Source organism: Burkholderia sp. L27(2015), assembly GCF_009765705.1.
Classification (GTDB): domain Bacteria; phylum Pseudomonadota; class Gammaproteobacteria; order Burkholderiales; family Burkholderiaceae; genus LMUX01.
Window position 1 is genome coordinate 1,478,825 of record NZ_LMUX01000021.1, and the last position, 57,671, is coordinate 1,536,495.

General features: G+C 57.2%; 52 protein-coding genes (2 of these 52 running past the window's edge). 30 read left to right on the forward strand and 22 right to left on the reverse strand.

What is annotated here, in order from left to right; genetic code table 11:
* Both aceE and dxs read left to right on the forward strand, forming a co-directional pair.
* Positions 1 to 423, forward strand: the 3' portion of a protein-coding gene (gene aceE, locus GSQ77_RS24975) for a pyruvate dehydrogenase (acetyl-transferring), homodimeric type (protein ID WP_158905847.1). The gene continues 2,277 nt to the left of window position 1, outside the view; the window shows 423 of its 2,700 coding nt (coding positions 2,278-2,700); its start codon lies beyond the left edge, outside the window; the stop codon is at positions 421 to 423.
* A gap of 57 nt (positions 424 to 480) precedes the next feature.
* Positions 481 to 2,319 (forward strand): 1-deoxy-D-xylulose-5-phosphate synthase, encoded by a 1,839-nt coding sequence (gene dxs / locus GSQ77_RS24980; RefSeq protein ID WP_158905849.1) that lies wholly within the window; start codon positions 481 to 483, stop codon positions 2,317 to 2,319.
* Positions 2,320 to 2,371: 52 nt separating this feature from the next.
* On the opposite strand, the gene mug is transcribed toward dxs, so the two are convergent.
* Positions 2,372 to 2,917, reverse strand: a complete 546-nt coding sequence (mug, locus tag GSQ77_RS24985) for a G/U mismatch-specific DNA glycosylase (protein ID WP_158905851.1) — start codon at positions 2,915 to 2,917, stop codon at positions 2,372 to 2,374.
* 368 nt (positions 2,918 to 3,285) lie between these two features.
* Between mug and GSQ77_RS24990 the strand changes: the two genes are divergently transcribed.
* Positions 3,286 to 6,111 carry a 2-oxoglutarate dehydrogenase E1 component gene (locus GSQ77_RS24990; protein WP_158905853.1) on the forward strand — a complete coding sequence of 942 codons (2,826 nt, stop codon included), beginning with the start codon at positions 3,286 to 3,288 and terminating at the stop codon, positions 6,109 to 6,111.
* A 225-nt stretch (positions 6,112 to 6,336) separates the two neighbouring features.
* Positions 6,337 to 7,449: a GlxA family transcriptional regulator gene (locus tag GSQ77_RS24995; RefSeq protein WP_158905856.1), complete on the forward strand. Its 1,113-nt coding sequence runs from the start codon at positions 6,337 to 6,339 to the stop codon at positions 7,447 to 7,449.
* Positions 7,450 to 7,521: 72 nt separating this feature from the next.
* Here the strand turns inward: GSQ77_RS24995 and GSQ77_RS25000 are convergent, their stop codons facing one another.
* Both GSQ77_RS25000 and GSQ77_RS25005 read right to left on the reverse strand, forming a co-directional pair.
* Positions 7,522 to 8,934 (reverse strand): DUF2252 domain-containing protein, encoded by a 1,413-nt coding sequence (locus tag GSQ77_RS25000; protein WP_158905858.1) that lies wholly within the window; start codon positions 8,932 to 8,934, stop codon positions 7,522 to 7,524.
* A gap of 27 nt (positions 8,935 to 8,961) precedes the next feature.
* On the reverse strand, positions 8,962 to 9,576 hold the full coding sequence (locus GSQ77_RS25005; protein ID WP_158905860.1) for a hypothetical protein: 615 nt from the start codon (positions 9,574 to 9,576) through the stop codon (positions 8,962 to 8,964).
* A gap of 1,105 nt (positions 9,577 to 10,681) precedes the next feature.
* Here GSQ77_RS25005 and GSQ77_RS25010 point away from each other — a divergent pair.
* The 4 genes from GSQ77_RS25010 (at position 10,682) to GSQ77_RS25025 (ending at position 15,908) form a co-directional block, all read left to right on the forward strand.
* Positions 10,682 to 11,662 carry a transporter gene (locus GSQ77_RS25010; protein WP_158905862.1) on the forward strand — a complete coding sequence of 327 codons (981 nt, stop codon included), beginning with the start codon at positions 10,682 to 10,684 and terminating at the stop codon, positions 11,660 to 11,662.
* Positions 11,663 to 11,861: 199 nt separating this feature from the next.
* A complete protein-coding gene (locus GSQ77_RS25015; protein WP_158905864.1) occupies positions 11,862 to 13,466 on the forward strand; it encodes an arylsulfatase in 1,605 nt (534 codons plus the stop codon).
* Between the two features lie 76 nt (positions 13,467 to 13,542).
* On the forward strand, positions 13,543 to 14,820 hold the full coding sequence (locus GSQ77_RS25020) for an anaerobic sulfatase maturase (protein WP_158906577.1): 1,278 nt from the start codon (positions 13,543 to 13,545) through the stop codon (positions 14,818 to 14,820).
* Positions 14,821 to 14,843: 23 nt separating this feature from the next.
* Positions 14,844 to 15,908: an HAD family phosphatase gene (locus tag GSQ77_RS25025; protein WP_254067776.1), complete on the forward strand. Its 1,065-nt coding sequence runs from the start codon at positions 14,844 to 14,846 to the stop codon at positions 15,906 to 15,908.
* Between the two features lie 89 nt (positions 15,909 to 15,997).
* On the opposite strand, the gene glmS is transcribed toward GSQ77_RS25025, so the two are convergent.
* Positions 15,998 to 17,839 (reverse strand): glutamine--fructose-6-phosphate transaminase (isomerizing), encoded by a 1,842-nt coding sequence (gene glmS / locus GSQ77_RS25030; protein ID WP_158905866.1) that lies wholly within the window; start codon positions 17,837 to 17,839, stop codon positions 15,998 to 16,000.
* Between the two features lie 160 nt (positions 17,840 to 17,999).
* On the opposite strand from glmS, the gene GSQ77_RS25035 reads away from it, so the two are divergent.
* A complete protein-coding gene (locus tag GSQ77_RS25035) occupies positions 18,000 to 18,503 on the forward strand; it encodes an Lrp/AsnC family transcriptional regulator (RefSeq protein ID WP_158905868.1) in 504 nt (167 codons plus the stop codon).
* A gap of 163 nt (positions 18,504 to 18,666) precedes the next feature.
* The gene (locus tag GSQ77_RS25040) at positions 18,667 to 19,503 is read left to right on the forward strand and encodes a protein-L-isoaspartate O-methyltransferase (RefSeq protein ID WP_158905870.1); all 837 of its coding nucleotides are present in this window, start codon (positions 18,667 to 18,669) and stop codon (positions 19,501 to 19,503) included.
* 108 nt (positions 19,504 to 19,611) lie between these two features.
* Here the strand turns inward: GSQ77_RS25040 and GSQ77_RS25045 are convergent, their stop codons facing one another.
* Genes GSQ77_RS25045 through GSQ77_RS29675 form a run of 5 tightly spaced genes read right to left on the reverse strand, consistent with a single transcriptional unit; the run spans position 19,612 to position 23,198 of the window.
* Complete coding sequence (locus tag GSQ77_RS25045; RefSeq protein ID WP_216854939.1) at positions 19,612 to 20,496, reverse strand: alpha/beta hydrolase; 885 nt, start codon at positions 20,494 to 20,496, stop codon at positions 19,612 to 19,614.
* A complete protein-coding gene (locus tag GSQ77_RS25050) occupies positions 20,493 to 21,359 on the reverse strand; it encodes an ABC transporter ATP-binding protein (protein ID WP_158905872.1) in 867 nt (288 codons plus the stop codon). The genes GSQ77_RS25045 and GSQ77_RS25050 overlap by 4 nt, the downstream gene beginning before the upstream one ends.
* Positions 21,352 to 22,215, reverse strand: coding sequence for an ABC transporter permease (locus tag GSQ77_RS25055; RefSeq protein WP_254067777.1), 864 nt, complete (start codon positions 22,213 to 22,215; stop codon positions 21,352 to 21,354). The genes GSQ77_RS25050 and GSQ77_RS25055 overlap by 8 nt, the downstream gene beginning before the upstream one ends.
* A gap of 12 nt (positions 22,216 to 22,227) precedes the next feature.
* Positions 22,228 to 22,854, reverse strand: a complete 627-nt coding sequence (locus GSQ77_RS25060) for an ABC transporter substrate-binding protein (protein ID WP_254067778.1) — start codon at positions 22,852 to 22,854, stop codon at positions 22,228 to 22,230.
* Between the two features lie 26 nt (positions 22,855 to 22,880).
* Positions 22,881 to 23,198, reverse strand: coding sequence for a hypothetical protein (locus GSQ77_RS29675; protein WP_254067779.1), 318 nt, complete (start codon positions 23,196 to 23,198; stop codon positions 22,881 to 22,883).
* A 224-nt stretch (positions 23,199 to 23,422) separates the two neighbouring features.
* Here GSQ77_RS29675 and GSQ77_RS25065 point away from each other — a divergent pair, with 224 nt between their 5' ends.
* Positions 23,423 to 24,337 carry a LysR substrate-binding domain-containing protein gene (locus GSQ77_RS25065; RefSeq protein ID WP_158905877.1) on the forward strand — a complete coding sequence of 305 codons (915 nt, stop codon included), beginning with the start codon at positions 23,423 to 23,425 and terminating at the stop codon, positions 24,335 to 24,337.
* A 72-nt stretch (positions 24,338 to 24,409) separates the two neighbouring features.
* Here the strand turns inward: GSQ77_RS25065 and GSQ77_RS25070 are convergent, their stop codons facing one another.
* Entirely contained in the window at positions 24,410 to 25,324 is a 915-nt protein-coding gene (locus GSQ77_RS25070) for a LysR family transcriptional regulator (protein WP_158905879.1), read from the reverse strand.
* Positions 25,325 to 25,570: 246 nt separating this feature from the next.
* Here GSQ77_RS25070 and GSQ77_RS25075 point away from each other — a divergent pair, with 246 nt between their 5' ends.
* Positions 25,571 to 26,884 (forward strand): serine hydrolase, encoded by a 1,314-nt coding sequence (locus tag GSQ77_RS25075; protein ID WP_158905881.1) that lies wholly within the window; start codon positions 25,571 to 25,573, stop codon positions 26,882 to 26,884.
* A 148-nt stretch (positions 26,885 to 27,032) separates the two neighbouring features.
* Here the strand turns inward: GSQ77_RS25075 and GSQ77_RS25080 are convergent, their stop codons facing one another.
* Positions 27,033 to 27,785, reverse strand: coding sequence for a 3-oxoacyl-ACP reductase family protein (locus tag GSQ77_RS25080; RefSeq protein ID WP_367889691.1), 753 nt, complete (start codon positions 27,783 to 27,785; stop codon positions 27,033 to 27,035).
* Positions 27,786 to 28,035: 250 nt separating this feature from the next.
* On the opposite strand from GSQ77_RS25080, the gene GSQ77_RS25085 reads away from it, so the two are divergent.
* Positions 28,036 to 28,506: an Lrp/AsnC family transcriptional regulator gene (locus GSQ77_RS25085; RefSeq protein WP_158905885.1), complete on the forward strand. Its 471-nt coding sequence runs from the start codon at positions 28,036 to 28,038 to the stop codon at positions 28,504 to 28,506.
* Positions 28,507 to 28,527: 21 nt separating this feature from the next.
* Here the strand turns inward: GSQ77_RS25085 and GSQ77_RS25090 are convergent, their stop codons facing one another.
* Positions 28,528 to 29,394 carry a class I SAM-dependent methyltransferase gene (locus GSQ77_RS25090; RefSeq protein ID WP_158905887.1) on the reverse strand — a complete coding sequence of 289 codons (867 nt, stop codon included), beginning with the start codon at positions 29,392 to 29,394 and terminating at the stop codon, positions 28,528 to 28,530.
* Between the two features lie 198 nt (positions 29,395 to 29,592).
* Here GSQ77_RS25090 and yfcF point away from each other — a divergent pair, with 198 nt between their 5' ends.
* The gene (gene yfcF / locus GSQ77_RS25095) at positions 29,593 to 30,225 is read left to right on the forward strand and encodes a glutathione transferase (protein WP_158905889.1); all 633 of its coding nucleotides are present in this window, start codon (positions 29,593 to 29,595) and stop codon (positions 30,223 to 30,225) included.
* A 10-nt stretch (positions 30,226 to 30,235) separates the two neighbouring features.
* Here the strand turns inward: yfcF and GSQ77_RS25100 are convergent, their stop codons facing one another.
* On the reverse strand, positions 30,236 to 31,159 hold the full coding sequence (locus tag GSQ77_RS25100) for a LysR family transcriptional regulator (RefSeq protein WP_158905891.1): 924 nt from the start codon (positions 31,157 to 31,159) through the stop codon (positions 30,236 to 30,238).
* Between the two features lie 167 nt (positions 31,160 to 31,326).
* Between GSQ77_RS25100 and GSQ77_RS25105 the strand changes: the two genes are divergently transcribed.
* Together GSQ77_RS25105 and GSQ77_RS25110 are read left to right on the forward strand one after the other, a co-directional pair.
* Entirely contained in the window at positions 31,327 to 32,043 is a 717-nt protein-coding gene (locus tag GSQ77_RS25105; RefSeq protein WP_158905893.1) for a glutathione S-transferase family protein, read from the forward strand.
* A gap of 240 nt (positions 32,044 to 32,283) precedes the next feature.
* Positions 32,284 to 32,529: a hypothetical protein gene (locus GSQ77_RS25110; RefSeq protein WP_158905895.1), complete on the forward strand. Its 246-nt coding sequence runs from the start codon at positions 32,284 to 32,286 to the stop codon at positions 32,527 to 32,529.
* A 32-nt stretch (positions 32,530 to 32,561) separates the two neighbouring features.
* Here GSQ77_RS25110 and GSQ77_RS30015 read toward each other — a convergent pair whose 3' ends face one another.
* The gene (locus GSQ77_RS30015; protein ID WP_367889692.1) at positions 32,562 to 33,134 is read right to left on the reverse strand and encodes an alpha/beta fold hydrolase; all 573 of its coding nucleotides are present in this window, start codon (positions 33,132 to 33,134) and stop codon (positions 32,562 to 32,564) included.
* On the opposite strand from GSQ77_RS30015, the gene ppk2 reads away from it, so the two are divergent.
* The 10 genes from ppk2 (at position 33,133) to GSQ77_RS25165 (ending at position 46,895) form a co-directional block, all read left to right on the forward strand.
* Positions 33,133 to 33,948: a polyphosphate kinase 2 gene (gene ppk2 / locus GSQ77_RS25120; RefSeq protein WP_158905897.1), complete on the forward strand. Its 816-nt coding sequence runs from the start codon at positions 33,133 to 33,135 to the stop codon at positions 33,946 to 33,948. The genes GSQ77_RS30015 and ppk2 overlap by 2 nt on opposite strands.
* 282 nt (positions 33,949 to 34,230) lie before the next feature.
* The gene (locus GSQ77_RS25125; RefSeq protein WP_158905899.1) at positions 34,231 to 34,485 is read left to right on the forward strand and encodes an RNA-binding protein; all 255 of its coding nucleotides are present in this window, start codon (positions 34,231 to 34,233) and stop codon (positions 34,483 to 34,485) included.
* 855 nt (positions 34,486 to 35,340) lie between these two features.
* The gene (locus GSQ77_RS25130) at positions 35,341 to 36,540 is read left to right on the forward strand and encodes a hypothetical protein (protein WP_158905901.1); all 1,200 of its coding nucleotides are present in this window, start codon (positions 35,341 to 35,343) and stop codon (positions 36,538 to 36,540) included.
* A gap of 33 nt (positions 36,541 to 36,573) precedes the next feature.
* Positions 36,574 to 37,242, forward strand: a complete 669-nt coding sequence (locus GSQ77_RS25135) for a hypothetical protein (protein ID WP_158905903.1) — start codon at positions 36,574 to 36,576, stop codon at positions 37,240 to 37,242.
* Complete coding sequence (locus GSQ77_RS25140) at positions 37,226 to 37,699, forward strand: hypothetical protein (RefSeq protein WP_158905905.1); 474 nt, start codon at positions 37,226 to 37,228, stop codon at positions 37,697 to 37,699. The genes GSQ77_RS25135 and GSQ77_RS25140 overlap by 17 nt, the downstream gene beginning before the upstream one ends.
* A 29-nt stretch (positions 37,700 to 37,728) precedes the next feature.
* A complete protein-coding gene (locus GSQ77_RS25145) occupies positions 37,729 to 39,057 on the forward strand; it encodes a hypothetical protein (protein WP_158905907.1) in 1,329 nt (442 codons plus the stop codon).
* Positions 39,058 to 39,104: 47 nt separating this feature from the next.
* A complete protein-coding gene (locus GSQ77_RS25150) occupies positions 39,105 to 40,175 on the forward strand; it encodes a hypothetical protein (RefSeq protein WP_158905909.1) in 1,071 nt (356 codons plus the stop codon).
* A gap of 24 nt (positions 40,176 to 40,199) precedes the next feature.
* Positions 40,200 to 40,871, forward strand: coding sequence for a hypothetical protein (locus GSQ77_RS25155; RefSeq protein WP_158905911.1), 672 nt, complete (start codon positions 40,200 to 40,202; stop codon positions 40,869 to 40,871).
* A 696-nt stretch (positions 40,872 to 41,567) separates the two neighbouring features.
* Complete coding sequence (locus GSQ77_RS25160) at positions 41,568 to 45,140, forward strand: filamentous hemagglutinin N-terminal domain-containing protein (RefSeq protein WP_158905913.1); 3,573 nt, start codon at positions 41,568 to 41,570, stop codon at positions 45,138 to 45,140.
* Between the two features lie 33 nt (positions 45,141 to 45,173).
* Positions 45,174 to 46,895 (forward strand): ShlB/FhaC/HecB family hemolysin secretion/activation protein, encoded by a 1,722-nt coding sequence (locus GSQ77_RS25165; RefSeq protein ID WP_158905915.1) that lies wholly within the window; start codon positions 45,174 to 45,176, stop codon positions 46,893 to 46,895.
* 31 nt (positions 46,896 to 46,926) lie between these two features.
* Here the strand turns inward: GSQ77_RS25165 and GSQ77_RS25170 are convergent, their stop codons facing one another.
* From GSQ77_RS25170 to GSQ77_RS25180, 3 genes are all read right to left on the reverse strand, one after another.
* Positions 46,927 to 47,760, reverse strand: coding sequence for a sulfotransferase (locus GSQ77_RS25170; RefSeq protein ID WP_158905917.1), 834 nt, complete (start codon positions 47,758 to 47,760; stop codon positions 46,927 to 46,929).
* Between the two features lie 383 nt (positions 47,761 to 48,143).
* Positions 48,144 to 48,527, reverse strand: a complete 384-nt coding sequence (locus tag GSQ77_RS25175) for a hypothetical protein (RefSeq protein WP_254067780.1) — start codon at positions 48,525 to 48,527, stop codon at positions 48,144 to 48,146.
* 127 nt (positions 48,528 to 48,654) lie between these two features.
* Positions 48,655 to 48,954 carry a redoxin family protein gene (locus GSQ77_RS25180; protein WP_158905919.1) on the reverse strand — a complete coding sequence of 100 codons (300 nt, stop codon included), beginning with the start codon at positions 48,952 to 48,954 and terminating at the stop codon, positions 48,655 to 48,657.
* On the opposite strand from GSQ77_RS25180, the gene GSQ77_RS25185 reads away from it, so the two are divergent.
* Positions 48,891 to 49,583 (forward strand): hypothetical protein, encoded by a 693-nt coding sequence (locus GSQ77_RS25185; RefSeq protein WP_174246465.1) that lies wholly within the window; start codon positions 48,891 to 48,893, stop codon positions 49,581 to 49,583. The two genes, GSQ77_RS25180 and GSQ77_RS25185, sit on opposite strands and share 64 nt — an antisense overlap.
* 254 nt (positions 49,584 to 49,837) lie before the next feature.
* Here GSQ77_RS25185 and GSQ77_RS25190 read toward each other — a convergent pair whose 3' ends face one another.
* The 3 genes from GSQ77_RS25190 to GSQ77_RS25200 form a co-directional block, all read right to left on the reverse strand.
* Positions 49,838 to 51,235: a DHA2 family efflux MFS transporter permease subunit gene (locus GSQ77_RS25190; protein WP_254067781.1), complete on the reverse strand. Its 1,398-nt coding sequence runs from the start codon at positions 51,233 to 51,235 to the stop codon at positions 49,838 to 49,840.
* Positions 51,236 to 51,240: 5 nt separating this feature from the next.
* Positions 51,241 to 51,669 carry a MarR family winged helix-turn-helix transcriptional regulator gene (locus tag GSQ77_RS25195; RefSeq protein WP_158905925.1) on the reverse strand — a complete coding sequence of 143 codons (429 nt, stop codon included), beginning with the start codon at positions 51,667 to 51,669 and terminating at the stop codon, positions 51,241 to 51,243.
* A gap of 151 nt (positions 51,670 to 51,820) precedes the next feature.
* Entirely contained in the window at positions 51,821 to 52,978 is a 1,158-nt protein-coding gene (locus GSQ77_RS25200) for a citrate synthase family protein (RefSeq protein ID WP_254067782.1), read from the reverse strand.
* A 233-nt stretch (positions 52,979 to 53,211) separates the two neighbouring features.
* Between GSQ77_RS25200 and GSQ77_RS25205 the strand changes: the two genes are divergently transcribed.
* Together GSQ77_RS25205 and GSQ77_RS25210 are read left to right on the forward strand one after the other, a co-directional pair.
* Complete coding sequence (locus GSQ77_RS25205; protein WP_158905927.1) at positions 53,212 to 54,567, forward strand: MFS transporter; 1,356 nt, start codon at positions 53,212 to 53,214, stop codon at positions 54,565 to 54,567.
* A 37-nt stretch (positions 54,568 to 54,604) separates the two neighbouring features.
* Positions 54,605 to 55,546, forward strand: coding sequence for a 2-hydroxyacid dehydrogenase (locus GSQ77_RS25210; protein WP_158905929.1), 942 nt, complete (start codon positions 54,605 to 54,607; stop codon positions 55,544 to 55,546).
* A gap of 51 nt (positions 55,547 to 55,597) precedes the next feature.
* Here GSQ77_RS25210 and GSQ77_RS25215 read toward each other — a convergent pair whose 3' ends face one another.
* On the reverse strand, positions 55,598 to 56,329 hold the full coding sequence (locus GSQ77_RS25215; protein WP_158905931.1) for a hypothetical protein: 732 nt from the start codon (positions 56,327 to 56,329) through the stop codon (positions 55,598 to 55,600).
* A 207-nt stretch (positions 56,330 to 56,536) separates the two neighbouring features.
* On the reverse strand, positions 56,537 to 57,331 hold the full coding sequence (locus GSQ77_RS25220) for an SDR family oxidoreductase (RefSeq protein ID WP_158905933.1): 795 nt from the start codon (positions 57,329 to 57,331) through the stop codon (positions 56,537 to 56,539).
* 134 nt (positions 57,332 to 57,465) lie between these two features.
* Between GSQ77_RS25220 and GSQ77_RS25225 the strand changes: the two genes are divergently transcribed.
* A protein-coding gene (locus GSQ77_RS25225; RefSeq protein ID WP_158905935.1) for a MarR family winged helix-turn-helix transcriptional regulator crosses the window boundary here: on the forward strand, positions 57,466 to 57,671 show its 5' end (the start). 313 nt of this gene lie beyond the right edge of the window; only the first 206 of its 519 coding nucleotides appear in the window; it begins with the start codon at positions 57,466 to 57,468; its stop codon lies beyond the right edge, outside the window.

Below are 57,671 nucleotides of genomic sequence, written 5' to 3' on the forward strand. Positions count from 1 at the left end.
GATTGGGGCGTCATTGCTGACCTTTGGAGTGCGCCGGGCATTACAGAACTGGCTCGCGAGGGGCATGAGGTGCAGCGTTGGAATCTGCTGCATCCGACTGAAAAACAGAAAATCTCGCACGTCGAGAAATTGCTCAAGGACGCCAAGGGGCCGGTTATCGCCTCCACCGACTATATCCGGGCACTGACAGAGCAACTCCGGGCGTTTGTGCCGCAGCGCTTCGTCGTCCTCGGCACGGACGGGTTTGGCCGCTCCGATACCCGTGAGAAGCTGCGTCATTTCTTCGAGATCGACCGTTACTGGATCACGGTTGCCGCGTTGAAAGCGCTGGCTGACGAGGGAACGATAGCCAGCCAGGTGGTGGCCGACGCCTTGCAGAAATACCAGCTAGACGCGTCCAAACCCAATCCCATGACGGTTTAAACAAGCACACGGCCCCGTCGGAATAGGCCGATCAAAATAACATCTATTTATAACGTAATGAGTCTACTAGACAGCATCGATTCACCAACACACTTACGTAACTTGGCCGAGGCAGACCTCCAGAATGTCGCCGACGAACTTCGCGACTTCATTCTGGAGAGCGTATCGACAACGGGCGGTCACCTTGCACCCAGCCTTGGCACAGTCGAATTGACAGTAGCACTGCACTACGTTTTCGACACGCCAAGAGACAGGCTGGTCTGGGATGTCGGCCACCAGAGCTACTCCCATAAGATCCTGACGGGGCGCAAACGTGGCATGGCCACGTTGCGCAAGATCGGTGGCATGGCAGGCTTTCCCTCGCGCGATGAATCACCCTACGACACGTTCGTGGGGGGGCATGCCGGGACGTCCATTTCTGCTGCGGTCGGCATGGCACTGGGTTTGCGCAATCGCGATGCACACGTCGTCGCCATAATCGGCGATGGCGCGCTATCTGCGGGCATGGCATACGAGGCGCTCAATCACGCGGGCGCCTGCAAGGATTTGCCCCTCACCATCATCCTGAATGACAATGGGATGTCGATCTCGCCAGCCGTCGGCGCATTGAATGATCATCTTCAAAGCCTGACGCGGGATGGCCGCGAAGCGCGCAATATCGATGTGCCAGATAGCGTCGGCGCGCCGATACTGCCCTTTGAGAACGCGCCGTCGTCGACGCTTTTCGAGGATCTGGGATTGGACTATTCCGGTCCGATAGACGGACACAATATTGCGGAGCTGATTGTCGCGTTACGGGCGGCCAGGAATCTTAAACGCCCTCACGTACTTCACATCGTCACGCAGAAAGGCCGTGGGTACCGCCGAGCTGAATTGGACCCGATAACCTACCACGGACCGGGTCCGTTCAAGCTTGATACCGGCGTCGTTGCATCGACAGGCGGCAAGCGTACTTACAGCCAGGTGTTCGGACAGTGGCTTTGTGACACCGCGAAAGACGACGAGCGCGTCATCGGTATCACGCCCGCCATGAGGGAGGGGTCACAACTCGTCGAATTCGAAAAGCTGTTTCCCGAGCGTTACATCGACGTTGGCATTGCCGAGCAGCACGCGGTCACTGTAGCAGGCGGTCTCGCGGTGGAAGGAATGCGCCCCGTCGTGGCGATCTATTCGACCTTTCTGCAGCGAGGCTATGACCAACTGATCCACGATATTGCGCTGCAAAACCTGCCGGTTCTGTTCGCGGTGGACCGTGCCGGTATTGCGGGCAGCGACGGTGCTACGCATTTGGGCGCTTTCGATATTGCCGCATTGCGCTGCGTGCCAAACATGGTGGTGATGACGCCGTCCGACGAAAAAGAGTGCTATCAGATGCTCAACACGGGTCTCGCCTACTCGGGCCCGTGCGCCGTACGATATCCGCGCGCGACGGGCGCGTCCGAGACGATAACGCGCACCACGGAAACGCTACCCATCGGTCGGGGCGTAGTTCGCCGTGTTTCCACAAAGCACGATGGCCTACGGGTGGCGTTGGTGGCATTTGGCCCGCTGCTCTCGGTGGCGATGGAGGTGGCTCAGGAAATCGATGCTACGGTGGTCAATATGCGTTTCGTCAAGCCGCTGGACGAGGACCTGCTTTTGACGGTGGCGAAGGGTCACGACATCATCGTAACGCTTGAAGAAGCGATGATTGCCGGTGGCGCCGGCTCGGCATGCGCCGAGTGCATTGCGGCTGAAGGACTGCCGGTCCGTGTTCTTCGCCTGGGGCTTGCCGATGAATTTGTTCTGCACGGCGACCGCACGAAGTTATTGGCGATGTGCGGGTTGGATGCAGCGGGAATTTTCGAATCCATACGCGTCTTCGCGCAACGTGCTGAGGTGCTGGACGCGGTTTAAGGGATGCACAGGCCGGGTCGAGAGGTGTAGCCAGCGGCAGTTGTATCGAGAGTCAGGCTATCGCGAGGTACAGCTCTCTATAAGCTTCAACGAGGTCGTTGAGGCTAAACGACCGGTTCAGACCGCTTGGATTTGGAAGTAGCCACACCGCCGAGCCTCCAAACGTGGAGGATTGGCGGCCCCAATGGATCTCACGCTGACCGGAAATGGCGGCATATGCGGCTTTCCCCAAGAACGCAATATAGGCCGGGTGATGAAATTCGATTTTGTCCCGCAGCGCCGCAGTCGAATCACGGAACTCATGGGACGATAGTTGATCGGCGCGCGCCGTAGGCCGGCTGACAACGGTGGTCAGTCCGCATCGATGCTTAAGTAGATCCCTGTCGTTTGCCGGTCGCATTTGCTCAGGCGTGAAACCTGCCAGGTGCAAGACCCGCCAAAATCGGTTGCTGTGGCCTTCGAAATGATGGCCCGTTGCCACCGCTCGCATACCGGGGTTAATGCCGCAGAAAACCACCGCCAAACCGGCTGCCATCACGTCTGGCAGTGCTTGATCCGGGGTTCGAGAGTTCTGGCCGCTAAGGGAGTCAGGTTGCATTTGCGAATTCTGCGCGATGGGCGGGGGTGAGCGGCAAGAAAATTGTCGTGTGGCCGGAAATGAACAAGAAATGTCCCCGAACCATCACAGGTAGAGCCTCCGGGAAAACCCGTAAAACATACACTGTTCTTACCGGCGCTCAAAAGATCGCCGGTCCTGGCGGGCACAGGGGCTTGGCGACAGAAGTCGCGGGGTCTTGCACAAGTTGAAGCGGGCGGGATGGCAACGAACACTGCCGTCTTTCGCATTCGGATCTTTGTCTTCGTGTACCTGTGGACGCACTGGGTTGACCGGTGCAGCAACGGGTGTTGCCCTGGGTAAATTCGTGGCAGATATCGGGCATGAGCCCGGCTGAGGACAAAGTCATCATGATGATCAGGAATCGGAATACCTCCTTCCTATTTGGAGGCAATGCGCCTTACGTCGAGGAGCAATACGAGGCTTACCTCACCGACCCCAACGCGGTGTCGGACGAGTGGCGTGGTTATTTCGACGCGTTGCAGGGCGTGCCCGCCGGTGACGGTTCGGATGCTGGGGACGTTGCCCACGCGCCGGTTGTCTCCCGTTTCGTGGCATTGGCGAAGCAGCCGCGAGCCGCAGGACGCTCGGACACCGACGTACGGAGTTTCGCCCGCAAGCAGCTCGCCGTACAGGCCCTAATCTCCGCCTATCGCATGGTGGGCACCCGCAATGCGCGTCTGGATCCGCTGCGCTGGACTGCGCCGGTTCCCGTGCCTGAATTGAATCCGAGCTACTACGATCTGTCCCACGCGGACATGAGCACGAAGTTCGACAAGTCGGACACCCATTTTTCGGATGATGATACGACGCTCGCTGAGACGGTGCAGGCGCTGTCAGAGACCTATTGCGGCACGCTAGGCGCCGAGTTCATGCATCTTGCGGATTCGACTCAGCGTGGCTGGTGGCAGATGCGCCTCGAATCTTCGCGCTCGAAAGCGAAGCTGGATACCGGTGACAAGCTGCACATCCTTGAGCGCCTGACCGCGGCCGAGGGCCTTGAAAAGTATCTGCATGCCCGCTTCGTCGGGCAGAAGCGCTTTTCGCTCGAAGGGGGCGAATCGCTGATTGTGCTGTTGGATGAGCTGGTTGCGTATGGTGCTACGAAGGGCGTCAAGAGTTCGATCCTGGGTATGGCGCACCGTGGGCGTTTGAACGTCCTCGTCAATATTGTCGGCAAACCGCCGGCAGCCTTGTTCGACGAATTCGAGGGAAAAACGGCGAATCTGCTTCCGGCCGGCGACGTCAAGTATCACAAAGGCTTCACCGGCTTGCTTCCCACTGCAACGGGGCCGGCCGAGGTGACGCTGGCGTTTAACCCGTCGCACCTGGAAATCGTCAACCCGGTCGTGCAAGGTATCGCTCGCGCTCGCGCCGACGTGTTGGGGCAAGGTGCAAGCGTAGTCCTGCCGGTGGAGATTCACGGGGACTCAGCCATTTCGGGGCAAGGTATCGTCATGGAGACGATGAACCTCTCCAATACGCGGGGCTACGGTACGGGCGGCACGATCCACGTGGTTGTGAATAACCAGGTTGGCTTTACCACGTCCCATCCGGAAGATGTGCGGTCTTCGTTCTATTGCACCGACATCGCCAAGATGATCGAGGCGCCGGTGCTGCACGTGAATGGTGACGACCCCGAGGCAGTGATTGCCGCGACGCGCCTGGCAATCGATTTCCGCGCGACATTCCAGAAGAGCGTGGTGATCGATCTGGTGTGTTTCCGACGCCATGGCCATCAGGAGCAGGACACACCGAACATCACGCAACCGATGATGTATCGCTCCATTGCCGGGCATCCGGGTATCCGCGCCCTCTATGCAAAGAAGCTTGTGGACGAAGGGGTCGCGACGATGGAGGATGTGGAGAAGTATGTCCACGACTATCGTGAACGCCTTGAGGTCGTGCAAACTGCAGAAGAGCAGAACCCCGCCGATAAAAACAGCGAAGAGGTGAGCTGGCCGCAACTACTGGATGGAAATGTTGGGCGTATCACTTACGCGCCGCCTTTGCCGGACCTGGTGCAAAAACTCGCACTCAAGATCACGAACGTTCCCGAGCAACTCTCGCTGCACCCGCTTGTCGGGAAGGTCGTGAGCGCGCGCCGCGAGATGGCGGAAGGCAAGCGCCCGCTGGACTGGGGTATGGCCGAGCATCTGGCGTTCGCCTCGCTGCTCAGCGTGGGTATTGATGTTCGCTTAAGCGGGCAGGACAGTGAACGCGGTACGTTCAGCCACCGTCACGCTGTACTCCATGATCAGAAGCGGTCGATTCGAGGGGACGGCACTTATATCCCCCTGGATCATGTCTCGGATGGCCAAGGACGGTTCTCGGTGATCAATTCGGTTCTTTCTGAGTCTGCGGTCCTGGGGTTTGAGTACGGTTACTCGGTCGTGCGACAAAATGCACTCGTACTCTGGGAAGCGCAGTTCGGCGACTTCGCAAACGGTGCGCAGGTTGTCATCGACAATTTTCTTTCGGCTGGCGCTGCCAAGTGGGGGCAACATAGCGGTGTAACGATGCTGCTTCCGCACGGTCAGGACGGACAAGGTCCGGAGCACGCGTCTGCGCGTCTTGAGCGGTATCTGCAACTCTGCGCACAAGAAAACATGCGCGTTTGCCAGCCCACGACGCCGGCACAGATGTTCCATCTGCTGCGCCTGCAGGCCGTGGCCCAGGATCGGGTTCCGCTCATCGTGATGACGCCGAAGTCCCTTCTGCGGCATCCAGAGGCTGTCAGCAGCCTTGAGGATCTCGCCACGGGGCGATTCAACGAGATTCTGGCCGAGACGCCTACGAAGGAGCAAGCATCGAAGGTCGATCGTGTCATTCTCTGTTCCGGCAAAGTCTACGTCGAGCTTCTAGACCGTCGTCGCAAAGCCAAGAAAGACAATATCGCGCTGATCCGCGTTGAACAGCTGTATCCGTTCCCCGCGCAGCAGATCGCTGCGGAGCTGGAGCGCTATCCGAATCTGAAGAGCGTTGTCTGGTGTCAGGAAGAGTCGAAGAACCAGGGCGCCTGGAACTTCGTCATGGAACAACTGCAGGAAATTGTGAAGGCCCCCGCAGCGCTGCGCTATGTCGGGCCTGAGGCAACCGCATCGACGGCGCCGGGTTACGCGTCGATGCACGTTGCACGGCAGGAAAAATTCCTCCACGCAGCGATTGAAGAGTGAACGCAGCAAACCTACGCACAAGGGCGAATCGGAGGCAAAAAGGTGTCGTCGATTCGCCTGCGCGGTAACTGATTGATCTAAAAGAAGATTTTCAGAGGTGGCTACTGAGGGGGATAAATCTGCCTACAATGCATTTATCGACGCCAAAGACATTCTCGCAACTGCTCGCGATCTTCTGCATCTCGGTACTGAAAACGGGCCGCGTCGAGCCAGGAAGACTAAAAAATGAAAGTAGCGATCGTGGTTTTCGACGGCGTGCAAGCATTGGACGTGGCGGGTCCGGTTGACGTGTTTGCGGAGGCCAATACCTTTTTACCTGCGCACCAACATTATGAAATCGCTCTTGTCGGAGTTCGGGGCGGCAACGTCGTTTGTTCCAGTGGACTAGGTATCAATGTTCCGTTCGACTACACGTCTTATGCCGGCGACTGCGATTTACTGCTTGTAGCAGGCGGCCCCAGACTGCCGGAGGCCAAGCCCGAGCGGGAATTCCTGAACTGGATTCGAACCCGGGCCAATAATGCAAGACGGTTTGGTTCCGTCTGTAACGGCGTTTTTCTGCTGGCGCATGCGGGTCTGCTCGATGACAAAGTCGTAACCACCCATTGGAACGACGCGAAACGTCTCAGTGACCAGTTTCCGAATACGACGGTAAGGCCCGATAAGATTTTCGTGCGCGACGACCGCCTCTTTACTTCAGCAGGCGTAACCGCCGGTATCGATCTTTGTCTGTCACTTGTGGCGGAAGACTTTGGCCACGATCTGGCCGTCAAGGTGGCCAAGCGTCTCGTGGTTTATATCCACCGCGAAGGCGGCCAATCACAATACAGTCCCTTTCTTGCGGCTGGGCCGGACGAACACTCTATCGTCGGCCGGGTGCAGCGGTACGTTACGACTCACATTGCGGACATGCTGTCCATCGAACAGATCGCGGATGCGGTTTCAGTGAGCCGTCGAACGATCTCAAGGGTATTTGCGAAGTACGTGCAAGTTACGCCATCCGTATTTGTCGAACAGGTGCGAGTGGACTTTGCAAGGAAGCTTCTTGAAGAGACTGATGTTCCGTTGAAGACGGTGGCGTTCCAATGCGGATTTCATAGTGCGACCCATATGAGGATGAGCTTTGCGCGCCGGCTGGATATCACGCCCAAGCAGTACCGCGAACACTTCCGTGATACTGAGGTCACTGCAAAAACCATCGGTATGGATCCGGACGTTGAAAACCAGGACGTTGAAAAGCTGACTTTCCCGCAGAACCCATTGTCCAGCGAAGGGATAATGCCAGCTTCAAAGAAACGGGATGCCGCTCGAGGGACTGTGATCCGAGCCGTCGCCTAAACAAGCATCCAGATACGGCCCCGTGCGTGATGCACTTTCGGGGCTCTCGACAGGGCCCAAGGCGATACGTAGTCACACCCGATAGTCGGCCGCGAAGTCCTCGTCCGTGCGGGCTTCAAGGCGGCCATTTCGGCATGCAGTGGAAAAAGCTTCATAATCCGATTCAACTTGATCCGCATAGCCTTGGGCGTACTTGGTCAACGATTCGATAAGGCGGTCGCTGTGCCCGATGTAAGCCGCGACTTCAATTGCCTTACCGCTGGCTTTCGCGTGCGCGCGAGCAAGTATCCAGCCGCACAGACGCGCGTATCCCTCGAGTAAATTGTTGTCAAACATCTCCACATTTGCGGAGAGTTTCATGTCCCTCAATTGGCGGAAATAGACATGACGCCCCGAGGGTGCCGTGGCCCATCCCAGGAACACGTCGCTTGCCGCCTGTAGAACCCGCTGGCCTCTGACGACTCGTTCACCCTCGTGCTCAAGGCGAGCCGCGTCGAAGTATTGACTGATGACCGATGGCCGTGCCTCCTTTATTTGAAGGAACATCGGTTTTCCCAGTTCGTCAGTCATCAACAAAACAAGGCATCGCGTGCCAACGCTGCCGACTCCCACAACTTTGAAGACTAGGTCCTCGGCGGTGAAGTGATGGAGCAACGCGCGACGCTCAGGAGCCAACGTCTGGACATATTGTGGGAATACCTCTGCAATCAGGGGCCGCCAGTCACCGAGCTTGTACCAGCCGTCCTCCTTGTCTAACAAAGAATTAACGCCATGAAGATGGAAAATTGCTGGCGGCATGTCACGAATAATCCACGTCTGTGCGTCAAGCTCGGCCATCTTTTCGAGCAGGCTTTCGCTCGTCCGACTCGCGGCTTTCTCCATCCCGCGTCGAATCGCAGCTCGACGTTCAGGCGTCACCGCCGTCTCCAACATCAGTTCGAACGTAATGCGCTCGTACCATAGCTCGAGCGCGCTGTACTGCGCGTATTGCCATAGGCGGTCTCGGTAGGAAGAGACTACGGTCTCCACTAGTGTGCTTGCGGTTGCTCGGCCCAGCCGCATGTGGCGTGCTGCGACGACGAAGCTCGCGGTCAACCGCTTTAGATCCCACTCCCAAGGTCCCAGCGCGACTTCATCAAAATCGTTGAGGTCGAAGACCAACTGTCGTTCGGGTGTCGCGAACCCACCGAAATTTGCGAGATGCCCATCGCCGCAAATCGGCATGACCATTCCTGTGTTGGGAATCTGGCCTAGGTCATGCGCTTGAAGGATGGCGCTGCCTCGAAAAAAAGTGAAGGGCGATGCGAGCATTCGTCCATATCTGAGCGGGATAAGCTTGGCGACTCTGGCCTCACTGTTTTTCTGCAGCAAATCGATGGGGTCTCTTTCCAGTTTTCCAACATACCTGTGATCGCGCCTGCTCATGCGCGTGCGAACAGCACGGCCTTCTGCCGCCCGAAGAGTCGCTCGATTCTCTGCTTTCATTTGAATCCCCGGGCGATACCGCTCCTGTCATTTAAGCGAAGCGCCATCTCGCGTTATCTGCACGGCCATCGCGGTAACGACCTCGGCGCGCACGCTATCGCCGACCTTCAGTCCACCAAGAGGCACGTCCGGCCCCGCCTGAACGACCACGGTCTGTGTCGGCCCCCGAAGCGTGACTTGCCGCTTCTTGACGTCAACTTTTTCGATGGTCGCGAGGACAAGAATTCGATGGACCGTCGCGGTTACGCCCTGCGACGCGGGGGTGGTCGCCGTTTGATCGATACGCTCGCGAATGCCGTTCGACTTGACCTTGTCCGCGTGGATGAGGAGAGCACCTTGGTACTCGATGTTGACGGCATCGCCGAGCCGAAGCTTGCTGACATCCCCTACATCAGGGTTCACCACAACGTCGAGAACCCGGCCCTGAGGACCCCGTAGGGTCACGCTGTTGGAGACGGGATCGATGGCCATGACGTGCGCCTGCATTTCAACAGTCGCAGCGACGCCGGCGCCTGCCGGACCTACACCTGACGCTACCGCCACATTTTGTGCGGTGGCATAAGTGGAATCCGTGAGCGCCAAAGCCGCGACTATCAGGGCGGCGGTCAGGTGAGCGAAGTAACATTGATTATTTTTTTTCATTGCGTGGCTCCTGGAAGATCAACTACTGCACTTGACTAAAGTCGGGCAGGGCGAAGGCCCCATCGAGCATGGCGAAAATGAGTAGTAACGCTCGCTGATCGATGCTTAACTGCCTATCGCCATTCGTGCTCTTTCTTCTTAACGATTCTATGAAAAGCAAAATAGCGCCTCCCTCGGAAGAACAATGCCTCACACGAAACTTGGCAAACCACTCGACATTGGTAGGAAAAGGGGATTGTTGAAACCAATATCCTTTTTTGTGTTCTTTGGGTTGAAATTTTTTTGAATTTTCGACCTTGAAATTTCATTGAATTTGGCCTATCGGGTGATTCGCGAACTGTGGCCGTTGTAAATTTTCCTAACGTTTGGTGCAGTCAATTTATTAGCAACAACGTTTCTTTTTTTGCCCGTTACAAAATAAATTTGATTTTCTTCATGCGTTTGCTAACCTTTGTAAGGATCTGTAATTTTCCCGGAAACCCAGTGTGTACAAGGCACAAACCCGTACATGACACACCTGTGACAACTTCGTCTCTCCGAGGAACGTTGTACGGCATCAAAGGTTCTTAAAATAGCTGGGCAACTACCGATAACCCTATTGGAAATCGTCCGGTTGTAGCTGTTTGCCGAGTCTCCTTCGCACTTATAGCGAACGCATTAATCTACGTGCTAGCTACTTGCGCATTAAGTCGCTAATTATTAGGCACGCGATCATAAAATGTGGCGGGGAAAATGCTGCGACGAATACAGCCACTGACGCTAGGATGCCTGCTGTCTGACACCGTGTGCTTTGCGTGACTGTTCTCGGTTTGTACATCGTCCCGACCCAAAAGCGCTGCGGACGAATCGAAATGAATATAAAAATACTTTACTACTTAGTACTGCTATCTATTATGCGGATTTTTCATATATCAAGACAGTCCTTGTGGAGCGAGACGCCGTTACCGCGAATTATTCTCGACCGTATGGACCCGAGAACAAGGAAATCGTGACGCCGAAAAAGTCTGAAGCCGGTTAACACCGCTGCGAGGGAGAGTCTGCAACGCTGAAACTTGTCACGTCATTGAGGCAATGCCATCACACACACGAAGCTAGGGAGCACGATATGGAAATGTCGCCGAAGCGTGTTTTCGCGGGATGTGGCCCGCGCGCTGGAGCCGCCGTTGTGATGCTGACTTCGCTGGGCATCGGCATACCGACTTCAAGCCAGGCAACCGAAACCGGCATTGGCCGTCCCATAACCGGCATGCAGATAGCGCCTTATGCCGGCATAGTCCCGCCGACGGACGACTGGATTTTCTCAATCACGTCGATTTATTACGAAGGCTCGTTAGGCAAGACCAAGGAGATTCCGATTGCCGGGACCGTCTCCGCCGGTCTCAATTACCACATCTCATATAACCTGCTTAATGCGATAAAGACATGGGGTATCACGGTAGGTGGCTGGAACTTCGCATCATCATTCGGCGTGCCGCTCCAGTACACATCCATTTCTTCATTCAACGGCCGATTGCCGAACGACAGCGCTACGCAGTTCTCCGATGTCTTCTTCACGCCTGTCATCGCGGGTTACCACCTGACGAAGACCGACCACATTGCATTCAGCGTCCAGATGTATGCGCCAACCGGCGCTTACAGCACGAGCCGGCTCGCGAACGCCGGGCAGAACACATGGACGTTCGTCCCGACCGTCGCCTACACGAAGCTTCTCCCCGCGCAGAACATCGAATTGTCCGTCAACTATGGAGTCGAGTTCTACACCACGAACAACGAAACCCAATATCACAACGCTCCCGTCAGCGTGCTTGACCTCCTGGCACTGAAGCGCTTCACAAGCGGATGGGGTATCGGCGTTATCGGAGGGTGGATTCAACAGCTCGGCAATGACTCGGGCGGGCTTGCGAACATCGCAGGGGTAGCGGGTGCTCGCGGGCATTCCCTTGGCGTCGGCCCACTCGTTACCTGGTCGGGCAAGTTGAGTGGAACACCTGTTTCTGCATCGTTACGTTGGGTCAATGAGTTCGACGTCAGTAACCGCCCGAAAGGCAACGCGGTTGAGCTCTCGGTTAGTGCGACGTTTCAGTAATCCTGGAAACCACGGTGAAAATAATTCTACTGCGCCGTGACCTGTTCATCCACCGAGTTGCACGATGGTTGTGCGTATCAGCACTGCGGCTCGAACGGGTGCCGATTTTAAGCCGCGAACAACAACCGCAGTCCCCTTAGAAGGAGATAACAGCTGATGCACTGGTAGAACATTCCACCTAAATTTATCGGAGCAACGCATGTCTTCAAAACCAACATCATGGCATCCAGCGCTATTGAAAATTGCTGCGGCTGCCGCATTGATTTGCACCGGTGTCGCGCCGGCAATTGCGCAAACTGCCCAAAGGCCCAACATCCTCCTGCTCGTCTCCGACGACACCGGATGGGGTGACCTAGGCGTGTATGGCGGCGGTGAAGGACGAGGTGCACCAACCCCAAACCTCGACAAAATGGCGCACGAAGGTATGCAGTTCTGGGATTTCTACGGTCAGCCGAGTTGCACGCCTGGCCGAGCGGCGATGCAGACCGGGCGGCTACCCAATCGTAGCGGCATGACGACGGTGGCCGCGCCCGGGCAGGGCGGCGGCCTGCCGAAAGGCGAAGTCACGATTGCGGACGTATTGAAGGGCGCGGGCTACTCCACGTTCTTCACGGGCAAATGGCACCTGGGGGAGGCCGACTACGCGATGCCGACCGCGCATGGATACGACGAGATGAAGAACGTCTACCTGTATCACCTGAATGCTTATACGTACGCCGACCCTAAGTGGAATCCGGATTGGCCGTCGAGCATTCCCAAGGTGAATCCGCTCGGTGAGCTGCAGGGGAAAGCCGGCGAAAAGTATCAGGAAGTCCGAAAGATCGGCGGCGACGATATTCCCACGCTGGACCAGGGCATCGAGACCAGTTCCATCGACTACATCAAGTCCCATTCCGGCGATAGCAAGCCGTTCTTCATGAGCATCAACTTCACGAAGAACCATCAGCCGAACCTGCCGGCGCCGGAGTTCGTCGGGAAATCGGAAGTGAAGACCAAGTATGGTGATGCGGTGGTGGAACTCGACACTCGCGTGGGTCGCATCCTCGACGCGGTGCGCGCCGCCGGCATATCCGGCAACACCTTGGTGTTCTACACCGTGGACAACGGGGCTTGGCAGGATGTGTATCCCGACTCCGGCTGGACTCCCTTCCGTGGAACCAAAGGTACTGACATGGAAGCCGGCAGTCGCGTACCCGCCATCGCGTGGTGGCCCGGACACATCAAGCCCGGGAGCACCTCCTGGGATATCTGCGGCGGATTGGACCTGATGGCGACGTTCGCACAAATCGCTGGCACTACGATTCCCACAAAGGACCGGGATGGCAAAGCCACGATCTTCGATAGCTATGACATGACTCCTATTCTGTACGGGACTGGCAAATCCAAGCGCACTTTCTGGATTTACCAAACGGAGGACGAAATCGCCCCGGGTGCCATCCGGGTCGGAAAGTTCAAGGCGGTGTTCAACCTACGTGGTGACTATCCACCGTTTTCCGACGAGGAACACACCGGCTGGCGCGGCCCGGACAAGTACGCCGCGACGGTCCCCCGTCTCTATGACTTGCAGGCCGACCCCGGCGAGCACTACGACATCTTCATGACCAACTGGACTGAAAAGAGTTGGACGATGCCTATCTTCAATGATCTGTTGAAGCAGGTTATTGGGACCTACGTCAAGTTTCCGCCTCGTGAAGTCCAGAGCGTCTCGTACACAGGGCCAGTCAGGAACTCTCAGTTCCAGCGAGTTCAGGCTCTCCAAGAGCGGCTAGAGCAGATTCAGAAGGGAAGCACCGCAGGTGACTAGCTAGCTTGCGCGTCTGTCGGTCGCGCCTTGCGACTGGCAGACGCTCGCCCATGGAGCAGGTTCGATGACCACTTATATGCCTGAGACATCCAATGCGGTACCGATCCAGTTCGTCAAACGAACGGCGGCGGCCGCGGAACCGGTTGCCCTTTTGCGAAAGGGCCGCTTTCACACGATGGCAAAGCCTATCGGGTCGACATGCAATATCGACTGCACGTATTGCTATTACCTGCATAAGGAACAACTGCTCGACCAGCATCGGGGGCGCCGGATGGAGCAATCGATGCTCGAGCGTTATATACGTCAATACATCGAGGCCCAGAATGCCGATGAGATTGTGTTCTCTTGGCAGGGCGGTGAGCCAACGATGCTCGGCCTTGAATTCTTCGAGCACATCATGGAACTCCAGGTGAAGTATTCGCCTGTGGGGCGCCGTATCGTCAACGATCTGCAAACGAACGCGACGCTACTCAATGATGACTGGTGTGTGTTTTTAAAGAAGCACGATTTTCTTGTGGGCGTCAGTATTGATGGTCCGCGAGAACTTCATGACGGATTTCGAGTAGACCGCAAGGGAAACTCGACCTTCGACAACGTGATGCGAGGCATCGGCCTGCTCAAATGCCACGGCATCCGCTTCAACACCTTGACGGTTGTCAATCGGCTCAATGCGAAACGGCCGATCGACGTTTATCGCTTCCTGCGTGACGAGGTAGGCTCAACGTACATGCAGTTCATCCCTTGCGTGGAGCCGAAAGACTTCAAGACAGTAGCGCCTCAGCACTGGCCAATCGAAGCGATGCCCAAAGTGGGAACGAGCGCAGCCAGGCCAGGCAATCCGGACTCGATAGTCACGCTCTGGTCCGTCGACCCAGACGACTGGGGTTACTTTCTTTGCCGCACTTTTGACGAGTGGTACAAGAAGGATGCCGGGCGCATCCTCGTCAACCTCTTCGAGACAGCGGTCGCCCAGACCATGGGGCAGCCCGCACAGACTTGTATCACCGCAGAGTTTTGCGGCAAGGCACTTGCTATCGAGCACGACGGCACGGCCTATTCCTGCGACCACTACGTCTACCCGGACTTCGCGCTGGGGAACATCCAGGATGAACATCTGGGCACGATGGCCTTCTCCGAGCGTCAGCAGAAGTTTGGATATTCGAAGCGCGATTCGCTGCCCGCTTACTGCAAGCAATGCAAACATTTGAATCTATGTTGGGGAGAGTGCCCCAAGAATCGCCTACTGCGTACTCCTGATGGTGAACCCGGGCTCAATTACCTATGTTCAGGTATCAAGCGGTTCCATGACCATGCTGGTCCGGTGCTTCGAAAAATCGCTTCGGAACTCGTTTAACCCTACGATAACGAGAGGGATTCATGCTTGATACCAACATCAACGTCGTACGCGCCATGATTTTTGCGACGGCCATTCTTGCGGCCTGCGCGAAGCCGTCCTCTCCAAACGTTGCCGCCATGAGCACGTCTGAAGCGACTGCACAGGCGCCGATGTCGATGCCGGCGACGGCACTCCCTTCGTGGAACGATACGGCCGCCAAGACAGCAATTATCGATTTTGTCGCGCGCGTTACCAAACCGGGCTCGCCGGACTATGTGCCGCCGCCCGAGCGCATCGCCGTCTTTGACAACGACGGAACGCTGTGGCTAGAGCAACCTGCCTATGTGCAACTTGTCTTCACGTTGCAACGAATTCACGTCCTCGCCCCGCAGCATCCCGAATGGAAGACGGAGGAGCCTTTTCGCTCGGTCCTCGCTGGAGACATGCAGGGTGTTGCTGCCACCGGCGAAACCGGAGCCGCCAAGCTCCTCGCCGCGACGCACGCCGGCATGAGCACCAGCGATTTTCGAGCAATCGTCCATGACTGGATGGCCAAGGCCGAGGACCCGCGCTTCAAACGCCCCTACACGCAACTGGTCTACCAGCCGATGCTCGAAGTGCTCCAGTACATGCGGTCCAACGGCTTCAAAACCTATATCGTGTCGGGCGGCGGTGTCGAGTTTATTCGTGACTACTCGGAGCGGGTCTACGGCGTGCCACCCGAGCAAGTGATAGGCAGCACCGCAAAATACAAATATTCAGTGGTGGATGGTCGGCCCATTCTTATGCGATTGCCACAGATAGATAACATCGACGACGGACCTGGCAAGCCCGTTTCAATCGAGCATGTCATCGGGCGCCGGCCCATTGCCGCGTTCGGCAATTCAGATGGGGACCTTCAGATGCTGGAATGGACCACAGCTGGCCCGGGTGCGCGCCTTGGCGTCATCGTTCACCATACCGATGCGCAACGAGAGTATGCATACGACCGCACGTCGAAGATGGGTAAGCTCGACAAGGCGCTCGATGAAGCGCCGAGCAAAGGATGGGTCGTAGTCGATATGAAGGAAGACTGGAAGACCGTGTTCCCGGGCGTGAACCAATAGTCGGCTACACGGACTATCCGGTCTATAACGCCGAACTCGCAGCTCCCGCAAAAGAAACTTTGCGGGGGAGCGTAATGGCAGGATGGTTGTTATTCGACCGTCACCGATTTCGCCAGATTCCGCGGCTTGTCGATGTCGGTTCCTCGCGCGAGCGCCGCGTGGAAGGCGAGCAACTGCATGGGGATCGTGTGCAAAATCGGCGAGAGCACGCCGTAGTATTCCGTGAGACGGATAACTTCCACATCCGCACTCGGTGCTATGCCACAGTCGCTATCGGCAAAAACAAACAGTTTCCCGCTGCGCGCACTGACCTCATGCATATTGGATTTGAGTTTCTCAAGTAAGCGATCGTTAGGCGCAATGGCCACCACCGGCATTTCATTGCTCACGAGTGCGAGCGGACCATGTTTCAACTCTCCCGCGGCATACGCTTCAGCATGAATGTATGAGATTTCCTTCATTTTCAGGGCCCCCTCCATGGCGATCGGATAGTGCATGCCGCGCCCCAAAAATAGAATGTTTTGCCTTCGGGTCAGTTGCTCCGCCCAAGCGATAATTTGCGGCTCCAGGGCCAGCACTTTGGTCATGGCATCCGGAAGATGCCGAAGCGCGCGAAGATGCTCCTGTTCTTCCTGCTCGCTAAGGCGCCCCCGGGCTTGAGCCAGGGTAAGGGCGAGCAAAAACAGCGCGACGAGTTGCGTCGTAAAGGCCTTCGTCGAAGCTACGCCAATTTCGATACCTGCACGTGTAAAGAACGTCAGTGCGCATTCACGGGCGAGTGCGCTAGTGGGTACGTTGCAGATCGCCAGCGTATTCTGCATACCTCGCTCTTTGGCGATGTGCAAGGCGCCTAGAACGTCCGCTGTTTCTCCGCTCTGGGAGACAGCGACGACGAGGGTTTTCGGATTCGGCACACTATCGCGATATCGATATTCGCTCGCGATCTCGACGTTCACGGGAATCTGGGCGAGACTTTCTATCCAATACTTAGCTGTCAGCGCTGCGTGAAAACTTCCTCCGCAAGCCAGGAGTAGCACTGAATCCACGGAATTCAGCACGCGCCACGCACCATCGCCGAACAGTTCCGGCATGATCGCGGTGACGTCTTGCAAGGTGTCTGAAACGGCGCGCGGCTGCTCGAAAATTTCCTTCTGCATGTAATAGCGATAGAGGCCCAAGTCCGCGGCCCCGCTATGCGCCGCTACCGTATGCACCTGGCGTTCGACGCGGCGCCCACCCGCATCGACGACCCAATAGCGATGAAGCTGAAGATCAACCACGTCGCCGTTTTCCAGGTACGCGATCTGATCCGTGAGGGATGTCAGTGCAATGGCGTCGGAGGCCAGGAAATTTTCGCCTTCGCCGACACCCACCACGAGGGGCATTCCATCTCGGGCGCCGACGAGACGATGCGGTTCGTCGCGACAAAGCACAGCAATCGCATAGCTTCCGCGCAGTTGCGCGACGGCCTCTTTCACGGCCTCAAACAGGTCGCCGTTATACAGGTGGTCAATCAGGTGCGCGATGACTTCACTATCGGTCTGGCTGGCGAAGATATATCCGCGGGCCTGGAGGTCTGCGCGCAGTTCTTCATGATTTTCGATGATCCCGTTGTGGGAGAGCGCGATACGTGGCGAGTCCGCGTTTGGCGAAAAATGCGGATGAGCGTTTGCGGTAACCGGTTTCCCGTGTGTCGCCCAACGGGTATGGGCGATGCCGGTATACGCGGACAGAGCGCCAGACAAGGCCAGCTTCGATATCTCGTCCTCCAGTTTCGCAACGCGATCGACGCTGCGGGCGCGGACAAGCTGGCGATCGTGATACACGGCAACACCACATGAGTCATACCCGCGATATTCCAGGCGCTTAAGGCCGTCAACCAAGTTCGGCAAGATGTTGCGTTGCGCGACCGCCCCGACAATTCCACACATAACGTCTCTCCATAAGTGTTCCCGTTTGGAACCAACGGTGTTGATGGTAGGGGTACTCATATGAAATTAAATTGCATAATTTTCGATAAAATGAAATTTGACGCCATGAGAATGTTGTGATGAAATTTAATTTCATAATTAATGGCATGTGGAGGCGCGAGTGGCAGGAATCTACCTCGATGATCTTGATCTGCGGATCTTGGGCATTCTGCAAACCGATTCGTCGATCTCGAACGTTGAGCTTGCGGCGCGCGTGCACGCGTCACCCCCCACCTGTCTGCGCAGGGTGCGCAATCTGACGGAAACGGGGATCATTCAACGTCAAATTGCAATCCTCGATCACGCAAAAATGGGCTCGACACTGATTGCGATAATCGAAGTGAGCCTTGACCGGCAGGCGACGGAAGATCTCGAAGCCTTCGAAGCGTTTATCTGCGCTGAACCGGTCGTGACCCAATGTTATCGCGTGTCACCTGGGCCGGATTTCATCGTCGTCGCGGATGTGACGGACATGCCGGAATATGACGAACTCGCGCGCCGGCTGTTTAGAGCCTCTTCAAATATTCGCAACGTACGTACTTTTTTCTCTACGCATCGAGCCAAATTCGAAGCGAATGCCCGCGTCCGTGTAGCCGCCACGAAAGCTAAAAGCGGATCGAGTTGAAGGCGTGCATCGCGGGCTTGCGACCAACGGCCGCCGTCCACAACGGTCGGTCAATTGTCGGCGCAGTGGATGTTCGCGGCGATGGAGCTTGAAAATAGGCACAGGCAAGTAGTAGCCTAGTAGTGTCTGGTTCGCAGCCTCCAGTGCGGAAGTAGGTCTCGACATGAATCGTGAACAAGAGCTGGCCGTCGTCCGCCGCGCCTATGCGAAGCAGATCATGGCTGCGGCCGGGGTCGACGATCCACGCGTCGAAGCGGCGTTCGCTGCTGTCGAGCGGGAGCGCTATCTCGGCCCCGGGCCGTGGCCTGTCTTGCTCTACACCGGCTACACGCCAACGCCCGACGACGATCCTGTCCACCTCTATTACGATGTTTTGATCGGTATCGTTCCTGAGCGCGGCCTCAACAACGGTATGCCGTCCTTCCATGCGCTGCTCATGACGCGTGCCGGCATTCGACCCGGCGACCATGTTGTTCATATCGGAGCGGGTGTCGGGTATTACACGGCCATCATGGCTCACCTTGTGGGTGCGACTGGCAGAGTAACCGCCATCGAGTTCGACGCCACGCTCGCTCGGCGTGCGGCTTCGAACTTCTCCAACGCGGCGAATGTGCAGGTCCGCGAGGGCGACGGATTCTCCATGCCCTTTGAAAACGCAGACGTCATTTACGTCAACGCGGGCGCAACCCATCCGGCCGAGAACTGGTTGGATCGGCTCAACGACGGCGGCCGACTGATACTCCCCCTCACGGTGGAAAGGACCCTTCATGGCGCGGTCTTCCGAATCGAACGCGACGGTGAAGGGTATCTAGCCGATTGGGTCTGCGGCGTCGGTATCTATCCGTGTGAAGGGGGCCGCGATGATGCGTCGGAAGCGGCGCTCGACGCTGCATTACGCAAGGGTGGTTGGCAAGCTGTCACCCGACTGTATCGTGCGGGTAATTTACCCGACGACCGGTGCTGGTTGCGTGGACATCGGTGGGCTTTGGCTTATGAGTAACTCGAGTTACGACTTCGGTGCGCGCGCGGCAGCGCGTGAGCTGCGCCGCCGAGGCTACGCTCGCTCCAGCAGCGCACTGTGCCAGGGAGCGCTGCAAAATCATCGCTGTCAAAGACCACTCAACGTCTGCAGACAGCGGACCAGTCTTCCATCCGTGCGATAAAGCTCATCAAGAATGGAAAAGTGATTGCATCCCGCAATAGATTCGATCCGGACATGTGCCCCTGCCGCGAGCGCCGCCCGTGCGTAATCTATCGATTGTCTTTGCAGCTCATCCAGTTCGTCTTCGCCGTACACGGCGTAGAGCGCCGGCTGCGACGGCGCAATTCTGTGCAGTGGACTCAGCCGCATCGCTTCTTCGCTGCTTAGGCCGAGCTTGTCGTTTAGCGCGCACAACGCGATCGGCTCCAGGTCAAAGATCCCACTGATCGACAGCGCGCCTTTTATGCGGTGCTCTCCGGTCAATAGTGTCGCAGCCAGATGGCCACCGGCGGACCAGCCGCCGACGATCACGTTGCGCGGATCGAAGCGCAACGTGAGCGCGTCGGCACGATCGAACAGGAAATCGAGCGCCCAGCTGCATTCGTCCAGGATTTGTTGCAGCCCGGCTTGCGGCGCCAAGGTATAACCCACGACGGCAACATCGAAGCCGCTGGCCATGGGGCCTTCGGCAACGAAGGAGAACATGTCGCGGCTGTTGCGTTGCCAATATCCGCCGTGCAGAAACACAAACAGCGGCGCGTGCGGAATACCGCAAGTGAAATAGTCGATTTTCTGCCGTTCGCCGCTGCCGTAGGCAATATCGAGCGGATGACCAGGCTTCGCCCGCAGCACCTCGCTGCGTTCACGCCAACGTTGCAGCCACGCCGGGCTGTCGCTTACGGCGCCACTGTTGTCGTAAGCCTTGGTCAGGGCCTCGCGATCCATCCCGCGATAAACGGCATCAACGGCATCGGATGTCGGGGAGGAAATAAACTGCGTTGTATCGCTCATGCATTCACCATGGCAGCGTCGAGTTTTTTCGGAGCGAGATGGCTGGACAAGCCTTGCGTGATCTCACGGCGCAACGCATTGAATTCGACCGACGAGACGTCTCGCGGACGCGGCAAGTCAACCTCGATATCGCTGGCGATGCGGCCCGGCCCGGCACTCATCACCACCACGCGATCGGCGAGAAAAATCGCCTCTTCCACCGAGTGAGTGACGAAGACCACTGTGAGGCGGGTTTCGCGCCAGATCGTGAGGAGCTCTTCCTGCAGCTTGGCGCGGGTCAATGCATCGAGTGCGCCGAACGGTTCGTCCATCAACAGGATGCGCCCGTTGTTTGCCAACACGCGTGCGATCGCGACGCGTTGCTTCATGCCCCCCGATAGCTGGCCAGGATAACGATCGGAAAAGCCGCCGAGGCCGACCATCTCGACAAATTTCTGTGCAATCTCGCGTACTTCGCGGCGGCTGCGTCCCGCATGCTTGGGGCCGAAACCGATGTTTTCGAGTACGGTCAGCCAGGGAAACAGGCCGTAATCCTGGAACACCATGCCGCGGTCCGGGCCCGGTCCCTGGACCGGCATGCCGTAAGTGCCGATGCTGCCGGCGCTGAGCGATTCGAAGCCGGCCAGCATGCGCAACAAGCTCGACTTGCCGCAGCCCGACGCACCGAGCAGACAAACGAATTGGCCCTGCGGCACCGTCAGGTTGATGTCGCTCAACGCTTCGATCTGTCCATTTGATGCCTGGTAGATCTTGCTGACGCCGCTGAGCTGCAAAGCCGGCACCTTGGCGCGCTGAGGTGCGCTGATGTTTTGCTGAGGGGCATCAACGTTTTGTCGAGACGCAGCTATGTTCTGCTCAGACATGATGTTGCGGGCTCCAGCGCATCAAACGGTTGTTGATCAGCACGAGCGCGCGATCGCAAAAGAATCCGGCAAGGCCGATAAAAATCATGCCGGTAATGACCAGATCGGTGCGAGACAGGGTGCGTGCATCCATGATGACGGCGCCGAGCCCCAGTTGCACACCGGTCATTTCACCTACCACGATCAAGATCCAGGCAAACGACAAGCCGAGTCGCAAGCCGTTGAAGATACTCGGCAATGCGCCACGCAAAGTCACGGAACGAAACTGCGCCGTGCCGGTGCAGCCCAGCATCGCGGCGGCCTCGAACAAACGCGCATCGACCGAGCGCACACCGAACACGGTGTTGAGCATGATCGGATAGAACGCGCCGAGGAAAACCAGGAACACGGCCGAATTGGAACCCAGCCCGAAGAAAATCATAGCCAGCGGCAACCACGCGGTGACCGGGATCGGCCGCAGCAGCGAGAGCAGCGGATCGAGCAGGGTACGCAATAGCGCAGAGCGTCCGAGCATCAGACCCAAGGGCACGCCAGTCACCGCTGCCAGCCCGAAGCCCATGAACACCCTGCGCGTGGAGGCCCACAGGTGCATCAGCAAGGTGGCGCTGAAAGCGTCGTCGTACACGCCGCCAAACGTGAAATCCCACATCATGATCGCGACGTCTTTCGGCGTCGGGATCAGCATCGTGCCGGAACAATCGACCAGCGCCCACCACAGCCCAAGCAGCAAGATCGGCACGATCAAGCCGAGCGCCACGTTGCGCGATCGACTGGCCGCGGATTTACCCGCGATCGCGGGCGCCACGGGCGCGGTACTGACCGAGACCGGCAGCTCGCTCACGGTTGATTCACTCACGGACATACTCGCTTAGGCGCTGAGCGAACTCAGCGCGGTGGTGGGAATAAAACGGTTGTAATCCGGCAGCGCTCTGATTTGCTTGCGCGCCAACATCTGCGTACCGTAATAGCGGGCCTGCGTAACAAACTGGTCGTCGATGCGCCAGGTCAGTTCGACATTGGGTGCAGCCAATTCGATCGAGCGGCGCTGCTGTCCAAGGCGCTGCATCGCCATCGTGACGAAGGCGTCCTTGTCGGACATCGCGTATTCGCTGGCGGCACGGTGGATTTTCAGCAAGGTGCGCACGCGGGCCGGGTCGGTCTTAAGCATCGTTTCGCTGGCGGTCAACACCATGTTCAGCGAGCCGGTCGGCGTCGAATACGGATATTCCAAAACGCGCCCGGTGCCGTTGGCCAAGCTGATGCCCGCTGCCGGTTCCGCGCCGACATAAGCGTCCAGATCGCCGCGCGCCAATGCCGGCGCCATGTCGCTGAACGATACGCGCACCGCTTCGATATCGTGCGGGGTCATTTTTTCGGCGGTCAAGCGGTCCATGAACACCACTTCCTGGGTGGAGCCTGGCCAAATACCGACGCGCTTGCCTTTGAGATCACTGATCGACGCCGCTTTCGAGTTGGCCGCCACGACGATCGCCATGCCGCGGTTACACGCCGCCCCGACTATCACCACCGGCTGCCCGGCTGCCCGGCCGCCGCGCCCAGCGTTGCCGCGGCCAGACCATATATGCCGAAATCGACGGTGCCGGTTACGACGGCATCTTTGCCATCGGTGGGACTTTCGAAGGGGATCACTTCGATCGTGGTGCCCGCCGGCGCAAACTTCGAATAGAAATACGGCGTAATGCCGTGAATCAGCTTGAGCGTGCCGACCTTGATCGTGGTTTCCTGCGCGAACACTGGCGAGCCGCGCGCGGCGATCATGCTGCCAACCGACAGCGCTGCAGCGCGTTTCAGTAATGAACGGCGGGTGATATTGGACACGGTCAACTCCCTGGCGAAGTCCGTACAGACGGATATAAGTGAGGAACAAGCGGGGAAAAAACAAGGCACAAGCGAGGATGTATAAGCGCAACACGAGATTAATCACCTGCCCTCACTCACCGCCGCACTGCAACATCGCCCCGATCGTAGAGGAGCGCTTTACAAAAGTACATTTAGAAGCAAAAATGCCCTCTATAAATTAAACTTATACTTTGGCGGTGGGCATGCAACAGCCGATGGACCTGCGTCTACTGCAAACTTTCATCCTGCTGGTGGAAACCGGCAGCGTTTCGGAGACGGCCAGGCGCGTCAATCGCACTCAGCCTGCCGTCACCTTGCAGTTGCAACGGCTCGAGCAACTGGTGGGCGCGAAGTTATATAGCACAGTCGGACGCAGGCCGGTTCTCACCGCGGACGGCGAACTTCTGCTCGGTTATAGCCGCACCATCCTCGATTTGAATAAAGAGGTGCTTTCGCGTTTGCAGGCGCCCAGGCTCGGGGGCAGGGTCATTCTGGGCATCCCGGATTTGTACGCCGCTTACGTGCTGCCGCCTGTCCTCTCTGCATTCAACCTGGCCTACCCCAATGTCGACCTCGAGATCCGATGCTCGTTATCGAACCGTCTGATGACGGCGATCAGCCGCGATGAAATCGACGTCGCCCTGGTAACCCGAATGCCGGCATTCAAGCAGGGTCTGGTGGTGGCGCAAGAACCTCTGGTTTGGGTCGCCGGTGAATCAGGTCCGCAGCAGCAGATGAACCCTCTGCCGTTGGCGATGCTGCCGCCTGGGAATATTTTTCGCGATCACGCGCTGGCGGCTCTCGACCAGGTCGGCCGTAGTTGGCGGCTGGTGTGTATCAGCGAGAGTCTCAGCGGTATCCAGGCTGCCGTGCTGGGCGGAATCGCAGTCAGCGCCGTGGGCGCCAGTTCAGTGATACCGGGGATGCGTGTGCTCGGGCGCGACGACAGTTTTCCGCCGCTACCCAAAGTCGATCTCACGCTCTATCGTGCCGACGGCCGCGCCAATCCGGCATGCGATGCGTTGATCGATATCATCGCCCGCCATTTCAGACAATCCGCGATCGCCCCTGCAGACTACGTTTCACGGACACAGGCAGGCAGCGGAGCGCATGAATAGGAATGCGTAAATACTTCACTTAAACCACGCGATGGCGCTAACGCCGTACGGCCGCGGACTTGTCCCGACCTGCTAACTCTCACGCGTCAACGCGACGATAAAGTCGAGAAATACCCTTGTCTTAGCTGGCATATGGTGCCGCGATGGATGGTATGCATAGAGCGGGAACCGTTCATCCGGCCAGTCAGGAAAAAGGTTGACGAGCCGTCCCTCCCGAATCAAATGCTCGGCTCCCAACATAAGCATCTGCGCAACGCCGGAGCCGGCCAGACATGCGTTGAGGAGCGCGCTCGGATCATTCACCGTAAGCCGGCCGTTCGTTTCGACAATCAGCCTTTTGCGTTTGCGATGAAACTCCCACGCAAACGGCTTTCCCGTTTCCGGGTTCCGGAATTCGAGGCACCTGTGCACACCGCGACCCAGATCTTGAGGCTGCGCAGGCCGCCCACGGTGAGCGACGTACGAGGGCGCTGCGACCGTGACAATCGCGGTGTCCAGAAGCTTTCTCGCAACAAGGCTGGATGAGCGCGGTTCGCCGAATCGCAAGGCTAGATCGAAGCCATCCATGATGAGGTCGCCGAGCTGATCTCTCGCAATGAACTCGAGTTCAAGTTCAGGATGCGCATCCATGAATTCGTCGAGTTTGGCACCCAGAATGATCCGCGAAAAAACGGGATCCAGATTGATTCGCAGTTTCCCGCGCGCGGTCGCCGTACCTCCTGCCGCAGCGTCGGCCGCTTCCTGCATGCCTCTTAAGTGTGGCATGACTTGCTCGTAGAACCGTCGGCCCTCTTCGGTAAGAGAAACGGCGCGAGTCGTTCGATTGAAGAGCCGTATCTTCAGCCGCTTTTCGAGTCGGGCAATTGCCCGGCTAACTCCGGGCGGTGACATGTCCACCAGTTCGGAGGCGGCGGCGAACGTCCCCGCATCGACGACGGCAGCAAACACGCTGATACCGCTAGAGAGATTTTCGCTGGACGAGTTCATACGCTATGCATTCCGGTCAGTTAATGGTCTGAAGAAGTTCAGTCGAAGCTAACACAGCACGCCACGACGGCGCCGATTTGCAGCCACGATCGAAGGATCGTATTGGTAACTATTTGTCATCTAACAAATGCCATTCATATCATTTTATTTCTGATCGCGGTTCCCCACAATGCATTCCAGCAGCACGTTTAAACCTCGACAACCAAGGAACATTGCCATGGATACCCGTCATCACAGGAGTAGAAAATGACCGATCGACTCACCCGACGCGACTTGCTGAAGAGCGCATCCGGCTTCCTGGCCATTGCGGCTGTGGGCGGATTGACTGGCATCGGAGCGGGGGCCGCGCAGGCCGCTCAGGAGCCGGGCCGCGTTCTGGTTCGCAACCCGGCTCATGCCAAGATAGACCGTTCCTTGCAGCAGGCCGTCGACAACGGCACGGTAGCTGGCGTGGTGGCGATGGGAGCCACAGAGCGTGGGCTCATCTACGAGGGGGCATTCGGCCACGCCAACCTTGATACCGGTACGGAAATGACGCCCGATACCGTCTTCTGGCTGCTGTCGATGACCAAGGCGATCACTGCCACAGCCTGCATGCAGCTCATCGAGCAGGGCAAGTTGCACCTGGATCAACCCGCAGGCGATATCCTTCCCCAGCTTAGGTCCCCCCAGGTACTGGAGGGTTTCGATGCGGCTGGCCAGCCAAAGCTGCGTCCGGCAAAACGCCCGATCACGGTGCGTCATCTCCTGACCCACACGTCGGGCTACACCTACAGCGTCTGGAGCGAAAACCTCAGCCGCTATGAGAAGGTGACCGGCATGCCCGACATCGCCTATTCGATGAACGGGGCCTTTCAGGCGCCGCCCGAGTTCGATCCGGGTGATCGCTGGGAGTACGGCATCAGCATGGATTGGGCCGGCAAGCTCGTGGAGGCCGTTAGCGACCTGTCGCTCGAAGTCTATTTGCGCGAGCACATCTTCGCGCCACTCGGGATGAGCAATACTGGGTTTCTGATCAGCAGTGCGCAGAAGCGCCGGGTGGCGACGATGGTTCACCGCCAGCCGGACGGCTCGCTCAAACCTGAGCCGTTTGAGATCAACCAGCGTCCCGAGTTTTTCATGGGCGGCGGCGGGTTGTTCAGTACGCCACGCGATTACATGACATTCCTGCAGATGCTTCTGCACGGCGGCACCTATAGGGACGCGCGGATTCTGCGGGCCGGCACTGTGGCGTCGATGTTCCAAAACCAGATCGGCGATCTGCAGGTGACGGAAATGAAAACCGCGCAGCCAGCCTGGTCGAACAGTTTCGACCAGTTTCCGGGAATGGCGCACAAATGGGGGCTGTCGTTCGACATCAACACGCAACCTGGGCCACATGGGCGCAGCGCCGGCAGCGTCAGTTGGGCAGGACTCCTTAACTGCTATTTCTGGCTCGACCCGGTCAGGCGGGTCACCGGGACCGTGTTTACCCAGGTCCTGCCCTTCTACGATCCGCGTATCGTGGACCTTTACGGGACGTTCGAAGAAGGGCTGTACGGCGGACTCAGTCGCGCCTGATGACTGCGGCGGCAGACATTCACGCTGCGCTGTTGCCTTGGATAGCCAACGCTTATACGGGAGCCTTGGGCTTCACCGCGAACGAGTAGGGCATCAGTGCGTGGTTTGCGCAGGATACCGAGAACGTTCGCCGGCCCGAAGCCCACCGTCAAGCGCTCGTCCCGCCATCGACTTTCAAGCTCGTACCCGTTACAAACGCCGCTTCCGGGCTGGCCAACCAGGTGACAAGACCCGCGACATCTTCGCCTGATCCGTAGCGGCCCAGTGCGATCGAATTCCGGATCTGATCGGCCATCGGACCGTTGGCGGGATTCATCAGCGTATCTATTCGGCCAGGCTGGACGTTGTTGATCGTAATTTCCCTGCTACCGAGATCCCTCGCCAGCGCACGCGTCATGCTGGCTACGGCGCCTTTTGTCGCCGCGTATACGGACACGCCCGGAATCGGCATATAGTCGCTGCTGACGCTTCCAATGTTGATGATCCTCCCGCCCTTCTTCATAAAGCGCAGCGATTCCTGGATGGCGACGAACAGACTCTTGACGTTGATTGCCAGCATCTGATCGATATGTTTCAGCGAAAAATCGTCGATCAGCCCGACACGGAACATCGCGGCGTTGTTCACGAGAATATCCAGTCCTCCGAAGCGTTTCACGGTCGATCCGATCGCGGTCTTCAGCGCTGCTTCGTCCGCACTGTCCGCACGGATTGCGAGGCCGCGCCCCCCCAGTCGATCGATATCACCGATGACACCCTCTGCATCATCGCTCGAGCTCGAGTAGGTTATCGACACGGCCGCGCCTTCGCTCGCGAGACGCTTGGCAATTGCCGCTCCAATGCCGCGGGAGCCACCTGTGACAAAAGCCACTTTGCCGTCCAGTTTTCCATTTGAAAAAGCCACGTTTACTCCATTTATTTGCGTCATCCGCTCACCCGAAAGCGAGCGACGATGACGCCGCAATTTGACATTCGGGAAGTTGAAATACGTGTCTGCGGCGTACTGTGCAAGCACGCCTAGCTGCTTTGCTGCAGCGCGACACGAGATTATTTTAGCTAGTTAGCGTCGGTGTTATTGGCTAAAATGAGCTGACAATTTCACATTTATTGATAATAATAGTTAAGTTATCAAATAAATTTGGTAGGAAAAGCTAATGATGTTCGATCGCGTTGACGTTGATATCTTGCAGGCGCTGCAGCGTGACGCTCACGTCAAGGCTGCGGATCTGGCCGAATCACTCGACATCTCCGTTTCGCCGCTCTATCGGCGAATTCGTTTGCTCGAGGAGGCGGGCGTCATCACAAAGTACGTGTCGCTTCTGGATCAGGAGAAGGTGGGTTTCCCGATCAATGCCTACGTGTCGGTCGCAATCGAGAAGTCCGCGGATAAGCTAGCCGCTTTCGAGCGCGCCATCCTGAGTTGCGAGGAGGTGATGGAGTGTTATCTGATGACTGGTGTGTTCGATTACATCGTGCGCGTGGTTGCGAGCGACATGGCAGGCATCGAACGTTTCGTCATGACGCGACTCGCGACTATCGATGGTGTCCGGGATGTCAGCACGTCGATCACCCTGCGGCGTGTGCAGTACAAGACGGTGCTACCGGTCCGGCCGGGCGGCGGGTAGATATTGGAAATTCGCCACAGATCATTTCGTCGTACCGGGCGCAGTTGCCGCCTTCACAAAACGCAGCGTCATTCGGTCGGACTCGCCTATGGCCAGATATTTGGCGCGATCCTGATCGCCATCGACCAGTGTCGGCGGCAGCGTCCACACACCGTGTGGATAATCTTTGGTGTCACGCGGATTACTGTTGATTTCGCTGGAGCCGGCCAGTGTGAAGCCGGCAGCGCGGGCATGCTGGATCACATAGGCTTCGGTGAGATATCCGGTGCCTATCATCTGCTGATCAGACGTTCCGGGCTTCGCCCGATGGTCTTCTATGCCGAGTACGCCACCGGGTTTCAGCTCAGCGTAAAAGGCCTTGAAGTTATCGTCGATATGGCCGTCCTTCATCCAGTTGTGGACATTGCGGAACGTGACCACCAAGTCGACGCTACCCGCGGGCGCGACGTCGGAAAACCGGCCCGCGCGCAGGGCGCCGATCTTCACATTGCCATATAGAGCAGGATCTTGCGCAAGCTTTTCCCGATAGCGTCTATTGCCTGCGGATTCCGGCTTGGCGCTGTCGGAGAAGTACGGCGCGACATATAGCTTGCCGGTGTCATGCAGGTAAGGGGCGAGGATTTCGGTGTACCAGCCGGCGCCGGGCTCGATTTCAATGACGGTCTGGTTCGGCTTTATCCCGAAGAACGTCAAGGTTTGCGCTGGATGCCGGTAGGCGTCGCGGGCACGTTCCGCGTCGGTGCGTTGAGGACCGGCGAGTATCGTCGCGAATGCCTGCGCGGGACTTGCCTCGGCGGTGGGCAGACGTAGCACGGCGAAGCCACAAATGCCGAGGCCGAATAGACCTAGCGCTAGAGTGCGCGCAAATAAGCGACGGGAAGCCGGCATGCTGAATTTTCCTTGGATATGGATTGCTGAGGTCGGTTTTGTTGCGGATGTGCGTGAAACTGGGGGACACTGCATCTTACCGTGGCAACGCTTTTGCCGTGGTCCAGCGCTGTGGTCCAGTCGCGTGCGCGGCCAGTCGACATCAATGCTCAAATCGTTAACAATCGTTATCCTTGCGTAAGCAAACTGGAGCCTACTTTGCAATCAACGAGTCTGCGTCTTTATGCCGACGCTCAATTTACAAGTCCCTATGCGATGTCGGCCTTCGTGGCCCTTCACGAAAAGGGATTGTCGTTTGAGCTTGTAACCGTCGACCTGGTCAACAATGCAAACCTCGAACCTGGATACGCAGCGAGCTCACTCACGCAGCGTGTACCTACGCTGCTTCACGATAGTTTCGCTTTGTCCGAGTCGTCAGCAATAACTGAGTACCTCGACGAAGTCTTCCAGGGCACCTCGTTATACCCAAAAGATGCGCTTAGTCGGGCTCGAGCACGTCAAGTCCAAGCGTGGCTGCGAAGCGATCTCATGCCCATCCGGCAAGAGCGTTCCACCGCGGTGATATTTTACGGCGCTCCCACGGAGCCGCTATCTGACGCAGCACGGACGGCGGCAAGAAAACTTTTCTCTGCGTGCGAGGTATTGCTTACCGAGCACTCCCCGAACCTCTTTGGCGAGTGGTGCATCGCAGACACCGACCTTGCTCTAATGCTCAACCGGCTCATCCTGAGTGGTGATACGGTGCCGGCAAGGTTGGCTGAGTACGCCGCGCATCAGTGGCAAAGACCCTCTGTTCAACGTTGGGTCGCCGTGAATCGCCCCCCGCTGTGAGACCTTCGAACTATTGAGCAGGCAGTACGCTTAAGGTCGACCGTAAAAAATCAACGAATGCGCGGACCTTTGCAGATAGATGGCGGTTCTGTGGATACAAAATGGAGAATGGCCGGGCGCACCCGCCATGATCGTGAAGGACTTCCACAAGGTCGCCACGCTTCACGGCATCGGCGGCCGCGAAATTGTAGGTCTGGTATAGGCCTCCCCCAGCATTGACCCATGCGATGCAACCCAGCGCATCGTTGAGTACTCGCATCCGGCTGCGAATCGGATACTCGATCTCTTCGCCTTTCTCGCCCTGGAACAACCAGATCATCGGACGACCGGTATTCGGTGACACGTACTGAATGCAATCGTGAGCCTCAAGGTCATTGAGGGTGCGTGGCGTGCCTTTTTTCAGCAGGTATTCCGGCGTAGCGTAGACGCCCAAAAACGCGTCCTCGAGCTTGTAGGCCACCAGCCGCGAGTCACGCTGAATGCCTAATCGTATTGCGAGATCAAACCCCTCCTCAACAAAATCGATGATCTTGTCCGAGATACTCAGCTCGATTTCGATCTGTGGATACGCCTCGGTGAACCTCGGCATCAGGGGCAGCAAGCGATGCGTTCCGTAGGCTGCACTGACGCTGATACGCAGCAGCCCACTGGGCACTATCTGCGCGCCGGTGACAGCGCGTTCGGCCTCGGCGATCTGCTCCAGCGCTAACTGACACTCCTTCCAAAAGAGCTCGCCCTCGTTGGTGACCTTAACGCTACGCGTTGTTCGCGAAAATAGGCGCACGCCTAGACGCTGTTCGAGCCTGCTGATTGATCGGCTGACCGCCGCGGGCGTGACGCCGAAGAATTCTGCTGTCGCAGTGAAGCTGCCCAACTCCGCTGCTTTGCAAAATTGCTCGATGCTTCCGAGCTGAATAGAGCCAACCGACGCCATAGCTTGTTCCAAAATGTAATAAATGAAATGATTTTATACCTATTTATCATCATAAAACAAGCCAATACACTGCAGTCACTGCTTGAGCAAAGGACCGATTTCAAGCTAACCGGCACGCTTCGCTGAGGCTCGCCACACGATCCGCTCCAACTAAAGGAACTACCATCATGACAAGCAAACTTCGCCTCTTCACCTCGCCTTCGGCATTCCCGAACCCGCAGCGCCTACGTCTGTTCCTCCACGAGAAAGGTATTGCCGATCAGTTCGAGGAGCGCATCTACGATATGACGCCGGTCGGTGAGCAACGGCAATGGCGACATCTGAAAATGAACCCGTGGGGCGAGACACCTACCCTTGAACTGGCCGATGGCAGCTTTATTTCCGAGGCCGCCGCCATCGTGCGGTATCTCGACCAGTCCTACCCCGGGCGCAAGATCATGGGCGAGACCCCGTTGCAGCAGGGGCTCGACAACATGTGGGATAACCGCATCTGGGTGCATATCCTCTACCGCATCGTCACGGCGTTCCATGTCCTGCATCAAGGGCTCGGACCGAAGCTCGAACTGACCACCAACCACGCCTGGGGCGAACATAGCCGCAAGGAGGCGCTTGCGCATGCAGGCTTGGTCAACCAGCATCTGTCGGACGGGCGTAACTGGATACTCGGCGGGGACGAGCCCACCTTCTCGGACATCACGCTAGCCACCGCGATCGCCTTTTCCAAGTTTCCGGTCAACGCAACCCCGCTGGATGAACGTTTCGAGCATCTGGATGCGTTCTGGCAGCGTTGGCAGCTTCGGCCTAGCTTCCAGGCTGCCTATGCCGACCGTAACAGCGGCGTGCCGGAGTTGGATGGTCTGGGGAAACTGGGCGCGCATAAGTAGTCGCCTGCCGCATCCAATTTATTGCCACTGCTCCTCTGCATATTTATCCCAATTTTATATTGCGAGGAACAACATGTAGGCGATCCGTGGCGTCAATACCGTGCGGCGCAACCCGCTCGGCTCGTACGCCACGATTGCCGGCTTCGCTGAAGAGATTGTGGGAGTCGTGCTAGGATTTTCGCTAGTCTCGCCGCGTTGAGCGTCGAGTAATCTTAAGTTCGTTGTGTGTCGGGAGGGGTTGTGGCATTTGATCATCGTGGCTTTCGAGTGAGTGTGGATGTGGCGGCGGATGAATTCGGCGTTCAGTGGGTGTGTCGCGCCGCAATCGAACGCATCGATGGCGATAGCACGAAAGGTGCGCCGTTAGGCGGCGAATTGACCATTCCCAGGGCGAAAATCGATCCTCTGATGGCAATCAGTACGCTTGAGCACCGGGCCGTGGCCTTGATTGATGATTTTTGTGAACGAGGGGATGCGGTGGCGTGATCGTGCCATTGCCCAAACCGGGAGGCCGCTCACTACAACCCATTGCACCCGAGAAAATCGCGCATCCACGCAGCGATGGCATCTGCGTCGGGCGCAAGATCTAGCGCGAAATGCCCGGCATCCATCACGTGTATTTCCGCGTGAGGCAAATCCCGCCCATAGGCGGGGGCTTCCGCGGCCGGTTGCGACGGATCGTAACGGCCCCAGATCACGAGTGTCTTGGGTTGCGTCTTTCTAAGCCATGCCTGCCATTGCGGGTAAGACGCGACATTGGTTCGATAGTCGTAGAACAGATCGCTCTGGATTGCCGTCTCGCCGGGGCGACTCAACATCGCGTATTCATCGGTCCATAGGTCCGGATCGTACACGCCACTAGCACCGCGTAGATCCAACTCTTGGAAGACATTTTCCGCTCGCTCCCTGATGGTGTTATTCATCAAGACACTATCCCGGAAAGTCGATTCGTTCAGCGTACGGCGCCCCACGTGGTCACGATATTGGACCAAAGGCCTATTGCTGCTTTTCGGGTTGCAGCCTACGTTATCCCAACATGAAAGAATCTTTAGAAAAGACCGTAGGTCGGCGTGTGCATGGAGACAAGGCATGGCGAAGACAGGGACAAAGAACGACCGGTCGCCAGAAGACAAGTCCTTGTCGTACAAGGGGTACAGGAAAGCGTTGTGCGAGCTGCACGTTGAACTGGTTAAGCTCCAGGAGTGGGTGGTGCGAACGGGTAGCAAAGTCTGCATCGTCTTCGAAGGACGCGACGGCGCAGGCAAGGGTGGCACCATCAAGGCGATTACCGAGCGCGTGAGCCCGCGCATATTTCGCGTGGTTGCATTACCAGCGCCGACCGAGCGCGAGAAAAGCCAGATGTACGTGCAGCGCTATCTACCGCATTTACCGGCTGCGGGAGAAGTGGTGATCTTCGACCGCAGTTGGTACAACCGCGCGGGAGTCGAGCGGGTGATGGGTTTCTGCTCTGAGGAAGACGCGGAGAAATTCTTGAAGATGCTGCCGCAGGTCGAGCAGGCGATCGTCGAATCCGGAATCATCCTGCTCAAATACTGGCTGGAGGTCAGTGACGAGGAGCAGACTCGGCGCCTCGAGGCGCGCATCCACGACGGGCGCAAGGTGTGGAAACTGTCCGACATGGATCTGAAGTCCTATGGCCGATGGTATGACTATTCGCGTGCGCGTAACGCGATGTTCAGCGCGTCCGATAGCCCGATTGCTCCGTGGTTCGTGGCTAATTCGAATGACAAACGACGTGCGCGGCTCAATATCATCAGCGATCTACTCCACAAGATTCCCTATGAAGCCACGCCGCGCAAGAAAGTGGCTTTGCCCAAGCGGCAAAAGCCGGAGGGTTATGAAGAACCGGACTATCCGTTTAAGTATATAGCGGAGAAATTCTGACTCTTTCAGTAGCCAGATCGCGCGAACCTTCGTCCGATAATGCGCGCAGAAAATAGCTGCCTTCACGCTCGGCCATGATCCATGAAGCCAGAACGTTCTACCCGTCAACGAAAACTCCATGGGCAGCCTGGTCGCGGGACATCTCGGCTGTCATTGGTCGGCGTGCGCATACCTTTTGAGGCAGGTGGCTGACGCCGCAAATGCAATTCAACCGAGCGATGTCCGCAGGTCGGCCGTAAACGTCGAGAAACGGTGCGTATTCGTAAATGACAGGAGCGCAAAATGGTGCGTCTGATATTGGGAAACATTGAACCTGGTACCTCCGACGACGAGGTTCAGGAATTTTTGGTGAAGTATGGATTCCCTGCGTACGATGAGATCGTTCACATGGATGGAGAAGGATCGCGACCCGCGGTTACGCTGACCTTCAATTCGCTCGATCCGGGGGCCTTGCGCATATTACAGTCGCGCATCCATGGCCTCTTCTGGAAGAACCGGAAAGTCGCCGCGAGCGTCTTGATGGACCACTTTATATGAGTCGAACTCTTTAGTGACGGCTCGCAATGCCACCCTCTGTGGAATAACTCCGTTAAGACACGGCTATCGTTAGGTATCAGCTTCTAAAGTATTCTGGGAACGTCTGGCGGTTACCAGATGATGGAGGTGAAAAGCCTCTTGATTCACAACCGGAAACTGTTTTCAGTCATTGTATAAACAAGGACCCGAGACCAACTAACGCAGCTGCAACGGCTGCAATTACTGCGGAAACAACTTGAGGATTCAGCGTTTTAAAGAAATCAAGGGTCGTTCGCATACTAAATTTTGATGATCGACATTGCCACCAGGCTTTCGATCTAATTTGCCAGGAAACCGTATTTCAGGCGCTATGAATCATCTCAGCGCCCATGGCCTATCCCGATGACTCCCTGACCGATTGTGGCGATCAATCGTACTGTATACGTAAACAAGCTGGCGTCATTGCGATCGATCACGAGGGAATGCGAGCAAAAATCGTTAAATAAAGCGAATTTCTGGTCAATTTCAGCGAGCGTGAGCCTATTTTGAACATGAGCCATTGCAGTTGCGTTTAACGAATCGAATTTCAAATCGAATCAACCCGAATTCAGCGGCTTTGAACTGTATCCAACCGCACCTGCAATTAAAAAAAAGCGCCTGTGGAGATATTTGGTAGACGCGCGGGGTCGATGGCGTGATAAGAGGCGGTCTATCGGTGTTTATACGGACATTAAAAATAATAAAAAATCGACTGGACCGTCCGTTAAGCGTCCTGTAGTCTGCATTGCGCCAATATCTAAACAAAATACATAAGAGACTTGGTAGACAAGCGCATTAATAACGATAGACAAACGCGGCAATAACAATACCAAAACAATGCTGAAAAGTTTGCGACTCGTCGGCCGAATAGCGGCCTTGATGTATTTCCTGTTTGGCCTGTCTAGCTCATACGCTGGGCAACTGGAAGTCGTGTCCGTGACTTCGAGCGGCTTTGGTACGAATGCGGCGGCTGCCACGGTGGACGCGGTGAGGAACGGCGTCGCTTCGGTCAACGGTGAAAGCATTGCATCGTCCCAACGACTTACAAGCTCATCGATTTCTTCGACAGACCAGCAGACTCAAAAATCGAGAACGATCAACGACGACATACAGGAGACCACGCACGGGGTCGTGAAGTCGTGGCGAACGATCTCGACGGTTTCTGTCGACGGTGGCTTTCAGTCGACCGTTCAGGTGGGTGTCGTCGTGCTCAGACAGTCAGCGCAACTCGATCGAATCAAGCTCGCGGTGGTTCCTTCGCATACACCCACCGACGAGCTGACGGGCACGCTGGTCGACGACATCACGGCCAATCTGGTTGAAAGCCGCAAGTTTGCGATCTTGGACCGGCAACAGAACGAAGCGATTGGACGTCAATTGGCAAAGATTCGCTCCGGCACCGAGATCGAGGATCTCGCCCGACTGTCATCCGGAGTGGCGCCGGATGACCTTGCCATCGTGACGATCAATTCGGCTCCGATGCAGAGCGGCGCGACACAGGTTCGAGGGGAGATTCAGGTCATCGATTATTCGAGCCGACAGGTCAAGTTCGCGGAGCAGAAATCGTTCACCGTGAAAAGCTCAGATACGTTTCCTATCCACAACCGCCTTGCGGCCATGGCCAAAACGCTTTCACGCGATCTATTGCAGACGATTTATCCGCCACTGGTAGTCGGCGACGACAGCGGCGTGCTCACCATCGCGCAAGGCTCGAACTATTTCAACGTTGGCGACAAGTGTTCGATCAAGGAAGTCGACGGCGCTCTGCGAGATCCCTACACCAAGGAATTTCTTGGATATAAGAGCGCGGACGTTGGAACGGCGACGATCACTTACACCGATTCGCGCATCTCGCAGGCCACGCTCGATACGCAGCAGACGCTTGATACGCACAAGGTCGCGGCGAGGAAATACCAAGTCTGGCGAATCGCTGCATCCGCAGATGACATGTTCAAGTCCATGTCGGCGGATATGGGAATGGCGGCAGGCCCGAAAAAAGCCAAGGAACGCAGCGAACAGAGCGAATCCGATTACTGAACCAGCCCTTTGAACGACGCCTGAGAGCCCTTTATGACAATCACTAGAACTACAACAGTCCTTTTCAGTATTCTCTTCGCGACGCACGCATTGGCGCAACAGGCCAGCGGTGCAGCAGACACTGGAGGAGAAGTTCCCCTTGGCGGCTTTCCGGGTTGCCATCTCGTTCCGCCGAAGGACTCGTGCGACGCGCGTATTGCCTGCACGGGTGTCGGAACGCTCTACGGCAACACGGGTACCGATCTGCAGGCAGCGACGCAGGAGGGCTCGATAGAGGCTCGAAATGAGTTGGCGAAGTTCTACAGCAGCAAGCAGAAGGCTCAAGAGTCGCTCGCCAAGGTCCGCGAGGATGCGCAAAAAAGCACGTCTGATGGTGGAAAGGCCACCAGTTCGTCGGCAACACGGATGATCGCGTCGGTCAGCAGCACAAGTGCCGAGGCGATTCTGTCGGGGGTCCAGATCCTATCGCGCGAGGTAGACCCGAAACAGCAAACGGTAACCGTGGAGGTCGGTGTCAGCTGCAAGAGTCAGGCCGCCGCTGCGCAGTCGCAGGCAGTCTCCGCGCGGTCCACGTCGCCATCCAGTTCAGGCACGGATACGTCGGGTGCCGGACGCGCAGGAAGTGGCGCCGAGGAATATCGTACGCCGCCGGGTCAATTGTCTACCTTCAAGCAAACCACCCCCCATGCAGACGATTTTTAAGTCGGTCGCGTTGACATCAGCCTTGCTTTTCGCGGGAACGTCGAATTCAAAAGCCGCCGACATATGCAATGAAAGCGGCTTTGACACGGTTCCCGCTGGCCAGATAAGAATCGGCAACGAACTCAAGGGGAAATCGGTCGAGTTTCGTACCACTGCAAGCGAGTTGAGCCGCGGGTACGGGCCCGAGGCGACATCAACACAATCCGTCATCGCGGAGCAAGCGGCCAGGGACGCAATCTTTCGCGCGTTCGCGAGGGTCGTTCGCCCACCGACGGCCGCGGCATCGCTGGAAATTAGTGGGCTACAAAGCGTAGCCGCGATTTGTGATGGTGAGAATGTTTTCGATTTTCGGGTTCCCATGTCGGGATTGCATTGGCGTACCGCGCCGGCAGAGACAGGGCCGGAACTGTTGCCACCGATTAGAAGATTTCTTAGGGACAACGGCGTCATCGACTGATTGTTGTCTGAGATACGAATGGAGCGGGCATGTTCAGGGTGATCGGATTGGTAGTGCTTGTTTTTATCGTGGTGGTCGGATTTCGACCGATCAAGTCGCTCTTTGAGGGAACAGTGACGACGCGCCGGCTCTTGCCGAAGGCAACGACCATGGCTAAAACTGATCCGATCCGGCCGATTCCACCCGTGCGACCCAGTATTCAACGTCTGTTGCTCAAGCTGTTTGTTCCGTTGGCCTTCTGCTTAGCCTACACGGCCGCCGGCGCCCAGGACCTGTACTTTGCCGGGTTCTCTTTTGCGGGTGACAACATTCAGAATCGGCAACGTTATCCGGCAGCTGAAGCGCTGCAAAATGAAAAGGATAAGGACGGCGTCAACGTACTGGATGCAGCCCTCAGAAAGCAGCTAAAGGAGTTGACCCGTAGCGACATCACGCTGAAGTATGACCTGGGCGACAGCGGCTCAGGCAACGCGACCGCCCTTGCTTTTGCGCTTGATCAGGAGAGCGTCGAAGATGACAAGATGGGATCGCAGGATCTATATATCTATCGCGTCATCGCGAATGTGCTCGTCTTCGACTTTCAGACGAAGACGGTCGTGGCCGATTTTCCGGCCATGGTTCAGTACCAGGACCTGGGCGTGCCTGGGCGGACTGACGAAGAGAACCGTGCTGTTTTCAGAAGGATCTATCTGGAACCTGGCTTCGGCGCAAACATCTTCGCAGAATGGGTACGAAGGCTGTCGGTTACCCAGATCAACAAGAGCTATTCGTCTCATCTTGCAGTGCGAAGTGTCACTATCGCACCCGAAGCCGAAGCATTGGTGCCAGACGCCCTCAAGAAAAACGACGCCTACGCGACGCAGGTGGCACAGACGTTCGAATACAGCCTCGCGTCCATACAAAATATCGGACTCCTTCCCTACACACCGGGGCAGGCGATCGCGGGGAAGATGGTCACACGCTTCGCGAATGGCGACAGTTACGACCTGACCTTGCCAAAACCGGACTTTACGATCGATATCCGCCTTCGAGCCTTCAGGACCGCGAAGGTGGAGACGAATGCGACCGACCAATATGTCTTCGGGTCCTTCATCACGTTGGAAGTTCAGCAGCCCGATCTACAAAAAATATACGTCAACGCAGACTTCAAGAATTTGAATTATGTGGTGCTTGATAAGTCCGCCGCAATCTTGCCCGATCCTTGGCAGGGATATCAGACCAGTTTGCGGGAGTTGTTCAATGTGCTCGCCGAACAAATTTCCAAGCGCGATGCGCAAGCACTCGCAGAGATGACAAAAGCGCCGGACATCGATACGCAGTTAGCGGGGTTCAAAGAGGTGATCAAAAAATGCATGTAAGCAAAAAGAACCGGCTTGTTATGTGCCGGAACATCGGGGCCGCGCTTGTGTTGTTGATGGCCGCATCCCAGACTGCGTTTGCCGGTGTTGCGCAAATTCGGGGGAAGGTCGTCGTCCCCTATTCGACAGGCCTTTTCGCCGGCACGCCCGATGCATCGTCCAACGCCGCAGCACTCCATGCGGCAAAGCTGGCCGCATGGGATTTATATACGGCCAGGTTCAATGACGCGAAGATGAAGATCTACCTGGTGAACAAGGAAAAATTCGTCGGAAATATCGATGAATTCGTAAAAAATCTGGCGATCGTCGACCAGCAGGTCGACGCGGGAACTCATACGCTGAACATGGTCGTGCGGGCCGAGGTTAACGAAACGGCGGTCGATTCGATTCTGGATTCGACGTCGGTCGCATCCCGACAGGGTACAGGGTCAGGAAGTACGCTCGTCTTCCTCTTTTTGGCCCGGGAAGCGACGAAGGCGAAGACGTTTGACCCGCGGGTCGCCAAGGTCACAAAAATTGACTCCTCGAAAGCGTCCATGGAGAAAGCCGTCGACTCCGACGACACCGAGGCAAGCGGCAGCAAGAACTCGGACATCGAAGAAACGACGTACGGCGGCTCAGTCGAGCGAAAGCGATCGCTGGTCACTTATGAAGTGACTAGTCCGGAGGACGTCACGGCTGCGATGAGCGACGTGCTCGACACGTCAGGGTTCGAGGTCGCCTCTTATGACGATGTCGCGACCAACTGCGGAGGCGTCGACCGGTCGATTGTCATGAAGGAGTTCAGTGCGAGCGACGATATGAGCCCGCAAACACGTCGTTCGGTCATTAACGCTTCGCGGCAGTGTGGAGCTTTCCTGTTCGCAACGGGCACGATCGATGTCGGTGTTCAGGACACGGATCCCGTGTCCGGCAACAAGCGTGTGTATGTCTCGGTGCGCGGGCAGGTTTGGGATATCAGGCAAATGTTGCCGAGAAAGGTGGCCTCGGTCGGCCCGGTTCAGTTTGCTGGGCTGGGCCCGGACGATGACGTCGCAACCCGCAATGCTCTGAACCTTGCAAGCAGGGCGGCCGCCAAGGCATTGGTCGACCAGCTCAATGCAAAGCAGATTCACTAATAATATTTTCACCAAGGAGAATTCATGAAGCTACGAGTCATTTCCACAGCGGTTGTATTGATTTCGGCCGCAATCTATGCCGCGCCTTCGATGGCATTCGGCCTCCCGTCGATCCCTGGTATTGGCGGTAGCGGCGGCTCCAGTACGAGTGTGGACGTCGGTTCGCTCACGAAACAGCAGTCAGACCTGTTGGTGACGATGTCCGCATCGCTTCTTAATCTGTCCAATGCGCAGAGCATCATGGCGGATGCACTGGATTTGAAGGAGCAGGCCGCCATCGCGAAGAGCAACGCGGACAAGCTTTCTGCCGGTAACCTCACAGGTAAGGACGATACGGCGAAATTCGTAGAGAGCAGCCTCTCGGTCAACAAAGCAATCGCGGACAAGATGGCGAAGGGCGAGGCTTTGAGCAGCGATAGCAAGGCGAAGTTCGCGACGTCGCTGTTGCCGTATGGTCAAGGCTCCGTTGGTATGGTCGCTGCGGCGCAAAAGGCGGCAGGCGCCGCCCAGTCGCTCACGCACACGACTGATCCGACGGTACTGTTCAAGCTGGGCAGCCTGCTTTATGTAGCGCAGGAGGCGCCAGCGCTGATTTCGTCGTTCGGCGGCGCTACGAGTCACATCATCAGCTTTGCAAGCGCTCAGGGAATTGATACGTCAGCGCTGAAGACTGCTGCTGCGAAGCTCGGAGACTGAGGGCGTTGACTGTATTCCGCTCGCAAGGCTAAGCCTTGTGAGCGGATCGCCGGAAAAAGAATTGGACAGAACAACCTGGGGTCACTAGGTGTTCGGTAGGCAAGGAACAACACCTGATCAGGTTATTTCGGCAGAAACGTGGATGAGGTTTCCGTCGACATTCGCACACACCTGCAGTGGCGAAAGCACGTATCTCCGCGATGGCGGATGAACTGCCACGCGACTCAACGACATGAATGGCCGCTGCGCTGTGGAAGCTGCCGATCAGATGGTGTCTGGTCCAGCGTCTGCAGCGGGTCGAACGGGCATGGTCGAGATCCGTCTGCAAACGGCCATGAGCAGCCTGTCGCCATCGCAGTCATGGGGCCGTTCAAGCGGCTGCTTCGTGCCAAAAAGCAGACACTCCACGCCAACTTGCAATGGACCGGACATCCATCGGGTGCTCAAGGCCGCAAGGTATCGCCGGAGATCCTAAATCGGACGAAAACTCCCGTCTCATTGACGTCATATCTATCAAATCCGAAATTCGGCCAGATTTATCTCAGCATAAACTGGTGTTCTCCATTCAACAAAATTTCTTAGGCACTGCTTTAAAAAAAGAAATTTTGCAAAAAACAGCGATTTCGATATTTTTAATTCTTATGCAGATATAATTCGTTACCAAAAATAATAGGTCCACATGAGACTGATGGCTAAATGAATCATATCTATCGTCTTGTGTGGAGTCGTGTCGCCAATAGCTGGGTCGCTGTGGCGGAAACAGCCTGTGGCAAAGCCAAAAGCAAAAGCCGTGTTCGTAAGCTGACTGCAGCCTCGCTCTCAGTAACCGCAGTTGTATTCTCCCTGTCGCCGCCGGCCTACGCGGCCAACGCCTCCAATGCCTCGATTGCCGCCGGCAATGGCACTGCTACAGTGGCAACGGTCGGGACGACGACCACCATCAATCAGACCAGCCAGCGCGCGGTGATTGACTGGACCAAATTGTCGACCGCGTCGAACGAAGCCCTGGTATTCAATCAACCGAATGCGTCCGCTATTGCCCTGAACCGTATCACCGGCACCAGCCCCAGTATCTTTATGGGCAGTCTGAGCGCCAACGGCCAGGTCTACATCCTCAATCCGAACGGTGTCGTGTTCGGTGCCGACTCCCAAGTCAATGTCGGTGGTCTGGTGGCCTCGACAATGCGCATGGATGCCAACGCCTTTATGAACGGCAGCGCAACGTTTACGAGCGATTCGACCGCGACTGGCAGCGTTGTCAATAAAGGTACGCTCACTGCCGCCGACGGCGGCTACATCGCGTTGCTGGGCGGCTCGGTGCGCAACGAAGGCACGATCATCGCTCGCCTAGGCACGGTTGCGCTGGGTGCAGGGAGCAACATCACCCTGACGTTCAGTGGCAACAGCCTGGTACACATGCAAGTCGACCAGAGCGTACTGGCCACACTGGCGAAAAATGGCGGTCTGATACAGGCCGATGGTGGCTTGGTGATGATGACGGCTGGCGCGGCAAATTCGCTGCTGGCGTCCGTGGTCAACAACACCGGTACCATCGAAGCGCGCACGATTCAAAATCACAATGGCGTTATCACGCTGCTAGGCGGCATGGAAGCCGGCTCCGTGAACGTCGGTGGCACGCTCGATGCCTCGGCGACTAACGGTGGCAACGGCGGTGCGATTGAAACGAGCGCAGCCACGGTAAACGTTGCCAAGGGCGCCGTCATCAACACGCAGGCACCGCAAGGATTGATGGGCTCGTGGTTGATCGATCCGACCGACTTTACCGTCGCCGCCAGCGGTGGCAACATCACCGGCGCAGCATTGTCGGCCGAGCTGGGTCTCACCAACATGACCATCGACACCGTCCATACGACGGGTAGTGGCGCGGGTGACATCAATGTCAACGACGCCGTCAACTGGAGTTCTAACAGCGCCAACGCCAGCAGCAATACCCTGACGTTGAATGCCGCCAACAACATTAATATCAATGCGCCGATCACCTGGGGCGTTAGCGGCACGCCAGGTAACGCCACCACTACCGGCGCGCTGGTCTTGAATGCCGGTAACGACATCAATATCGGGGCTGCGGTGAATGCCTTCTGGCGCGCACCGCTGACCATGAATACCGGGCCGGTCACCAGCACTAATCCCAGCACAGTCAACGTCAACCTCCTTCCGAATGCCGGTGGCTTTGCGGGTGCGGTGAATTTCTATTCAGATGCGGGCGTCACTGCGGCTGGCGGCACCGGTCTGCTGACGGTCAACGGCAATAACTACACCGTCATCTCCGATGTAACGCCAGGCTCGGGTGTCGGCGTCGCGGGCGATACGGGTACCGACAGCTTGCAAGGCATCCAAAATAACCAGAGCGGCTACTACGCGCTGGGCAGCAACATCGATGCCAGCGCCACAGCGTCCTGGAACGGTGGCACAGGATTTAATCCGATCTCGAATTTCCTGGGCGTTTTTGATGGGCTGGGGCATACCATAGGTGGTGTCGCCATTAGCTCTGGAAACTATAGCGTCGGCCTGTTTGGCGTCAACTTAGGCACGGTGCGCAATGTCGGGATGGTTAACGCCAGCGTCTCTGGCGGGATGTTCGACGGTGCACTGGTCGGGAATAATTATGGTCAGGTCATTGGCGGTATCTTGGTCAAAGGCATTGTCAGTAATAGCTACGCGACAGGCGCTGTCAGCGGCATCAATGAAGTCGGCGGGCTGGTCGGCTCAAGCCAAGGCACCGTCGCCAATAGTTACGCCAACGTTTCCGTCAGAGGCGGAAACAATTTGTGTGGCAACACTTGCGGCGTTGGCGGTCTGGTGGGCTCCAACTTCAATGCAGTCCAGAACAGCTACGCCATCGGCAACGTCCTCTCCACCGAGGATGCAGGCGGATTGGTGGGAAGCAACTTCGCTGGCACCATCAGCAACAGCTATGCTACTGGCACTGTATTTAGCCGCGGGATAGCCACCGGTGGCCTTGTCGGGTATGGCAATCAATTGGCCTCAATCGACCACAGCTATGCTACGGGTACCGTGTCCGGGTCGGGAGATTTGGGCGGCTTAGTGGGATTAAACACTGGCGCGATCGGCAATAGTTATGCTACCGGCAATTTGATTTTCGCTTATGGCGTCATCTCAGGCACAATCGTCGGCGGCCTGGCAGGGTTCAACAATGCCCAGATCAGTAATAGCTACGCCACGGGGGCTGTTTTCGGTACCGATAAAGTCGGCGGCCTGATTGGGTGGAACACCGGTACGATCGACAACAGCTATGCAACCGGCGCCGTGAGTGGGAGCACCAACGTCGGTGGGCTAGTGGGACAGAACTCAATCGAGACGGTCGGTGTCGCGTTGATCAATAATAGTTACGCCACCGGCGCCGTCACTGGCACTACCAGCGCCAGTACTGGTGCACTGGTAGGCTCATCAGATACTTCGTTGGTCCAAAACAGCTTCTATGCCAGTGACGCGAATCCTGGGCTAACCGGCATTGGCGGCGCGGCCGATGTCGGCGGTACCGTATGGGGCATGAATACGGCGGCGATGGAGAATTCAGCCAACTTCACCAGCGCGACCGGCACATCCTCCGTGACCGACCACAGCGGCAACGGCGGTGTTAATCCTGGTTGGGATTTCCCCGGGGCCGGCAATGGCGCGGGGTCGACATGGTTCATGTATAACGGCTTCACCACGCCACTGTTGCAGGCTTTCCTGAAACCGTTGACGATCACTGCAAACAGCGTGAGCAAGCAATACGACGGCACAGCGTATAGCGGCAATAACGGCGTCACATATTCTGTTACGCCTGACTTGTCCTTATTGTTAGGAACACTGAGTTATGGCGGCTCGGCGCAGGGCGCAGTGAATATCGGTAGTTATGCTATTACACCGAGTGGTTTCTATTCCACCGGTCAGCAGGGCTACATGATCACCTTTGTCAACGGCAGTTTGTCGATCAACCCCGTGCAGTCCACGACGAATACCAATACGACGACGGGTACGGGGTCGAGTGCATCGACTACGGCTGGGCAGGGGGTGGGGTCGAGTGCATCGACTACAGCTGGGCAGGGGGTGGCATTGAGTGCATCGACTACAGCTGGGCAGGTGGTGGCATCGGTCCTGTCCGACCAAAGCCGCAGCAATCAAGCGAATTCTTCCGACACTTTACCTAGCCAGACTAATGGTGCCGCTGCCGGGGGCGTCGTCACCATCAATTTGGGAGGCAACGGATCCACGCTACAAATCCAGAGCGACAGTGGCAGTTAGCCGGTCGACGACTACCCATAAAAAGAGTTTGTCTTGAAACAATCCATTTTGTCGCAGGCGTCTCTGGCGCCAAGACCGTTACGCTTGCCATTGTTGATCGCGATGCTGTGCATCGGCGTCTTGCCGACATTGCCCGCACGCGCCGCCGGTCCGGTTATCCCTGGCGCCGGCACTGTCCTGCAACAGGTAGAACCGGTCACGCCGCTCGCGCCGCCTTCCAACGATACCGGGCTGCACATCCAGCAGCCCCCATCCAGCGCGTTGCCGGCCAGCATAGCAATCCGCATCGAACACATCGAGATCGTCGGCAACAGCAAAATCGATGCGCCGACCCTGCACGCACTCGTCACCGATGCAGAAGGCCGAGACCTGAACCTGACGCAGATCGGCGAGCTGGCCGCGCGCATCACCGCCTACTACCGCGCCCACGGCTTTCCGCTGGCGCGCGCCATCATCCCGGCGCAGACCATGCAAGCCGGGGTGGTGCGTATCGAGGTGATCGAGGCGCGTTACGGCAAGATCACGCTGAACAATCGCAGCCGCGTCAGCGATCGTTTGCTGCAGGCTACGCTCGATAAGTTGTACAGCGGTGAGGTAGTCAGTCAGGACGAGTTGAATCGCTGCCTGCTGTTGCTTGCGGATATCCCGGGGCTGGCCATTGATGCGACCATGAAGACCGGGGGGCAAGCCGGCACCTCTGACTTGCAAGTCAACGCCAGATCGACACCGATGGCGACCGGCAGCGTCACCGTGGACAACGGTGGCGATGCTTATACCGGTCGCACACGAGTGGGGGCGAACGCGAATGTCTTCGATTTGCTGCATCAAGGTGATGTGCTCAGTGTCAATGGCCTGACAGCGGGCAACGGCCTGACATATGGGCGTCTGTCCTATGACGCGCTGCTCAATGGCAACGGTACGCGCCTGGGCGGCGCTTATTCGACGTTGGACTACAGGCTCAAGGGCGCGCTGTCGGCTCTCGATGCCACAGGTAGCGCCCAGGTCGCCAGCCTGTGGCTCAAGCAGCCGCTGATCCGTAGCCTCGGCTTGAATCTCTATGGCCAGCTGGAATACGACCACCTACAACTGAATGACAATATTCAAGCCGTCGGCATTCAGAATGATCGTCATCTGGACAATCTGACCGGGAGCGTATCGGGCAATGTGCGCGACGGCATGCTGGCGGGCGCAGTCACCGCCTGGAATGTAGGCTGGACTTATGGCCATGTCGGCTTCAATGACGCGGCGACGCAGGCCATCGATGCGGTTACCACGCACACGCAGGGCGACTTCTCCAAGCTCGGTGTGAATCTGGTACGTTTCCAGAGTCTGGGGGACTACGATGCTTTGTATTTCAACCTGAACGGCCAATGGGCCTCGGGCAATCTGGATGCCTCACAGCAACTCGTGGTGGGTGGCCCGAACTCAGTGCGAGCCTATGACAACGGCATCATCTCGGGCGATGTGGGTTATACGTTGACGAGCGAGTACCGGCATACCCTTGCACAATCGTGGCATGGCCAGTGGCAGGCGATTGCTTTTTTCGACGCAGCCCATTTAGAGGTGAATCGTGCCACGTTCTCAACGGGCGCCAATACTGCGAATCTGGCCGGTGCCGGGATCGGCCTGAACTGGAGCGGCCCGGATCAGTTGGCCGCCAGCTTTTCGCTGGCCGTACCGGTTGGTGCTACACCGGCACAGATCAGCGATCGCTCCACGTTGCACGCCTGGCTGCTATTGAGCAAGGGGTTTTAACAATCGGGTGTGGGGTTTCCGTCGGTGCGAGTCAGTTGGCGGAGGGCTGTTTGGCAGGGTAATACTGTTGATAGAACCACGCATAAGCACTCTCGACTTGCGCTTGGATACGCGGTGCAATGTCGTGATGTTTGGGCGGCGCAATACGGGTGTGCTGTTGATGCGAGAATTTCATGCGATAGTGGCTGTCGCTTTCCTGAATACCCACGGTGAGCTGTTCCGGATCGATCTGTAGTGGCGTCACGCCGAGCCAACCATAGATGTGCGACATGCAGGCAACCGGTTGCGCTATCAAATCCTCGAAGCGCAGGACATATAGTCGCTCCCTTACGGCCTTGGGTAAGTCCGGCACTGCACTTAGCGAAACCAGCGGCGCTCCGATCGTCCTATCCTTGGCAAATAACATATCGGCGCGGCCGAACCGGTCGAAATCCGCCAGGTGATCGAGGAAATCGATCAAGATGGTGCGCTGGTGCTGCGCCTCGATCGAGCCGTAGATTTGTCCTAGCTCGCGCACGCACACAATCAGTTTGGCGTCCGGCTCCAAATGCAGCAGCATCTCGATCGTATGAAGCCAAGCGCGATTCTTGTCGACCACAACGGGCGTTGTGCAGTCGTGATACCAACCTCGTAAGAATCCTTGCATCGCGGATGTGAGATGCGCGTAGCTACGCTCGAATGCATTGTCGAGCTGAGAGAGAAAGAAGGTGTCATCGCTGACCATGCGCCGCAATCCGAGCAGGGTATTGCACAGTGGAGAACTCTGGCCTTCGCAGTGAATTTCCGGATGCTGTGCGAGTAACTGGCATAGTAACGTCGAGCCTGCGCGTGGCAGCCCCGTAACACCGACAAATTGTGGATTCATTGAAATTCAACTTCCATTTAAGGAATGACGCGCCACAACGTGCAGGTCGTGCCGGTGCATAGCGCTTAGAGGGCTTGATCGCTCGATTATAGGGGAAAATGCCTCGCCAAAAGGCGAGGATGGCGCTTCCTCGAAGCGCTTCGATGCAGATCGATCGGGGCCTTGCGATAACGATCGGAACGGCCGTTACGCTCCGGAAGCGGTCGTTTCGCTGGCAAACGTCCGAGCGGCAGCAGCGGGTCGCCTACGGAAGTTCGTCGTGGAACCGAAATCGTCAACAATCGCTCTTCCCGAAGCCGCAGACGCGGCCGACAGCGATGATCGCAAGTCGGCTGCCCGCACCGCTAGGCATTGCGTCACATCCTGAGTGCAATTGGCGTTATCTATTTATTCCCTTTCAGTCTCGACGTTAGAAGCGCGTATTTTTCCTGCGAGGTATCCGCCAATGCCGCTTCGCGAGTGGAAGGCGTGTTGTCATACGGCACAGGTTCGGCGAACTGGCTCACGGTCAGATCCCACACTTTCCCGTCGATCAAATTGTAGAAGTGCGTGCCACCCGATGTCAGCGTCGTGAGAATCTCACCGCCGAAATAGTCGTGTACGACGAGGGAGGTGACGCTGCAATGATTCTGCGCCGGATTCGATGGTGACCAGGCGTTGGTTGGGCTCGACGTGTCTGCGGACCATACGCGTGAGATTGCTCTGTACAAATCGAGGGGCGTTACAAACGTTTTCGAACCGGGGGACATTTGATGTTCCTTTTTCATCGCAAAGAATTCCTTGTCCAATGTGGAAGCGGCGCTGCAGCGACGACAGTCGGATGGAAAGGTTCGTCCCAGCGCGCTCATCATAAACCGGCCGCTCTGTGGGAGCCGCCGATTCGAAGTTAGACGCTCATTTACCGCAACGCGTCTTCAGCCACGCGAGCACTTCGGTCGCATTCTGATCGGGCGGAAATACGGGATAGAAAACGTGTTCAATTACGCCGTCGTTAACGACCATCGTCATGCGTTTTAACAGTGTCATGCCGGCGGCAGTGAACGTCGGGAGGGAAAGAGCTTTCGCCAACAAAAGATGCTCGTCAGACAATAGCGGATACGGGAGGTGTACCTGCGAAACTACCGCTCGTCGTGAAATTACACGTTGTTGCGCCTGCTTTGCCGGTCCCGATTGAAGAGCGTTTTCAATTCGCATGGAGCGAACGCGCACTACGCGAGGTCTCCATCGTCAACGACCCCAAGCCACTTGGTTTGATGTCACTTGACACGTGGCTTGACGCACCGGCGGGAGAGGTGCGCGATCACGCGACGTTGATGGTGGTGATCGAATTACACAATCTTGTCTCCGAACCCGCACCTAACGGTAGCGCCGAGGTTGGAGTTGCGCTGCTTATGGTGCCGGAAGACGTCGCACGACGTAACCGACTGGTGCCCATCGCCCAGATCCATCGTCCTATGCTGGGCACCGTCTCGACACTCGCCGATACCCTGAAATTCGCGTTGCAATGGGGCACCACGGATGCTAGTGCGATTCAGCACCTGTGGCATTCGGGCTTCGACATTGTGGGCAAACAGGCTTTGCTCGGTGCCGTTCGCACTAGCGGCATTGTGCTGATGTCGGAACACCAAGCACCGGGGGAGTACGACCTCGATCGCAGCGTAGGCCGTTGCGGGATCACGGCTGACTGGCTTGCGCTGGCCTGCGCATGCGACTTCGCGCAGTCATTTGGCGGACCACAACTCGTCGCTCGGTTCAGTGGCCACGAGTCGGTCTTGAGCGTGGTTCGAACGGCCCATCGTCCCTCTTCCCCTATGAGTTTGTAAATGGATCGCAAATTCTGGTTTGACGTTTTTCTGATTGGGTTGCTTAGCAGCCGTCGAAGAGCCCGCGTTGACCGTCTGCTGAGAGGCGACTACGGAAATTCGTTTTGCGACCGGGTTCGGCCATGAAGGGGCACTCGTCGACACCATTCTCCAGACGCAGCCTTGCGAGGCTCGGAGCACGCAGCGTTGGGTGGCGAGCGACACGCTGTGAGTCGATGACGGGTCGAAGCTCTAGCAGCAGGATGGGGCGGCGATCACGCGCGATGTATTCGTAGCGGAAGGAGTATTGCCGCCCCGAAAGCCAACAAATGAAGGCAGCAGAGCATCACAAAGGCCATAAAGAATTGCCCCGGCTGAGCGTTCTTGGCGCTGTGCACCGTCAACGAGATGAACACTGCAAGGAGCGTGGTCGCAACCGGACCGCCGACCCTTTGAGCAATATTCAACGCGGTGTTCGCGACGGCGATCCTCGCTTTCGGGATCGATGAATACGCTGCCGATATGGACGGTATGCTGATCGTTCCTTGACCCGCCCCGGCCAGGAACAGGCTGACCACGGCGCACGTAGTCGAGAACTGACGCCCTATCATCCAGAGGAACGTGGTCATGCTCAGGAAAGCCAGCAACGCACCTCCTGCCGAGACCCAGCGGCAGCCATATCGTTCGGTCAAAAATCCCAGAAGTGGAAACGAGCACATCATGCCGACACCCGTCGAGGCGATGAGCCAACCTGCTTGCGCGGCGGACAAGCCACAGCCGGCGATCAGGTACAAAGGAACCACGAGTTGCCGGGCGTACAACATGCCGTTGGCGAAAAATTGCGTGGCTGCGGCGACAGAGAAGGTCCGGTCCGCAAAGATCCGCACGTCGATCAGTGCTGAACTGCCCTTGAGTATCGAGTGCCGCAAGAATCCCGCAAGAAACACGGCGCCCGCGAGCAGCACCCATCGTCCCTCTGCGTGCGACGCATATTGAAGCCCATAGATAAGAGCAACGAGGCCAGGTGAAATCAACGCAAAGCCGAGGAAGTCGAACGGGCGCCTCTGTAGAGAGATAGCATCGCCTGGAAGCAGCAACACAGCCAACCCGACACCGAGAATGCCGACCGGTATGTTGAGGTAGAACAGCCAGGACCACGTGGTGTGCGCCAGGATCGTCCCGGCCAATACCGGACCGAGGATGGGGCCCAGCAGGATAGGCAGGGCGGCATAGCCCATCACACGGGCCATGTTTTTTCCCGCCACACGCGCAATCATCATCTGTGTCATGGGTGCCAACACGCCGCCCACCAGCCCCTGGAATACGCGGGCACAGATCAGCTCATCCATGGTTCGGGACGCCCCGCATAGAATCGAGGCGAATGTGAATGTCGAGAAGCCGATGATGTAGAGACGCTTCGCGCCAATGCGGTCCACGAGCCAGCCGTTGAGCGGCAGCATCAGCGCCATTGCTAGCAGGTAGCCGCTGACGATCCACTGCGCGGTCGCAATCGACGCGTCAAGTGTGTGGCTGATGGTCGAGAGCGAAACGTTGACCACGGTCGAATCGAGCTGCGTCATGAACGGCCCGATCACAGCCACGAGAGCCACTTTCCAGACAGACGGATCGATCCCGCCAGATGCGTTGGCGCTCTCGCCCCCCTGGCTCCGCATTTTGGTCACTTCTCGGCCAGCTGCTTGATGATCCCGGTGGCCTTGAACAGCGTGTCGCGCTCATCTTCGTCGAGTTCGGCGATCACCTGCGATAGCCACATCTGCTTCGCCTCGCGACTCTTCTTGCGCAACTGAACACCCTTCGGTGTCAACTCGATAAGCATCTGGCGGCCGTCGGTGGCGTGCTGCGTGCGCTTGACGATGCCCATTTCCTCAAGCGACGTAATTGTGGCGCCCATCGACTGTGGCTTCATTCCTTCGGCACGCGCGAGTGCCGCCGTAGTGGCGGGCCCGTCGTTAGCCAGCCGCGACATGACGACAGACTCCGTCATCGAGAGCTCACTCGCATAGGATTCGTTGCGGGTACGGCGTACGAGCAGTCCTACCGCCTGCATCAAATCGATGACGGCTTGCTCGAAGGTTTTGGTCGGCATGATTTTTCAAACGCTGTTGGGTTGAGTGTGTGGCAAGGATAGATATAAGCAGTCAAACTTGCAAGGTTAACTGGTTAGTAAGAATCTTGAACGCTGCGGTACCCAGCACCCGGGGCATGGTCGGAACTGCAATAACCCCGCACGAGGAAGACTAGTCGAGGACTTCCGGGCCGATATAGTGAGCTCGAGGGCGCAGAAGACTGCCGCTAATACTTTGTTCGATGCAATGGGCCATCCAGCCCACACATCGTCCCACAGCAAAGAGAGAAAACGCCGCGCCCTCAGGCAGTTGGCAGTGTTCCGCGAGGGCGACAAGCGCCACATCAATGGATGGCTTCAGACCTGTACTACGGTCGACATAGGCAATCAAGGCCCGAATATCTTCAGATGGCTCGAATGCGGCGAAAAGCGCAGTCGCTCGCGGATCGCCCTGGGGATAAAGCTCATGTCCAAATCCGGGTAACACCGCGCCGCGTGCCAGCCAGGCCTGCACCCCATGCTCAGTTCCCAGTCGGCGCGTCTCATCCAGGAGCGCTTGTACCTGGACAGTTGCATCGCCGTGCAAGCGGCCGGATAGCGCTGCAAGGCCCGCCAAAGCGCATGCTCCCAGGGAGGAACCGGTAGAAGCGGCAATACGCGCGGCAAAGGTGGAACTGGTGAGCTCCTGATCGGCCAGCAGCACCAGCGCCTGTCGCAAGAGGTCTGCGTGCTGCTCGCATTTCCAGGCGCATGCAATGCGCATATGGAGTGGCTCCCTGGTCGCGGGAAGCTCGACAAAGCTGCTGGCGAGCCGGCCGATGAGTCTGGCGGCCTCGGCCCACATGCTGCCGACATCGGGTGGGCAAGCCGCCTCGCCCTCGACTGCAGCAATGCCCATCGTCGCGTAGACGCGAGTCCGGGCAGGGCCGACGCCGGATAAGGGCTCGAAAGCCGGAAAGTAAGGCAGTTCCACTGAATCCCATAGGAGCCGGGCGACTTCCTCTATCGTCGCATGCGTGCTGAGTTCGATCGCGTCTTTGCCGCGATAGTAAAGCCGTCCCCGAACGATCGTGGAGATACTCGTCGATATGATGGGTTCGCCCCATGCCATGGTACTTGCCGCAATGCTTTTTCGTGCGCGCCCCAGGCTGCGCTTTTTGAGCAGCGCCGAGATATCCGATTCGCGATAGAGCTTTCGGTTGACGTGTTGAGGATCCCAGCGGACTTCGATTTGACCGCGGCTGACATAGGCGTAAAGGGTCTGCTTGCGCACGCCTAAGGCATCGCACGCTTCTTCTTGTGTAATCCAGCTCTTCACGTTGATTTGCATAATCAAGGTTGACGCTTATAGGCCGTATATGTCTAATGCAAGACATAAATCATAAAAACACATCACCCTAAGGGCAACCGGACGTTGTAGTTAACGCCAGCGTTTATGCGAATCATAACGCGTGCGCACCTCGCCAATCTTGGCAGCAGGGTGCGCACCGTGAATGAGCCGCTGCAGCGTCATATCAGACGCGAGGTTTGCTGCTGTTCAGGGATATAAAGGAGGAGATCTAAATGTTTTCAGAAAAGACCGTGCCGTATACGGCTGCCGCATCACGTCCCGCCACTCGTACGCGTTTTACCATCTTGGCCATGATATTGCTGTTGGCCACCGTAGCCTACGCGGATCGAGCCATCTTGTCGATCGCAGGACCCGGTATTTCAAAGGCATTCGGTCTCGATCATATTCAATTGGGCTACATACTCTCGGCGTTTAGCTGGGCCTATGTGATCGGTCAAATTCCAGGTGGACTTTTGCTGGACCGATTCGGCACCAAGATCATGTACGGTGTCACGCTCATTCTCTGGTCTATCGCAACGATTTTGGTCGGCTTCGTCGGCAAAATCACAACGGACGTATCGATTGCGCTCGGAATGCTCTTCACCCTCCGATTCGCGCTTGGTTTCATCGAAGCCCCCAGTTTCCCCGCCAATAATCGGGTGGCGGTGATGTGGTTCCCGAAAGACGAACGCGGTCTCGCCACTTCCTTGTTCGCATCGGCTTCCTACTTCGCCGTAGCGATCTTCTCGCCTTTTGCCGGCTGGCTGGTAGCGAAGTTCGACTGGACCGCCCCGTTCTACGCCCTCGGTCTGATCGGAATCGCTGCGGCTGGGTTTTGGGCGGTTCTTATGTACGAGCCTCGCAAGCATCCCCGTATCTCGGACAGCGAACTTGAACACATCTTGAAGGGCGGCGCGATGGTCGATATCGACTCCGCGCAAGAGTTGAAATCTCGTCCGGCGGTTTCCTGGAAAACAATGCGCGTGCTGCTCACGAACCGAATGCTATGGTGCGCCTACATTGGGCAGTACTGCGTTATCGCATTGAGCTATTTCTTCATCACATGGTTTCCCATTTATCTCGTTCAAGCGCGCGGCATGAACATCATGCAGGCGGGGTTCGCCACCATGGCACCTGCCGTTGCGGGATTTCTTGGCGGGATAGCGGGCGGCGTAATCTCTGACACACTGATACGTCGCGGCTGGAGTGTTTCCTGGGCGCGCAAGACCCCCTATATTGTGGGCATGGCGGCGGGGTGCATCCTTATTTGTGCGGCCTTTACTGAAAGCAATATTGCGATCGTGCTCTTTATGACGTTCGCATTTTTTGGCAAAGGGGCGGCTGCGGGCGCCGGCACGTGGGCCATTGTCAGTGACACCGCTCCTCGGGAAGCGGTTGGCTTGGCCGGCGCAATATTCAATTGCGTGGGCAACATCGGCGGAATCGTGACGCCGATTGTCTTCGGCTACATCATTCAGGGGACCGGATCCTATACGGCGGGTCTTTATTTTGTCGCGGCGCACTGTCTGGTTGCGGCTCTGACCTATCTGCTGGTCATGGGCAAGATCGAGCGGGTCGTAGTAGGGTGATTAGCAATACTTATATTTATTTAGAGCTATAGGCGATATGAATAAACCGATTGTCTTGAAAGCGGCAGAGTTGCCGGAGTGGACGAATGTGGAGCTGAGAGAACTGTTCAATGTTCTTGAGTTACCTGAGGATCCCCTGGAAATTCAAAGTTTCCTCAAAAAAAATGGGTCTTCTGTGCGTGGCATTGCGTTGCGCAAAACAAAGATCGATGCGGCGTTTCTTGATGCCGTGCCCGCTGTCGAAATCATTGCGAGTTACAGTGCGGGCCTTGATAACCTTGACGTTGAAGTGGCGAAGGCGCGTGGCATCAAGATCGAAAATTCTTCTCGTATTCTGGCCGAGGACGTTGCAAATACGGCTATCGGGCTTGCACTTGCGCTCACCCGGGATCTGGTGGGCGCAGACGCATTTGTGCGGTCTGGCATGTGGCCCGAACGGGGACAGTATCCGCTTGGCCGGTCGATCTCGCGCATGAAGGTTGGCATCGTGGGGCTGGGCACCATCGGTTCGGCTATCGTGAAGCGACTGCAAGCGTTTGGCTCGCAACTCGCTTATTACGGTCCAAGCCGCAAGAGTGTCGACATTCCCTACTATGACGACTTGATAAAACTGGCGAAGGATTGCGACATGCTCATTTTGACGTGCCCGCTTTCTCCTGCCACTCATCATTTAGTCAATGCCGATGTGCTTAATGCGCTTGGGCCCCGCGGTTTTATTGTGAACATATCGCGCGGCCCCGTGGTGGACGAGGCGGCACTCATCGCTGCAATGAAAGCCAACAAGATTGCCGGTGCTGCGCTGGACGTCTTCGAGAATGAACCGGACGTCCCGCAAGAGTTCATTGATGATCCTAGATTGGTCTTGACGCCGCATATCGGCTCGGCAACCGATGAAACACGTCGCGCAATGGCAGAAAACGTCGTCGATGCGCTTGCGAGGCATTTTGGCATGCCATTTTCTCGCGATCGCACCAGATAGCGTGTCGGCGGTGCATCGCCGATGCGGTGGTGCGGCCTTGACTCTTGAGGATTAGCCGACCGGATACCACCGACCAGAATCTGGGCAAAGGGTGGCCCGTGCGCCGTTCGCCCAGATTTGCTCTTCATCCAATTGCAATGAGGTCGAAGGATCGGTATCGAAGGCAACCCCGAGTGCGTGCGCAACGTGGGTATCTTCGATGGGAAGCTCCCAGGTCAGGAATACTTGGGTGCGATCGCGGCCGGGCGCGAAGTCGGCTACATTAAAACCGCTGCTGCCGCGTTGAATTACGCCATGAGGCTGGCCAGTATCGAATATCACGACCGTGCCCCGGGTCAGGGGGATACGATAATCGATAGAGGGAAAATGCAAGTCGAGATCTCGGTCCTCGCTCAGGAAGAGATTGCAGAAGGCTGCACTGCCGTACTGCCCACCGTCATGGTGGTACCTCGCGCCGTGGCAGGCCATGAGCGCCACGTCACTGGAGGCCAGCACTCCAGGCAGTCCAAGCGCGCAGGTCCAATCGGACACCGCTTGCACACAGCGCGTGTAATCCGGCCAGCGCGCTCGCGCTCGCGCGAGAGGCATAGCCTCGACGTCTCCGGCCTCCAGGACCATGTGCGACGATATCTCTCTTTCCCAGTCCGCAAGCAGACGCGCGGAGGGCACAGGCACGTTGAGCGTGCCGGTTAGCACAATGTCACTCACGCGTCGGCTGCGGATGGCGTCGCCGCTCCAGAAATAGGAAGTGAGGAGGTCTCGGACTTGATGCGGCACGTTCAACGTGTTTGCCTCGAAAGTGGCCTACAAGATTGACTTGTAGCCGTCATGGCTGGCAACGTAGCCAATTATTCACAGAAACGGCGTGACTCATGAGAGAAAGCGAAGTATATCGTCACGCGTCAGAAGGCTAGCCGCACCGTACCGCCGAAGCTTAGAACCCCTCGAAGCTCGACGACGCGGAAATCGTCGTGAACCATGAAACGAATATCACGCTTCGCGGTAACGTGGAGCGGGCGTGCCGGTCTGTGTAGCGGCAAACAGGGCAGCGCGAGCCGCGTCATACTTGTCCCACAGGCTTTCGTCTGCCACGGACGGCCAGGTGAGGCTCTCACCCCGGTCGTAACCGACTAGTGCCGCGTCGACCATGTTCTCGGTGCTCATCACACTTTCCTTGCGCAGCGCAGACAGAGGCACGCCCGACTCATCCCAGATCTCCGTTGCCGTCGTCGCAGGCAACACCACCTGCAGCCTGACACCGGTGTTCGCCAGTTCGTCCTGGAGCCCCCGGCTGAATGTCAGGACATAGGCCTTGGTGCCGCTATAGACAGCGCTAAGATCCCACGAATGGACCGACAGCACTGACGCGACGTTGATGATGTCGCCTTCGTTGCGGGCGAGGAAGCGGGGCAACACAGCGTGGGTCAGCCGCGTCAGCGCCGTGATGTTGAGCGCCACCTGTGCCATCGAGTCGCTCACGGGCGCTTGCGCCAGAGGGCTCAAGCGCGCGAGGCCGGCGTTGTTGACCAAGAGACGCACGGCGGGATCGTTGGCCAACACGTCTTCGACCTTGGCAAGATCGGCTTCCTTCGTAAGGTCCGCCACCAGCACCTGGACCGTGACGCCGTAGAATTCCGACAGTTTTTGCGACAGTTCCGACAGGCGGTCCGCACGCCGCGCCACCAGGATCAAATCGTAGCCGCGTGCAGCCAGGCGGTCGGCATAGACAGCGCCTATGCCCGAAGATGCGCCGGTTACGACGGCAGTTTTTTTGCCAATAGTCATTGTGTTTCTCCACAGCGTTAGGTTGAGCGCTCAATCATTATTGTTGAGGGCTCAACAATATAGTTTATGCTGGGCACTTGTCAATAGTGCTGTACTCAACCATTCTTATGTCTTGGAAAAATAACGGTTATGACATGAAGAAACGAAGCGGATCGGCGTCTGCCCCGGGTGAAGAGAAAAACGCCTACGAAATGCTGGTGTGTACCAATACCGCGGTGCGGCGTGCCGCGCGCCGCTTGGGCAACCTGTATGACGACGCGCTGGCTCCCTCAGGCCTGAAGGCGACCCAATTGGGCCTGCTGGCGGAAATCCAGCGGTGGGCAGCCGCAAACAGCGGACA

Coding starts and splice junctions, on each gene's coding strand:
- GSQ77_RS25145 (WP_158905907.1), top strand. CDS start 37,729: ATGTTCAGGGTGATCGGATTGGTAGTGCTTGTTTTTATCGTGGTGGTC.
- GSQ77_RS25155 (WP_158905911.1), top strand. CDS start 40,200: ATGAAGCTACGAGTCATTTCCACAGCGGTTGTATTGATTTCGGCCGCA.
- GSQ77_RS25040 (WP_158905870.1), top strand. CDS start 18,667: ATGAATCGTGAACAAGAGCTGGCCGTCGTCCGCCGCGCCTATGCGAAG.
- GSQ77_RS25105 (WP_158905893.1), top strand. CDS start 31,327: ATGACAAGCAAACTTCGCCTCTTCACCTCGCCTTCGGCATTCCCGAAC.
- GSQ77_RS30015 (WP_367889692.1), bottom strand. CDS start 33,134: ATGCCTTGTCTCCATGCACACGCCGACCTACGGTCTTTTCTAAAGATT.
- GSQ77_RS25070 (WP_158905879.1), bottom strand. CDS start 25,324: ATGAACTCGTCCAGCGAAAATCTCTCTAGCGGTATCAGCGTGTTTGCT.
- GSQ77_RS25010 (WP_158905862.1), top strand. CDS start 10,682: ATGGAAATGTCGCCGAAGCGTGTTTTCGCGGGATGTGGCCCGCGCGCT.
- GSQ77_RS25085 (WP_158905885.1), top strand. CDS start 28,036: ATGATGTTCGATCGCGTTGACGTTGATATCTTGCAGGCGCTGCAGCGT.
- GSQ77_RS25015 (WP_158905864.1), top strand. CDS start 11,862: ATGTCTTCAAAACCAACATCATGGCATCCAGCGCTATTGAAAATTGCT.
- dxs (WP_158905849.1), top strand. CDS start 481: ATGAGTCTACTAGACAGCATCGATTCACCAACACACTTACGTAACTTG.
- GSQ77_RS25200 (WP_254067782.1), bottom strand. CDS start 52,978: ATGCAAATCAACGTGAAGAGCTGGATTACACAAGAAGAAGCGTGCGAT.
- GSQ77_RS25090 (WP_158905887.1), bottom strand. CDS start 29,394: ATGCCGGCTTCCCGTCGCTTATTTGCGCGCACTCTAGCGCTAGGTCTA.
- GSQ77_RS25140 (WP_158905905.1), top strand. CDS start 37,226: ATGCAGACGATTTTTAAGTCGGTCGCGTTGACATCAGCCTTGCTTTTC.
- GSQ77_RS25065 (WP_158905877.1), top strand. CDS start 23,423: ATGCAACAGCCGATGGACCTGCGTCTACTGCAAACTTTCATCCTGCTG.
- GSQ77_RS25045 (WP_216854939.1), bottom strand. CDS start 20,496: ATGAGCGATACAACGCAGTTTATTTCCTCCCCGACATCCGATGCCGTT.
- GSQ77_RS25025 (WP_254067776.1), top strand. CDS start 14,844: ATGCTTGATACCAACATCAACGTCGTACGCGCCATGATTTTTGCGACG.
- GSQ77_RS25220 (WP_158905933.1), bottom strand. CDS start 57,331: ATGACTATTGGCAAAAAAACTGCCGTCGTAACCGGCGCATCTTCGGGC.
- GSQ77_RS25180 (WP_158905919.1), bottom strand. CDS start 48,954: ATGCGAATTGAAAACGCTCTTCAATCGGGACCGGCAAAGCAGGCGCAA.
- GSQ77_RS25075 (WP_158905881.1), top strand. CDS start 25,571: ATGACCGATCGACTCACCCGACGCGACTTGCTGAAGAGCGCATCCGGC.
- GSQ77_RS25210 (WP_158905929.1), top strand. CDS start 54,605: ATGAATAAACCGATTGTCTTGAAAGCGGCAGAGTTGCCGGAGTGGACG.
- GSQ77_RS25170 (WP_158905917.1), bottom strand. CDS start 47,760: ATGAATCCACAATTTGTCGGTGTTACGGGGCTGCCACGCGCAGGCTCG.
- GSQ77_RS25160 (WP_158905913.1), top strand. CDS start 41,568: ATGAATCATATCTATCGTCTTGTGTGGAGTCGTGTCGCCAATAGCTGG.
- GSQ77_RS25020 (WP_158906577.1), top strand. CDS start 13,543: ATGCCTGAGACATCCAATGCGGTACCGATCCAGTTCGTCAAACGAACG.
- glmS (WP_158905866.1), bottom strand. CDS start 17,839: ATGTGTGGAATTGTCGGGGCGGTCGCGCAACGCAACATCTTGCCGAAC.
- GSQ77_RS24990 (WP_158905853.1), top strand. CDS start 3,286: ATGATGATCAGGAATCGGAATACCTCCTTCCTATTTGGAGGCAATGCG.
- GSQ77_RS24995 (WP_158905856.1), top strand. CDS start 6,337: ATGAAAGTAGCGATCGTGGTTTTCGACGGCGTGCAAGCATTGGACGTG.
- GSQ77_RS25100 (WP_158905891.1), bottom strand. CDS start 31,159: ATGGCGTCGGTTGGCTCTATTCAGCTCGGAAGCATCGAGCAATTTTGC.
- GSQ77_RS25130 (WP_158905901.1), top strand. CDS start 35,341: ATGCTGAAAAGTTTGCGACTCGTCGGCCGAATAGCGGCCTTGATGTAT.
- GSQ77_RS25060 (WP_254067778.1), bottom strand. CDS start 22,854: ATGGCGATCGTCGTGGCGGCCAACTCGAAAGCGGCGTCGATCAGTGAT.
- GSQ77_RS25195 (WP_158905925.1), bottom strand. CDS start 51,669: ATGCCGACCAAAACCTTCGAGCAAGCCGTCATCGATTTGATGCAGGCG.
- GSQ77_RS25175 (WP_254067780.1), bottom strand. CDS start 48,527: ATGAAAAAGGAACATCAAATGTCCCCCGGTTCGAAAACGTTTGTAACG.
- GSQ77_RS25005 (WP_158905860.1), bottom strand. CDS start 9,576: ATGAAAAAAAATAATCAATGTTACTTCGCTCACCTGACCGCCGCCCTG.
- mug (WP_158905851.1), bottom strand. CDS start 2,917: ATGCAACCTGACTCCCTTAGCGGCCAGAACTCTCGAACCCCGGATCAA.
- ppk2 (WP_158905897.1), top strand. CDS start 33,133: ATGGCGAAGACAGGGACAAAGAACGACCGGTCGCCAGAAGACAAGTCC.
- GSQ77_RS25125 (WP_158905899.1), top strand. CDS start 34,231: ATGGTGCGTCTGATATTGGGAAACATTGAACCTGGTACCTCCGACGAC.
- GSQ77_RS25050 (WP_158905872.1), bottom strand. CDS start 21,359: ATGTCTGAGCAGAACATAGCTGCGTCTCGACAAAACGTTGATGCCCCT.
- GSQ77_RS25135 (WP_158905903.1), top strand. CDS start 36,574: ATGACAATCACTAGAACTACAACAGTCCTTTTCAGTATTCTCTTCGCG.
- GSQ77_RS25205 (WP_158905927.1), top strand. CDS start 53,212: ATGTTTTCAGAAAAGACCGTGCCGTATACGGCTGCCGCATCACGTCCC.
- GSQ77_RS25000 (WP_158905858.1), bottom strand. CDS start 8,934: ATGAAAGCAGAGAATCGAGCGACTCTTCGGGCGGCAGAAGGCCGTGCT.
- GSQ77_RS25190 (WP_254067781.1), bottom strand. CDS start 51,235: ATGCGGAGCCAGGGGGGCGAGAGCGCCAACGCATCTGGCGGGATCGAT.